Below are 57,671 nucleotides of genomic sequence, written 5' to 3' on the forward strand. Positions count from 1 at the left end.
ACGTGATTGCCGCGTGCGCCAAGCACCCGAGCAAGCCGGTGTGGCGCCAGATCGAAAACACCCCGAAGCGCATCGCCAAGATCATGGTCGACGGCAACCCGGTGGCCTGGTTCCAGGGCCGCATGGAGTTTGGCCCACGTGCCTTGGGCGGTCGTTCGATCATCGGTTGCCCGAGCGCCACCGGCGTGGCTGACCGGATCAACCACCAGATCAAGTTCCGCGAGCGCTGGAGGCCTTTCTGCCCGTCGATGCTCGACACCGTTGCGCCACAGATGATCAAGGTCGATCACCCGGCGCCGTTCATGACCTTCACCTTTGAAGTGTCGGAAGAGTGGAAAACCCGCGTGCCGGAAGTGGTCCATGAAGACGGCACCTCACGTGCCCAGGTGCTCAAGCGCGAGTACAACCCGCGCTACTACGACATGATGAAAGAGCTGGAAGTGCTGACCGGCAACGGCGTGTCGCTGAACACCTCGCTCAACCGCCGTGGCGAAGCGATGATCTGCTCGCCGACCGATGCGCTGAACATGTTCTTCGGTTCCGACCTGCAGTACCTGATCATGGAAGACATCCTCGTGGTCAAGGACGGCGTAGACCCCTATGACGCTGTGGTTTAAATGCTGAACCGCTTCCAGGGCTGGCGTGAACGTGGCTGGACGCCTGTCGAGGCCGAGGTTTACGTCCAGGCCTGGCAGCGTTTTGGCGGCAGCGTGGCGACTCATCCGCAGATCGTCGAGCGGCTGGCGCACCTGGCGCAGATTCCCGTGCGTTACCTGGGCTGGGAGCAGGATGGCGAGCTCAAAGGCGCGATTGCCACCTGGGGGCGCGACCTGGCCCTGTCCAAGGACGTGCTCAAGCGCAAAGGCAAAAAAGGCCTGTTCGATTTGGGTAACGCCGAAATCATCCTGCCGATTGCCGCCGATGCACAGTTGCCGTTGCGCCACCGCGCGCGGTACCTGTCGGCGCTGAATGAGGGGCGCGTAAGCACCCTCAAGCCCCAGGCCGAGCAGTTGGCCATGGCGCGCACTCCGGAAGAACTGTCGAAGAAGTTTCGCTACAACCAGCGCCGTGAATTGCGCTTGCTGGAAGAGGCGGGCGGCGTGGTGCGGGCGGTCAGCGAGTTTTCCAGCCATGAACTGGCGGCGATTTACTGCGACCTGTTCCAGCGGCGCTGGGGTTTCCCGGCGGCGGGCGCCGAGCGTCTGGCCGAAGTGTTGGAGCTGCTCAAGGAGTTCCTGTTCGGCTCGGTGCTGTTTCTCAATGACGCCGCGATTGCCGTGCAACTGGTGTATCAGGTGCAGGCACCGGAGTGGGTCAGTGCCGAGTACGTCAACGGCGGCGTCGACCCTGAAACCAAGGCATTCAGTCCTGGCAGCGTGCTGAGTTTCCTGAATACCCAAAGTGCCTGGGAGCAAGCGCGGGCCAGCGACAAGCCCCTGCGTTTCTCTTTCGGGCGTTCCGACCGTGAATACAAGGAGCGCTGGTGCAACCCGGTGCCGGTGTTCAGCGTATGAGCCGCAAGCAGCAATTGCTCAAGCAGCATCGACGCAACAAGCGTATTGCGCTGTTGGTTGGCCTGTTGCTGCTGGTGGCTGTCGGTGTGCTGGTGGCCTGGTGGTTGCCGCTGGTGCTGGCGGTGGTGATGTGGGCCGCCCATGAAGCCTGGTTTGCCGATCACCTGTTCTACTCGTCTAAAGACGACTATGAGTACGCGTTTCCCGAGGGGAGCGCGTGCGCGGGCCTGCGTCTCGAATCGGGGCGGCTGGTGATGGATACGCCCTTGGCTGACGATGAAACCCTGATCGTCGGGGTTGAGCTCAAAAGCTCCTGGTTCGGACGTTTTCTCGATCCGGCGGTGGACGTGTTGGGTCTGGATGCGCCGGACCGGCAAGTCTTCGAGCGTGGCGTCGCAGGTCGGCGTTACCTCAACCTGACCGGTGCGGGCGAAGCACTGGCCGGCGGCAAGCTGCGTTTGCGCGGGCGTTTCTGCCGGATCAAGGGGCAGCCGACACTGTGGCGGTTCCGCCAGCCGGATTACCGTCGCCAGCGGGTGATGGTGATCGCCCCCCATGCCGACGATGCCGAACTGGCCGCCTTCAGCCTTTACAGCCAGGCCGATGAGAGCTGGATCGTCACCCTCACGGCGGGCGAAATCGAAGCCGATCACTATCTACAGATGGGCCTGCCCAAGGCCGATGCCGCACGGCTAAAAGGCCGCTTGCGTGCCTGGGACAGCGTTACCGTGCCTCGTTGGGCGGGCGTTCCCGAGGCGCAGTGCGTGCAGTTGGGTTACTTCTGCATGCAGCTGCCGGCCATGCAGGCCGCGCCGGACCAGCCCCAGGCGTCCCGGGAAGCACAACTGGACGATACGCGGCTGTTTCGCCAGTTCAACGCCCTGGCCTTACCCGGGGATGTAGACGGCGCCCCGACCTGGAGCAACCTGATTGCAGACCTGCGGGCGTTGCTGCTCAAGGCGCGCCCGCAGGTGATCGTGTTGCCGACGCCGCTGCTGGACCCGCACCCGGATCACATCTGCGCGCACGCTGCGATCATCGAAGCCCTGCAAGGCCTGGAATGGCAGCCGGGCACATTGCTCGGCTATGCCAACCACCTGCATGATAATGATCGTTGGCCCATGGGCGATTCGGGCGCGGGCGTGGCCTTGCCGCCGCGTTTTGATGCCACGCCGCAGCTTGTGCCTTGCAGCCTGCGGTTGACGCTGGGCCAGCAGCAGGACAAGGCCATGGCCCTGGGCATGATGCACGACTTGCAGCCGAGGGCGCCGTTCAAGCGCCGCGTGCGCAGGTGGTTGCAGCAATTACTGGCGGGCCGCAGTCCATCGCCTTACGGAGAGAATGAGTTCTTCCGCAAGGCGGTACGCCGTCATGAGTTGCTCTGGGTGTTGAAGCAGGATTGAGACCTTATTGAAGGCAGGTGTGCAGCGCCTGCCGCCCCTTTTTCGCCGGGCTGCGTGCCCGCAGCCAGATTGCAGCATGGAGAGTTATGAAGCCTCGTTTCAAGGTTTTACAGTTACAGCCGGACTACAACGTCAAGACCCACGACTTCGCCGACCTCGGCGAGCAGATCGTCAAGGCCTTGCCGGCTGAACGTTTCGAGGTCACATCCGGGTTTCTCAGCGGCCGTCCGCTGCCCGGCCAGCCCCTGAGCGTGGCTGAACACTCCCATTACTTCGAGCTGCCGGAAAAATCCCTCAAGGGCATTCGTTTCGGCGCCATGTGGCAGATCTACAAGTTTTGCCGCGAGCAGAAATTCGACGTGGTCATCTGTAACCGCTTCAAGTCGGTGAACATGATGCTGTCCCTCAACCGTTGGCTGAAGATCCCCCTGTGCATCGGCATTTCCCACGGTTTTGGCGAGTACGCCCGTGGCTACCGCCGGCGCCAGACGCAGAAGTGGGTCAGCCCGGCGTGGCGGTTTGTCGGGGTCTCGGAGGCGGTCAAGGATTACCTGGTGGACCTCAACTGCGGTTTTACCCGTGAAAACACCACCTTCGTCACCAACGCCATCGACATTCCACAGGCCGAAGCCTTGCAGTTGCCTCGCGATGAAGCGCGGCAGGTGCTCGGCTTGCCGCTGGATGCACGGATGATCGGTGCCCTGGGCCGACTGGTGCCGATCAAGGGTCACACCCATTTGCTGCAGGCTTTCGCCACCCTCAAGGACAAATACCCGCAGGCCCAGGTGGGGATCATCGGTTCCGGCCGCGCCGAAGCGGACCTGCGTGCCGATATCGAGCGCCTGGGTCTGACCGGCCGCGCACACCTGCTGGGCTTTCGTGAAGATGGCATGAAGTACGTGCGCGCTTTTGACATCTGGACCATGCCATCGCTGTTCGAAGGCCTGGGTCTGGCGCTGCTGGAAGGCATGAGCGGCCATCTGCCGGTCATTGCCTCCAATGGCCCTGCGATGTTGCCGTTGGTGCAAGGGGCGGGCGGCCTGTCCCATGATCCGGGCAATGTCGAGCAGTTGGCGGCGGCGCTGGATACGTACCTGGCACTGAGCGACGAACAGTTGCGTGCCAAGGGCGAACAAGTGTTCCGCTACCTGGAAGAAAACCACACCCTGGACGAGTTCCGGCGCAAGTATTTGAACCTGATCGAAACCGGTCTGCGTGAAGTAGGTAGAGCATGAGTCTGCAGCAACCCCTGGTCACTGTGATCATTGCGTCTTACAACCACGGCCCGTACATCGAGCAGAGCATCCTCAGTGTGCTCGGCCAGACCTACCCCAACATTGAGTTGCTGGTGGTGGACGACGGCTCCAAGGATGACAGTGTGGAGCGCATCCAGCGCTTGCAGGCTGAACACGGGTTTGATTTCCAGGTCCAGCAGAACCAGGGCCTGACCAACACCCTCAACGGTGCCATCGCCCGCGCCAAAGGCAGCCTGATCGCGCCATTTGGCTCCGATGACATCATGCTGCCCGAGCGTATCGCTACGCAGGTTGCCTACATGGAAGGCAAGCCGAAGATGGGAATCTGTGCCGGCAATATCGAATTGATTGATGGTGACGGCAAACCGTATCCGGAGAAGAAACAACGCCGCGACTTGCCGTTTCGCAGCCTGGATTTCGATGATCTGTTCCTGGATCGCAAGCCCTTTCCTCCGGCGCCGACCCTTATGATCCGCCGGCAGGCGCTGGAAGAGGTCGGGGGTTTCGATCCGCTGATTCCGTTGGAAGACTTGCTCATCGAATTGAAGATCACCCACGCCGGTTACACCATCGACGTGTTGAATGTGGTCATGGCGCGCTATCGCCAGCACGCGACCAACACCTACAAGAATCATCGCTACATGATCCAGAACATCCTCAAGACCTACGGGTTGTTCAGCGATCATCCTGCCTACGATCAGGTTCGCTATAACTTCCTGAACTCGATGTTCCTCAAGACCGCCGACCGTGACCGCCCGCTGGCGCGGGAGATTCTCAAGCAGATTCCCTTGAAGTTCTGGGGTCGCAAGACCTTGCGTGGGTTGGTGCGCCTGTACCTGGCGCCGCAGCGCAGTTCGTAAGGCTTCGGCCTGGCCATTGCGTAAACCGCAATGGCCAGACGGCTCAAGCTATCACTTTGCCGGGCTTGCTACCGGCGCCGCCGGACGATTGAGCTTGAGCACCTGCTCACGGATCTTCGCCGTGGCGCTTGGCGAGGCCACCGAGGCATAGCCCTTGGCCAATTGCTCGAAATGGGTTTCGAACAGCCAATTACGGTCTTGTGGATAACGTTGCATGTGCCGCAGGTTGCGCTGGCGCAGGGCGTTGCGCAGGGGCGATGGGTAGATGCGCATGTCTGCCACGTCAATCAAGCCGAACTCGCCATCATCCATTAACAGTACGTTGCCCAGGTGCAGTGAGCGAAAGTACACGCCGCGATCATGGAGTTGGGCCATGAACCCGCCGAACCGCTCAATCAGCGATTCCCGCAGGCTACTGTCCAGGCTTTGCAGGGCTTGGCGCAGGGTCAGGCCGGGCAGTGGCTGATAACGTACGGCGCTGCTCGCATCCTGTAACTGGTAGAGATTGAGGATGATTGGCGATGGAACGCCCAAGGCTCGCAGTTGCTCGCTGTTGCTGGCGAAACGCTCCGAATAGGGGTTGAAGCTGCCTGAGGTATACCAGCGACGTGGGCGGAACAGCTTGAGGAAGCTCCCGTCTTCCAGGCGCAGGACCTTTGGGCCCAGGCCATCGGCTTCAATCACGTAAGCATTGGTGCACAACTGCTCGAAATCTTGACGCTTCAGGCGTTGAACGGGCATGCGCAGCAGGCTGCGGCGACGCTGGGCGATGCTCAGTCCGGCGATCAGTGCCAGCGGGATCCATAGCAGAAACCAGTGCTCTTTTGGCCGCGAGAGAATTCCACCGCCTTCGGTCAGGCCGGCACCGATGCCATAGGCCAGCAGGGAAGAGGCCAGGATAAACAACGGCTGTGCCCGTTCCTTGAGGCTTTTGTACAGGCCCCAGCCGAGCATGAAGATCCACGGGATGAAGCCGATGATGCCAACGTAATAGATCACACCCAGGGCAAAACTGTGGGGTTCGCGAAGTTGATTGCCGTCGGCAAGCGTCAGGTACAACTCTGAGTCGTAGCTGTGGCCGATCCAGGGGTGCTGGGCGATACGCTCAAGTGACATGCCCCAGAGTTCGAAACGGAAGGAGCTGCCACGATTGGTGATCAGTTCGGGATAGAACAGCAACAGTGCCGCAGCTCCCAGCACCATACAGCCGATCAGCAGGGCCGAGCGACGATTGCGGCTGGTGAAACTCATCCAGAGCACGGCGAGGACCAGTGCAACCATTGGTGTTCTCGAACCGGTGGCCAGCACCGCGGCGGCCATGATTGCCAGCGCTGGAACGCTGAACCAGAGCACGTGGGGACGCTTGGTGGTCATGCATACGTACAGCCAGTAAACGCAGAAGAATCCGAATACGTGAGAACTGAGTAGCGGGTTATCGAGGGCTCCGCGCCCGCCGATCATTCGCGCTCCCTGCGAGAAGAAGGGAGCAAAAGCCACCAGGCTGCAGGCACTGGAAACCAGCGCAATCAGTGCAGCGCAGAAGAAGATCGGTTTGAACAGCTCATTGCGGTAATGCAGCAGCAGCCCGCAGCCTGCAAACAACATGAAGGTATGCAGTGGTCGTCGATACAAGTCGGCGTCGATGCTGTGTTCCGGGCTCCACAGCATGCTGGTCAGTGCCCAGCCTGAAAATACCAGGAATGCGATCGCCAGGGGCTCGCGCAGCACCTGCTTGAATTCCGCCGGGCGCAGGCACAGCAACAACAGGGTCGGCGCGCTGAACAGCACGTAGTAGAACTTGTGCAGGACATTTCGATTGGTGACAAAAAACAGCGAACTCAGGAGCAACAGCAAGCCTATGGGCAGAATCCACAAACAGAGGAAGTCGAAAACGCGATTTGAGCCATATGTAAGGCGCTTGGAGTGCATACAGAAAAGCCGTTCCAGAATAAAGAAAGCCGAGCATACTAAAGTAGTGGCTATATAATGTCGCCCGTTGGATCCAACGGCCGCGCGGTTGTGCCGCGTGCAAGTACAACAGAGAAGCTGTGCTAAAGTCAGCCTCCTTTTTCAAAACCGCCGCGTGATATGACCGACTCCAGTCCGAGCGCAAGCCCTTCGAGCTTGAAAATATACTTCCGCCTGCTCAGCTACGTTAAGCCCTATGCCGGCTTGTTCGCGCTGAGTATCGTCGGCTTTCTGATTTTCGCCTCGACCCAGCCGATGCTGGGGTACATCCTCAAGTACTTTGTCGACGGCCTGTCCAACCCTGAAGCGGTGCTGTTCCCTACGGTACCTTTCCTGCGTGACCTGCAACTGCTGCAGGCCGTGCCGCTGCTGATCATCCTGATCGCCGCCTGGCAGGGCCTGGGCTCGTTCCTGGGCAACTATCTGCTGGCCAAGGTTTCCCTGGGCCTGGTCCACGACCTGCGGGTGCAGTTGTTCAACAACCTGCTGACCCTGCCGAACCGCTACTTCGACAATCACAACTCCGGGCACCTGATTTCTCGTATCACCTTCAACGTGACCATGGTCACCGGTGCGGCGACCGATGCCATCAAGGTAGTGATTCGCGAAGGCATGACGGTGATCTTCCTGTTCGCCTCGCTGCTGTTCATGAACTGGCGGCTGACCCTGGTGATGATCGCCATCCTGCCGTTGATTGCCGTGATGGTCCGCACCGCGAGCAAGAAATTCCGCAAGCAGAGCAAGAAGATCCAGGTCGCCATGGGTGATGTCACCCACGTTGCCTCGGAAACCATCCAGGGCTACCGCGTGGTGCGCAGCTTCGGCGGCGAGGTGTATGAGCAGAAGCGTTTCCTCAAGGCCAGCCTGAGCAACACCAACAAGCAACTGCGCATGACCCGCACCGGCGCGATCTACACGCCGGCGCTGCAACTGGTGATCTACAGCGCCATGGCGGTGCTGATGTTCCTGGTGCTGTACCTGCGTGGTGATGCCTCGGCGGGTGACATGGTGGCCTACATCACCCTGGCCGGCCTGCTGCCCAAGCCGATTCGCCAGCTCTCTGAAGTCAGCTCGACCATCCAGAAAGGCGTGGCCGGTGCCGAAAGCATTTTCGAGCAACTGGACGAAGACGTTGAAATCGATCGCGGCACCATCGAGCGCGACAAGGTCAGTGGCCGCCTGGAAGTGCGCAACCTGAACTTCACCTACCCGGGTACCGAGCGCCACGTGCTCAAGGACATTACCTTTACCGCAGAACCTGGGCAGATGGTTGCCCTGGTGGGGCGTTCGGGCAGCGGCAAGTCCACCCTGGCCAGCCTGATCCCGCGTTTCTACCACCACGAGAGCGGCGAGATTCTGCTCGATGGCGTAGAGATCGAAGACTATCGCCTGCTCAACCTGCGCCGACATATCGCCCAGGTGACCCAGCACGTGACCCTGTTCAGCGACACCGTGACCAACAACATCGCCTACGGTGACCTGGCCGGCGCACCGCGGGCCGATGTCGAGGCGGCGGCGGCCGATGCCTATGCCAAGGACTTCATCGACCAACTGCCCAAAGGCTTCGATACCCAGGTCGGCGAAAACGGTGTGCTGCTTTCCGGCGGCCAACGCCAGCGCCTGGCAATTGCCCGTGCCTTGCTCAAGAACGCGCCTTTGCTGATCCTCGACGAGGCCACCTCGGCGCTGGACACCGAGTCGGAGCGCCATATCCAGGCGGCCCTCGACAAAGTCATGCAAGGCCGTACGACCCTGGTGATTGCCCACCGCCTGTCGACCATCGAGAAAGCCGACCTGATCCTGGTGATGGACGATGGCCGGATTGTCGAGCGCGGTACCCACGGCGAACTGCTGGCGCAAAACGGTTATTACGCCCGCCTGCATGCCATGGGCCTGGACGAGCCGGTCCCGGCCGACATCACCTGACCTGTAGGAGCCGGCTTGCCGGCGATGGCCTCACCGCGGTTGCACTGAAAAACCGCAGTGACCGCATCGCCGGCAAGCCGGCTCCTACATTGCACAAGCCTTTGACAACCCTGTGGTAATATCGCGCCCCTGTTCATTTTGTATGTGGGTTGCTCCATGAAGTTGTCCATGCCGCGATTCGATCAAGCCCCTGTCTTGGTGGTCGGCGATGTCATGCTCGACCGTTACTGGCATGGCGGTACCTCACGGATTTCCCCTGAGGCACCGGTACCGGTAGTCAAGGTCGAGCAAATCGAAGACCGTCCAGGTGGCGCTGCCAACGTTGCCCTCAATATTGCCGCCCTCGGCGCCCCGGCCTCCCTGGTGGGTGTGACCGGCGACGACGAAGCCGCCGACAGCCTGGCCAACAGCCTGCGCGGTGCGGGTGTGCGTGCGCTGTTTCAGCGCATCCCGCATCAGCCGACCATCGTCAAGCTGCGGGTGATGAGTCGTCACCAGCAACTGCTGCGTATCGATTTTGAAGAACCCTTCGCCACCGATGCCCTGGCCCTCAGTGCCCAGGTCGATGAGTTGCTCGAAGGCATCAAGGTGCTGGTACTGTCCGACTACGGCAAAGGCGCCTTGAGAAATCACCAGATGCTGATCCAGGCCGCCAAGGCCCGTGGCATTCCGGTGCTGGCGGATCCCAAGGGCAAGGACTTCTCGATTTATCGGGGCGCCAGCCTGATCACGCCGAACCTCAGCGAATTTGAAGCCATCGTCGGCGGCTGTGTCGATGAGCACGAACTGGTGACCAAGGGCGCCAAGCTCATGGCTGACCTCGACCTCGGCGCCTTGCTGGTGACCCGTGGTGAACACGGCATGACCTTGTTGCGTCCCGATCAGCCAGCCATGCACCTGCCCGCGCGTGCCCGTGAAGTGTTTGACGTGACCGGTGCCGGCGACACGGTGATTTCCACCCTGGCCGCCTCCATTGCCGCCGGTGAAGAGCTGCCCCACGCGGTGGCCCTGGCCAATCTTGCGGCGGGCATTGTGGTTGGCAAGTTGGGTACGGCCGCCATCAGCGCACCTGAGCTGCGCCGCGCGATCCAGCGGTCCGAAGGTTCGGAGCGCGGCGTGCTGAGTCTTGAACAATTGCTGCTGGCGATTGACGATGCCCGCGCCCATAACGAGAGCATTGTCTTCACCAATGGCTGCTTCGATATTCTCCACGCCGGCCACGTGACCTACCTGGAACAGGCGCGGGCCCAGGGCGATCGTTTGATCGTGGCGGTCAACGATGATGCGTCGGTCAGTCGCTTGAAAGGGCCGGGCCGTCCGATCAACAGTGTCGACCGTCGCATGGCGGTGCTGGCGGGTCTGGGCGCGGTGGACTGGGTGATCAGCTTTGCCGAGGCGACCCCGGAAAACCTGCTGGCCCAGGTCAAGCCGGACGTGTTGGTCAAGGGTGGGGATTATTCGGTCGACCAGGTGGTGGGTGCCGATATCGTCAGTGCCTATGGCGGCAAGGTCAAAGTGTTGGGGTTGGTGGAAAACAGCTCGACCACGGCGATTGTGGAAAAGATCCGCAGCAACTGAGGCAAAAACCAACTGTGGGAGCTGGCTTGCCTGCGATAGCCTCAACTCGGTATCACTGATACACCGAGGCGGCTGCATCGCAGGCAAGCCAGCTCCCACATTGTTGGGTGGTGCTTGTGGCTCCGGTTACTGCTTTGCCTTCTTCTTCGGCACGATCCTGCGCAAGATCTGCCGCGCCTTACCGGTCAACCGCTTCAGTTTCGACTCTTTCTCGGGCGCGCTCAGCCCCTGTTGCCGCAGCCAATCCTTCCACCGGATCCGCTCGTCGCGCACGATCCAGCCTTCCTGCTGGGCAAAGCTCTCTGCCAGGTACAACCCTCGCGTACTCGCCGGATACAGCTGATCCTTTTTCAAGGTGTACAGCTCCGCACACGGCTGCCCGTCTTTCAGCGGCATCAGGTACAGGTCCGGACGCTGACGGTCCAGGCGTGCCACCAGTTGATCACCCTCCAGGCGCTCATCCACATGAAACAGACTCAGGGACTTGGCCTCCTTGGGGACTTCCAGGCGCAAGTCATAAATCAGTTGCAGCGAAGCCGTTGGCAGATGCACGTAGGCCCGGGGTCGCTCAATCAATTGCATGGTGGCGCAGCGTACCGGGCGGGCCGCTCCGGACAACGGCGAAAGACGAAACGGCAATGCTTCGCGGTAGTGCAGGGCAGATGAGTAGGGGGCCGGTAGCCAAGTGTCGTTGAAGCGCCCGCCCAGCCAGCCTTCCGGGGTTTCCAGCAGGCATTCCTCGGCGATTTCCTGGATGGCGGTGTGCAGTGGCAGGTTCAGTTCGTGGGCCGGCACATACCCGGAGATCAGCTTGAGCACCACATCGCCGCGGTCTTGCCGGCGCTGGCGCACCAGCACCCAGTAATCGCGATTTTGCCAGTGCAGGGTCAGGCGCACCGAGACGCCCAGGTTGGCCAACTCCAGCACAAAACGCTCAGTGTCTTTCACTTCCACCGGCTTGCGCCGCTGCAGGGTCTGGGCGAAGTTGAGCGGCATGCCGACGCTCTGGTAACTCAAGCCTTCGGGCGTGGCTTCGACATGCAGCGGCAGTGTTTTAAAGTTACTCGGGTTTTTTCTAATGAGCGTTCGCGCCATGTCGGCTCCTTCTTGCGTCGGGGTCGGCCGCGTCGGCGGCATCAGAGTTGGCGAATGACCTTGGCAGCGGTCGCTACGTTGTGAGCGAGGTGCAGCGGATTAATGGTCCCGACAATAGCACTGGCGACGCCAGTTTGCGCAAACAACAACGTGAAACTCGCGTGAATTGGATCCACTCCTGATTCCAGGCAGACATGGCCACTGGCTAGCGCCTTTTTCACCAGGATGCCTTTGCCGTGGGCGGCCGCATAATCAATGACGGCTTTTTCGGCCTGTTCGTTCAGATTGTAGGTGACCATGGCGCAATCGCCCTGTTCCAGAGCCTTTACGCCGCCCTCGACGGTTTTTCCGGAGAAACCGAAACCGCGAATCTTGCCCTCGCGCTTGAGGTCCGCCAGGGTCTGGTAAACCTCGCAATCATTGAGGATATGCAGGTCGTTGCCGTCAGAGTGCACCAGCACCAGGTCGATAAAATCCGTTTCCAGTCGTTTCAGGCTGCGTTCGACGGACAGCCGGGTATGGGCCGCGCTGAAATCATGGTGGGACACGCCTTCGGTAAATTCTTCGCCCACCTTGCTGACAATCACCCAGTCCTGGCGCTGGCCGCGCAACAGTGGGCCGAGGCGTTCTTCGCTGCGGCCGTAGGCGGGCGCGGTATCGATCAGGTTGATGCCCAACTGGCGGGCCTGGCGCAGCAGCATCCGCGCCGCATCGTCATCAGGAATCTGGAAGCCACTGGGGTATTTCACCCCTTGGTCGCGGCCCAGCTTGACGGTGCCCAGGCCCAGCGGCGAGACCAGCAGGCCGGTGCTGCCCAGCGGGCGGTGGAGGTCGTGCAGGGTCGGCAGGCTCATGGTAGCAGTTGCTCCCAGGCGGGTTGGGCGATAGCGGGTTTCGGCAGTTCGGGCAGTTTTTCGTGGGGGCCTGGCTTGATGCCGTCACGCTCCAGCGCATGGATCACCCGGTCGGTGAAGTCCGGCGCCAGTGCCAACTTGGTCGGCCAGCCCACCAGCAGGCGGTCCTGTTCGGCAAGGAAGGCGTTGTCCGGGCGTGTCAGCCCCGACTGCAGCGGCTCGGCGCGGTCGACGCGCAGGGTGGCCCACTGGGTCTGGCTCATGTCGATCCAGGGCAGCAGCTGTGCCAGTTCTTTTTGGGCGGTGGCGATCTGTTGCTCCGGAGTACGGGCCACCCCTTCGGCCTCGGCGATATCGCCGCCCAGGTACCACACCCAATTGCCATCGGCCGCCGGGTGCGTGGTCACGGTGATGCGCGGCTTGGTGCCGCCACCCAGGCAATGAGCGTACAGCGGCTTCAGGCCGGGGCCCTTGGCAATGATCATGTGCAGCGGCCGGCGTTGCATGGCGGGCTGGGTCTGGCCCAGGGCGCTGAGCAGGTCGGCAGTACCGCCACCGGCGCTGAGGACGATGCGTTGGGCGCGGATCTCGCGGCCATCGACCTTCAGGCCGACCAGTGTGCCGTCTTCCAGCAACGGTTCGATATGCTCACCGGCCAGCAGGCCGTCGCCAGCGAGTTGCGCCAGGCGTTCGATCAGGCTCGGGACGTCGATCACCAACTCGGCCAGGCGATAGACCTTGCCCTTGAAGCGACGGTCTTGCAGGGCCGGCGGCAGGTCGTCGCCCTTTACCTGGTCGACGCGGCCACGCACGGCCTTGCTGGCGAAGAAACTGGTGAGATTGCCGGCGAGGGTTCCCGGCGACCACAAGTAGTGGGCTTCGGACAGCAGGCGCACGCCGGAGAGATCCAGCTCACCGTTGCCCGCCAGGGCTTCGCGCCAGCGACGGGGCATGTCGGCGATGGCTTCCGAGGCGCCGGTGAGGGCGCCGTGCAGCGCGTATTTCGCACCGCCATGGATGATCCCCTGGGACTTCACGCTTTGCCCGCCACCGAGGGTGGCGCTTTCCACCAGCACCGTGGAAAAACCCTGGCGACGCAGGCGCGCATTGAGCCAGAGGCCGGCAACCCCGGCGCCGACAATCAGAACGTCGGTGGAAATAACGGATGGCATGCAGCGACCTCAGTGTTCAAGACAGGCTGCGCAGTATACAGACTCATGTCATGCACACTGTAGGCGCTGTCGAGTGAAACGAGGCTGCGAATCTCAGCTTCACTTGAGTCTGGCGTGAACGATCAGTGGCCGGCGGTTTTCGAGAACAACTGAATCACCACCACCCCCAGCACAATCAGGCCCATCCCCAGCATCGCCGGGACATCCAGTTTCTGCCCGTAGATAAACAGCGCGGCGATGCTGACCATCACGATGCCCATCCCGGCCCACACCGCATACGCGACGCCCACCGGCACGGTGCGCACCACCAGTGTGAGCATCCAGAAGGCCACGCCATAGCCGACGATCACCAGCAGCAGCGGGATCGGCGTGCTGAAACCCTTGATCGCTTTCATGGAAACGGTGGCGATCACTTCCGAGCAAATGGCAATGGCCAGGTAATAGTAGGCGGCGTTCATGGGGTATTCCTCGGAGTTGGGGTTCAACTGTAGGAGCGAGCTTGCTCGCGAAAATCGTCAACGATAACGCAGCGCATCTGGTTTAACGCGGCGCTCTCTGGTTTTTCGCGAGCAAGCTCGCTCCTGCAAAGGTCGGCATTCTAGCGACTTGCCAGATGCGGTAAAGTCATTACCTATCCGAATTTAAGATGGGTTGAACCATGAGCGTGCAATGGAGCCTTGAGCAGATGCGTCTGTTTGTCAGCGTCGCCGAGCAGCGTTCGTTTTCGGCGGTGGCGCGGGACCAGCGCCGGGCGCAGTCGGCAGTCAGCAATGGGATTGCCCTGTTGGAGGCGGACCTGGGTGTGTGCCTGTTTGATCGCAGCAGCGGCCGGCAGCCCCGCTTGACCGAGGCAGGCACCGCGTTGCTTGAAGAGGCGCGGGAAGTCTTGCGTCAGTGCGAGCGCCTGAATGGCCGTGCCTTGTCGTTGATGCGGGGGGAAGAAGCCCGCCTGCGCCTGGCCCAGGATGAGGCCATGCTCTATCAGCCGGTGCTCGATAGCCTCGAATCGCTGGCGGGAAAATTTCCCAGCCTGGAGGTGCAGTTGTCCAGCGCCGCCCAAGGCGATGTAGCGCGCAAACTGGTGGAGCGCAAGGCCGATCTGGGCCTGCTGTTCTACCACGATCAAATCCCCGAAGCCTTGGAGCGCCGGGTGCTGGGCAGTGTGGAGATGGTGACCGTGTGCGGCATCGGTCATCCCATGGCCAGGGAAAAGTTCGTGGATTGCCAGCGCCTGGCACAGTTTCGCCAGTTGCTGATGGCGACCCAGACCAGCGTGTATCCCGGGAGTGAGGCCGCCAGCCCGCAAGTGTGGCGTGCTGATAGCTTCTACGTGCTGGCCGAATGGCTGGCGCGCGGCCTGGGTTGGGCCTGGTTGCCACGGCATGTGGTGCAGTACCCGGCCTATCAGAACCAGATGGTCGAACTGAACAGCGAATGGACCCCGCCGGCTCTGGTGGTGGAACTGGTGTGGCGTCGCGATGAGCCCCTCGGCCCGGCCGCGCGTTTCCTCGCCGAACGTTTTGCCGAGTGCTTGCAGGCGATCGACTGAAAAAGCCGATAAACTCCGCCGCCATGAATAGAACTCTCTACAGCTGTCTGTTTTACCTGGCGCTGCCGTTGGTGGCTTTACGTCTGTGGCTGCGGGCCCGCAAGGCGCCGGCTTACGCCAAGCGCGTGGGTGAGCGCTTTTCCTGGGGCTTGCCGGTGATGCAACCCGGCGGAATCTGGGTGCATGCGGTATCGGTGGGCGAAAGCATCGCCGCCGCGCCGATGATTCGCGGGCTGCTGGAACGTTATCCACAGCTGCCGATCACGGTCACCTGCATGACGCCCACCGGTTCCGAGCGCATCCAGGCGCTGTTCGCCAACGAGCCGCGCATCCAGCATTGCTACCTGCCGTACGATTTGCCCTGTGCAGCCAAGCGTTTTCTTGATCGTGTGCAGCCGAAACTGGCGGTGATCATGGAAACTGAACTGTGGCCCAATCATATTCACCAGTGCGCCAAACGCGGGATTCCTGTGGCATTGGCTAACGCACGGCTGTCGGCGCGTTCGGCCAAGGGCTACGGGCGTTTCGCCAAGCTGACCGCGCCGATGCTGGCGGAAATGAGCCTGTTTGCCGTCCAGACCGAAACCGAGGCCGAGCGTTTTCGCAGCCTGGGTGCACGGCCCGAGACGGTCGAGGTCACCGGCTCGATCAAGTTCGACCTGACCATCGACCCGCAACTTTTGGAGCGCGCTGCCGCCTTGCGTGAGCAATGGCACGCCAGCGAACGCCCGGTGTGGATCGCCGCCAGTACCCACGAAGGCGAAGATGAAGTGGTACTCGCCGCCCATCGCCAATTGCTCGCCAGCTACCCCAATGCCTTGCTGATCCTGGTGCCGCGGCATCAGGAGCGCTTCAACCCGATGTTCGAGTTGTGCCAGCAACAGGGTTTCGCTACGGTGCGCCGCTCCAACGGCGAGGCAGTGACCGCGCAAACCTCGGTGTTGCTGGGGGACACCATGGGCGAGTTACTGTTTTTGTATGCGTTGGCCGATAGCGCGTTTGTCGGCGGAAGCCTGGTGGCCACCGGCGGGCATAACCCGCTGGAGCCGGCGGCCTTGGCCAAGCCGGTTATCTGTGGGCCCCACGTGTTCAACTTCCTTGAAATCAGCGCGATGATGCGCGACGCCGGCGCGTTGCAGGAAGTGGACGATGCCGAAGGTTTGGCGGTGGCGGTGCAGCGCTTGTTCGAGCTGCCGCAGGACGCGCAGAAGATGGGGCAGGCGGGGCTGGCGGTGATGCGCGCCAATCAGGGCGCGTTGAAGCGTTTGCTGGATGGGTTGGGCAGACTGCTCAACCACTGACAACACACATCAAATGTGGGAGCTGGCTTGCCTGCGATACAGACGCCTCGGTACATCAGTCAAACCGAGGTGATGCAATCGCAGGCAAGCCAGCTCCCACATGGTTTATGTGTTGTCTTCAGTAACCCGGGTTAGCCTTCAACTGCGCCGCGGCCGCCTTGGCCAGGTCCGGCGGCAGGAAGTCCTTGTCCGGGTTGTAGTCGGCCTTCAGGTACCGCGCCAGATCCTGCAGATCCCCCGGGTTCAACGTCCCGGCGGCCTGCTTCAAACGCAGGTTGTCGAGGATGTAGTCGTAGCGGCTGTTGTTGTAGTTGCGCACCGAGGTGTACAGCTGGCGCTGGGCGTCCAGCACATCGACGATATTGCGCGTACCCACCTGGTAACCGATTTCCGTGGCTTCCACTGCGCTCTGGTTGGAGATGATCGACTGGCGGCGCGCCTGTACCTGCTCCACGTCGGTGTTGACCGCGCGGTGCAGGTTGCGGGTGTTTTCCACTACCTGGCGACGCAGGCCTTCGCGTTGCTGCTCGGTCTGGCCCAGGCGGGAATAGGATTCGCGCACTTGCGAGCTGGTGAGGCCGCCGCTGTACAGCGGGATCCTCAACTGCAAGCCTATGGTGCGTTGTGACACATCACCGTGATACGGCTGGCCAAAGGCACTCGGGTTGCTGAAACCCAGGGCGTCGTTGTCACCTTTTTCGTACTGTGCCACCGCATCCAGGGTCGGCGCGTGGCCGGCCTTGCGTTGCTTGAGGGTTTCTTCGGCGGCGGTGACGGCGTAGTTGCTGGCCAGCAGGTTGAGGTTCTGGCGGCCGGCGGTTTCGACCCAGGCCTTGGCGTCGTTCGGCGTCGGTGGCAGCACCGGCAATGTGTGGACGATGCCCTGGATCGAGTTGTACTGGCGGTTCGTCAGGGTGATCAGCGCTTCGAAGGCGTCGTCCACCTGGCGCTGGGCCAGGATCCGGTTGGCCCGTGCGGTGTCGTAGCTGGCCTGGGATTGCAGCACGTCGGTCTTGTCCGACAGGCCGACGTCAAAGCGTTCGTTGGACTGGTCCAGTTGACGTTTGAACGCGGCTTCTTCGGCCTTGGTGGACGCCAGGTTGTCCTGGGCCCGCAGCACGGCGAAGTAGTTTTCGGCGCTTTGCAGGATCAGGTTCTGTTCAGTGGCCGAGAGTTGCAGCGCAGCTTGTTCGTTGACCGCTTCGGCGGCTTGCAACTGGAACCAGCGATCGGCACGGAACAGCGGCTGGCTCAGGGTCGCGCGCCAGGAATGGGCGTCGCGGTCGACCGTGGCGGCGGGCTGGTCCAGCTGGGTGCGCACGTTGTTGATGTCGGCACCGGCCGACAGGTTCGGCAGCAAACCGGCGCGGGCCTGGGGCACCACTTCTTTCTGCGCACCGTATTGGGCGCGGGCGGCAGCCAGGTCGGCGTTGTTGTCCACCGCTTCCTGGTAGACGCTGACCAGGTCGGTTTTGGTCGTCAGGGGCGCTTCAGCTGCCCAGACCAGTCCGTTGGTCGCACAAGACACGGCAAGAGCCAGTGAAAGTTTGCGCAGCATGAGGCGATCCCTAGATTAAATATTACGGCGATAATTTGGAGCCCAAGGCTAAGGCGGCCCATTCCTGGCGTCAAGACCTTGAACAGTCATCGAGTGTAGTGGCGCTATCACGGCACAACAATCCTGTAATTACGCCATTCATCACGATGAATGCACCGCCATTGGCAATTTGCCTGCTCCATGGTCTAGACTGGCCGCGTTCTTGTCGGGGTGCCTTGTTGGAAGGCTGAGATCGGTAAATACCGGATCCCGTTGAACCTGATCAGGTTAACGCCTGCGTAGGGAACAAGATTTCTCGTCCCCCGGCGAGTCCTCTTGTGCTTCGTCCGGGATGTTGTTCGACAATCGAACAGCTCTTGTGCGCCAAGCACAGCACTGGTTTCAGTGCGTCCATCCGTCACAGGTTCGCTCCGACAAAAATCCACCGCCTGGATAGTTGGAGAGCCCGTGATGACTACAAAACTAAAAAACACCGTGCATTTAAGTGAATCGGCCAAGGTCGACTCCGGTTCCGTGCAGCCGTTTACCCGCTCGCAGAAAATCTATGTGCAAGGCACCCGCCCGGACATTCGTGTGCCGATGCGTGAAGTCAGCCTCGACGTGACCCCCACCGACTTCGGCGGCGAAATCAACGCGCCCGTGGTGGTCTACGACACCTCCGGCCCGTACACCGACCCGAATGTGATCATCGACGTGCGCAAAGGCCTGGGCGATGTGCGCTCGCCATGGATCGAATCCCGTGGCGACACCGAGCGCCTGTCGGGCTTGAGCTCGCATTTCGGCCAACAACGCCTGAGCGATGCCGAGCTGACCGCGCTGCGTTTCGCCCACGTGAAAAACCCGCGCCGCGCGAAGGCCGGGGCCAACGTCACCCAAATGCACTACGCCCGTAAAGGCATCATCACCGCCGAGATGGAATACGTCGCCATCCGCGAAAACATGAAGCTGGAAGAGGCCCGTGCCGCCGGCCTGCTGGACCAGCAGCATGCCGGCCACAGCTTCGGCGCCAGCGTGCCGAAAATCATCACTCCGGAATTCGTGCGCGAAGAAATCGCCCGCGGCCGCGCGATCATCCCGGCCAACATCAACCACACTGAACTGGAACCGATGATCATCGGCCGTAACTTCCTGGTGAAGATCAACGGCAACATCGGCAACAGCGCCCTGGGTTCGTCCATCGAAGAAGAAGTGGCGAAACTCACGTGGGGCATTCGCTGGGGTTCGGACACGGTGATGGACCTGTCCACCGGCAAGCACATCCACGAAACCCGCGAGTGGATCATCCGCAACTCGCCGGTGCCGATCGGTACCGTGCCGATCTATCAGGCCCTGGAAAAAGTCGGCGGCGCCGCTGAAGACCTGACGTGGGAGCTGTTCCGCGACACCCTGATCGAACAGGCCGAGCAGGGCGTCGACTACTTCACCATCCACGCCGGCGTGCTGCTGCGCTATGTGCCGCTGACCGCCAAGCGTGTCACCGGCATCGTGTCCCGTGGCGGTTCGATCATGGCCAAGTGGTGCCTGGCGCACCACAAAGAGAACTTCACTTACACCCATTTCGACGAAATCTGCGAAATCATGAAGGCCTACGACGTCAGCTTCTCCCTGGGAGATGGCCTGCGCCCGGGTTCGATTGCCGACGCCAACGATGCTGCGCAATTCGGTGAGCTGGAAACCCTCGGCGAACTGACCAAAATCGCCTGGAAGCACGACGTGCAGACCATGATCGAAGGCCCGGGCCACGTGCCGATGCAGTTGATCAAGGAGAACATGGACAAGCAGCTGGAGTGCTGTGACGAGGCGCCGTTCTACACCCTCGGCCCGCTGACCACTGACATTGCGCCGGGCTACGACCACATTACTTCCGGTATTGGCGCGGCAATGATCGGCTGGTTCGGTTGCGCGATGCTCTGCTACGTCACGCCGAAGGAGCACTTGGGCCTGCCGAACAAGGATGACGTGAAGACCGGGATCATCACCTACAAGATCGCGGCGCATGCGGCGGACTTGGCCAAGGGGCATCCGGGAGCACAGATTCGCGACAACGCGTTGAGCAAGGCGCGCTTCGAATTCCGCTGGGAAGACCAGTTCAACCTGGGCCTGGACCCGGACACGGCGCGTTCGTACCACGATGAAACCTTGCCGAAGGATTCGGCCAAGGTCGCGCATTTCTGTTCGATGTGCGGGCCCAAATTCTGCTCGATGAAAATCACCCAGGAGGTACGTGAGTACGCGGCCAACCAGCGCATTGAAGCGGTGGATGTGGACGTGGCCAAGGGACTGGCGGAGCAGGCGGAGCGGTTCAAGCAGGAAGGCAGCCAGCTGTACAAAAAGGTCTGAATCAGAACCTGTGGCGAGGGAGCTTGCTCCCGCTGGAGTGCGCAGCGCTCCCAGAATCTGGATCGGTGTTTTAACTGACACTCATCAGTTGCAGGTTTTGGGGCGGCTTCGCCGCCCAGCGGGAGCAAGCTCCCTCGCCACAGGGGGCGTTCCTGATTCAAATAATAGTGTCCCTCTGAGATAACACCCTTGAGCATTCAACCCAGCACCTATTCCCCAGACATCGCGGTGCCCAGCGACAAACGCGTCTTCGGCGCCCGCGATCTCTTTTCCCTGTGGTTCTCCCTGGGCATCGGCCTGATGGTCCTGCAAACCGGCGCGCTGTTGGCGCCGGGCCTGGGCCTCTCCGGCTCCTTGCTGGCGATCTTCCTCGGCACCCTGGTGGGCGTGCTGTTGCTGGCCGCCGTCGGCGTGATCGGCAGCGACACCGGCCTGTCTTCCATGGCTGCCCTGAAACTCAGCCTCGGCACCCAGGGCGCCAGTGTGCCGGCGCTGTTGAACCTGCTGCAGCTGATCGGCTGGGGCTCGTTCGAAATCATCGTGATGCGCGACGCCGCCAGCCTGTTGGGCACCCGCGCGTTCAGCGAAGGCAGCCTGCTGGCCAGCCCGCTGTTCTGGACCCTGGTATTCGGTGCCCTCGCGACCTTGCTCGCCGTCAGCGGCCCGCTGACCTTTGTGCGGCAGATCCTGCGCAAGTGGGGCATCTGGCTGTTGCTGGCCGCTTGCCTGTGGCTGACCTGGAACCTGTTTGCCAAGGCCGACCTGGCCGCACTCTGGGCCCAGGCCGGTGACGGTTCGATGCCATTTGCGGTGGGTTTTGATATCGCCATCGCCATGCCGTTGTCCTGGCTGCCGCTGATTGCCGACTACTCTCGCTTCGGCAAACGCGCCCAAAGCGTGTTCGGCGGCACTGCGCTGGGCTTCTTTATCGGTAACTTCTGGCTGATGAGCCTGGGCGTGGCCTACACCCTGGCGTTTGCGCCGAGCGGTGAAGTGAACGCATTGCTGTTGGCATTGGCCGGGGCTGGCCTGGGGATTCCTCTGTTGCTGATCCTGCTGGATGAATCAGAAAACGCCTTCGCCGATATTCACTCGGCGGCCGTGTCCAGCGGGATTCTGTTGCGCTTGAAGGTCGAGCACCTGGCGTTGGCCATCGGCGTTATCTGCACGCTGATTGCCTGCTTCGCACCGTTGGCGCAGTACCAGAACTTCCTGTTGCTGATCGGCTCGGTGTTCGCGCCGCTGTTCGGCGTGGTGCTGGTGGATCACTTCATCCTGCGCCGCCGTGGCCATGGGGTTGCCGCCAAGCTGCGCTGGCCGGCACTGTTGGCCTGGCTTGGCGGGATCAGCACCTATCACCTGCTGGCGAATCTGTACCCGGACGTCGGTGCGACCCTGCCGGCGCTGGTGCTGGCAGGGCTGTTGCACTTCATCCTGGGCCGGGCCTTCAGTGGCGTGCGGGCACCAGCTCAGGCTTGATCACGCCGGTCAGGCGCGCATAGGGGATGGTCATTTCGATCAGCCCCAATGCGTACGGGGCGATGGTGGTGACGTTGTACTTGAGCACCACGCCATTGCTGGTCAGCGCCACATTCGGGGTTTTCTGGAACGGCCAGTTCTTCACGAACTCCGGGTCGCGGTCCATCTGCGAGTTGATCAGCCAGTTGTTGTGGGCGACTTTCGCGGTCTTCCAGAACGCATCCTCCTGGCCCGGCAGCAGCATGTCGGTCAGGCTCAGCTCTTTATGCAGCACGCGTGAATAGTTGATGAAGCCGCGGCCCGGCTCGCCGTGGGCGGTGCCGGTGTCCAGGTAGCTGGAGACTTCGACGATCACCAGTCCGTCATGCTGCTCACGTACCTTGGCCTGCAAGTACATGCTGTTGCGGTCAGGCGACTCACGCAGGAACTGGTCGCGGTAGGCGCTCAGCGTGGCGGGCATAGCCTGGCCTGGCGAGGTGCGGGCCATCTGCAACAGACGCTTTTCGACGATCTGGTCCAATTGCGGCTCGGACGGGAAGTGCACCGTGTCGATATTGACCAGCGGGCAATCCGGGCTGCTGCAGCCGGGCTTGATCTGCTCCGAGGCGTCGGCGGTGGTGTCCAGCGGCTTGAGATAGCTCGGTTGGAACAGGCTCTGGCAAGCACCCAGGGTCAAGGCGATACAGGCCACGGAGGCGATTTTTAAAAGCGACATGTGTGTCCTTCATAAATCGAGGAAAGGTGAAAATGTGGAGCTTCGACTCCCGACAGGGCAGTCAGTTCGCCACTAAGCTGATTAGAGTGAGTTTGACGCCCGCCGTCTATCCCGGCAACCGGAAAGGGGCTGCATCAAGGGGCGCGAGCGCGTTAGGATGGCGCGATGTCGAGGCCGCCTCGACACCGCAAGGCAATAAACGAGGGTTGATATGACGGACACAGCGAAATCGACGCCGAGCAAGATCGAAATTGTTCAGCGCGACAATGCCTACACGGGCTTCTACAAATTGGATCGGCTGCAATTGCGGCACGAGAAGTTTGATGGCGGGATGAGCCGTGAGCTCAATCGCGAAGTCTTTGTTCGGCATGACGCCGTGTGCGTGCTGCCCTACGACCCGCAGCGCGATGAAGTGGTGCTGATCGAGCAGTTTCGCGTAGGCGCCATGGGCCGTACCGACAACCCGTGGCTGATCGAAATGGTCGCCGGCCTGATCGATAAAGATGAGCAACCCGAGGAGGTTGCACACCGCGAAGCCGAAGAGGAAGCTGGCCTTACATTCTCCGCACTCTGGCCGATCACCAAGTACTTTCCTTCGCCGGGTGGCAGCACTGAATTTGTCCACTTGTACCTGGGGCGTTGCGAAAGCGCCGGGGCCGGTGGCGTCCATGGACTGGAAGAGGAAGCCGAAGATATCCGCGTCAGCGTCTGGGCCTTTGAAGACGCCCTGCAAGCGGTACGTGACGGTAAAATTTCCAACGCAGCGAGCATTATTGCCCTGCAATGGCTTGCGCTTAATCGCGCGGAAGTGAGGGGGTTATGGCAGTAAAGGCACGGGAGCGATATCGGGTTGACCTGATCGGGCTGCAAGCAGCCTGCGAGGCCAACTATGCACGGCTGATGCGGCTGCTGCCAGACATGCGCCACACCCCCGAGGCGCGGCGCATCGCCGTCACCCACGGGGACCAGATGCTCGGCGTGCTGACCCTGGAAGTGATCGTGAACTGCCCGTACACCACCACCCTGCGGGTGCGCCAGGAACACAGCCTGCCTTGGCTGCCGGTGCCGCAGCTGGAAGTGCAGGTGTACCACGACGCGCGCATGGCCGAAGTGATCAGCGCCGAACATGCACGACGCTTTCGCAGCATCTATCCTTATCCCAATGTGTTCATGCACCAGCCCGATGAGAAAGCACAGCTCAATGTGTTCCTCGGCGAATGGTTGAGCCACTGCCTGGCCCTGGGCCACGAGTTCGAAGTCGTTCGATAGATGTGAACTGTGTCCGCTTCACGGGTTTCCTCTTTGTGTCCTGCCCCAGCATAATCGCCTCAAATGTCCATTCCTGTGATCACGCCCTGGGAGAACGCCTTGCCGAGCGTATCCGCCTTGAATCCTGACGCTTCGGCGTTGCTGGTGCAGTTGTCCGACAGCCACCTGTTTGCCGAGGCGGACGGCGGGCTGCTGGGCATGAATACCCGCGACAGCCTGCAGCGGGTCATCGAAACGGTGCTGGCGCAGCAGCCGCAGATTGACCTGGTGCTGGCCACCGGGGATTTGTCCCAGGACGGCACGCTTGCGTCCTATCAGGCGTTTCGCGACATGAGCCGGCAGATCGAGGCGCCGGCGCGCTGGATTCCGGGGAACCACGATGAGCCGCAGGTGATGCAGCAAGCGGCAATCAACAGTGCCTTGCTGGAGCCGGTGGTGGACGTGGGTAACTGGCGCGTTACCTTGCTGGACTCGGCGGTGCCGGGCTCGGTGCCGGGTTACTTGCAGGACCAGCAACTGCAACTGCTGGCACAATCGTTGAGCGAAGCGCCGACTCGTCATCATCTGGTGTGTTTCCACCATCATCCGGTGTCCATCGGTTGCGCCTGGATGGAACCCATCGGCCTGCGCAACCCCGAGGCGTTGTTTGCGGTGCTGGATCGGTTCCCGCAGGTGCGCGCGGTGCTCTGGGGCCATGTGCATCAGGAAATCGACCGCGAACGCAACGGCGTGCGCCTGCTGGCGTCGCCGTCTACCTGCATCCAGTTCGCTCCGGGCAGCGAGGACTTCAAGGTGAGCGAGCAGGCGCCCGGTTACCGCTGGCTGCGCCTGCATGCCGACGGACGGTTGGAGACCGGCGTCGAAAGGGTCGAAGGCTTTGCTTTCCAGGTGGATTACGGTAGCAACGGCTACTGAAATTTCCCTGTAAACTGCGCCTCTTTGGCTGACCCACAGAGGACCCGGAATGTCCGCATCGATCTTGTATATCCACGGTTTCAACAGCGCGCCGGCCTCCAACAAGGCCAGCCAACTGATCACCGTGATGGACAGCCTCGGTCTGGCCGACCAACTGCGCGTGCCGGCCCTGCATCACCACCCCCGCGAGGCGATCCCCCAGTTGGAGGCGGCTATCCGTGACCTCGGAAGGCCACTGCTGGTAGGCAGCTCACTCGGCGGCTACTATGCAACCCATCTTGCCGAACGCCATGGCCTCAACGCCTTGCTGGTCAACCCGGCGGTCAGCCCTCATCGGATGTTCGACGGTTACCTGGGCACCCAGAAGAACCTCTACACCGATGAGACCTGGGAATTGACCCACGACCATGTCGCGGCCCTGGCCGAGCTGGAAGTGCCGGCGCCCCAGGACGGCCAGCGTTATCAGGTGTGGTTGCAGACCGGCGATGAAACACTGGATTATCGGCTCGCCCAGCAGTATTACCGGGCCTGTGCCTTGCGCATCCAGGCCGGTGGCGATCATGGTTACCAGGGCTTCGCGCAACAGTTACCGGCGCTGTTGAGTTTTGCCGGCATTGGCGCAGATCAGTACCAATCCTTCGATTTCACCGCATTGTGAAACCGCAGGTTACTTTTTAATCGAACGACTCACGACGAGACCCCATGGCCACTCCCAGCGCTAGCTCTTATAACGCCGACGCCATCGAAGTCCTCTCGGGCCTCGACCCGGTGCGCAAACGCCCCGGCATGTACACCGACACCAGTCGGCCGAACCACCTTGCCCAGGAAGTCATCGACAACAGCGTCGACGAAGCCTTGGCCGGGCACGCCAAGTCGGTACAAGTCATCCTTCACGCCGACCATTCCCTGGAAGTGTCCGACGATGGTCGCGGCATGCCGGTGGACATTCACCCGGAAGAGGGTGTGTCGGGCGTCGAGCTGATCCTTACCAAGCTGCACGCCGGTGGCAAGTTCTCCAACAAGAACTACCAGTTCTCCGGTGGCTTGCACGGTGTGGGTATTTCCGTGGTCAACGCCTTGTCGAACCACGTGCGGGTCAAGGTCAAGCGCGACGGCAACGAGTACCAGATGACCTTCGCCGATGGCTACAAAGCCACCGATCTGGAAGTGATCGGCACCGTCGGCAAGCGCAACACCGGCACCAGCGTGTACTTCGCGCCGGACCCGAAATACTTCGACTCACCCAAATTTTCCATCAGCCGCCTCAAGCACGTGCTCAAGGCAAAGGCCGTTTTGTGCCCGGGCCTGCTGGTCAGCTTTGAAGACAAAGGCACCGGCGAAAAGGTCGAGTGGCACTACGAAGACGGCCTGCGCTCCTACCTGGAAGACTCCGTCAGCGACTTCGAACGCCTGCCCAACGAGCCGTTCTGCGGCAGCCTGGCCGGTAATAAAGAAGCTGTGGATTGGGCCTTGCTGTGGCTGCCGGAAGGCGGCGACAGCGTTCAGGAAAGCTACGTCAACCTGATCCCGACCGCCCAGGGCGGCACCCACGTCAACGGGTTGCGCCAGGGCCTGCTGGACGCCATGCGCGAATTCTGCGAATACCGCAGCCTGCTGCCGCGTGGTGTGAAGCTGGCGCCGGAAGACGTCTGGGAGCGGATCGCGTTCGTCCTGTCGATGAAAATGCAGGAGCCGCAATTCTCCGGCCAGACCAAGGAACGCCTGTCGTCCCGCGAGGCCGCCGCGTTTGTTTCCGGTGTGGTCAAGGACGCGTTCAGCCTGTGGCTCAACGAACACCCTGAGTTGGGCCTGGCCCTGGCGGAGCTGGCAATCAACAACGCCGGCCGCCGCCTGAAGGCCAGCAAGAAAGTCGAGCGCAAGCGCATCACCCAGGGCCCGGCACTCCCGGGCAAGCTGGCGGACTGCGCCGGGCAAGACCCGATGCGTTCCGAACTGTTCCTGGTGGAAGGTGATTCCGCCGGCGGTTCCGCCAAGCAAGCGCGGGACAAGGAATTCCAGGCGATCCTGCCGCTGCGCGGCAAGATCCTCAACACCTGGGAAGTCGACGGCAGCGAAGTGCTGGCCAGCCAGGAAGTGCACAACATCGCCGTGGCCATCGGTGTCGACCCGGGCGCGGCGGACATGAGCCAGCTGCGCTACGGCAAGATCTGCATCCTCGCCGACGCCGACTCCGACGGCTTGCACATCGCGACCTTGCTTTGCGCGCTGTTCGTCCAGCATTTCCGTCCGTTGGTGGATGCCGGTCACGTCTACGTCGCCATGCCGCCGCTGTACCGCATCGACTTGGGCAAAGAGATTTTCTACGCCCTGGACGAAGCCGAGCGCGATGGCATTCTCGACCGCCTGGTGGCCGAGAAGAAACGCGGCAAGCCTCAGGTCACCCGATTCAAAGGCCTGGGTGAGATGAACCCGCCGCAACTGCGGGAAACCACCATGGACCCGAATACCCGGCGCCTGGTGCAATTGACCCTGGAAGATTTCGCCGCCACGTCGGAAATGATGGATATGTTGCTGGCGAAGAAACGTGCGCCGGATCGCAAGAACTGGCTGGAGTCCAAGGGCAACCTGGCCGAGGTTCTGGGCTGATGCGCAGCGGTTTCGCCCTGGCGATTCTGTTGTTGAGCGGGTTGGCGGCCACCCAGGTGGTCGCAGCGCCTGCGGCTGAGCTGAAGTTGTTGTCGGAACACCCGGTGGAAGGCATGCGCGGCGGTAACCTGTCGGGCCTGGCCTTGTGCGGTAAAGACTTGTGGACGGTGTCCGACCGCGACGACGACCAGATCTACCGGCTGGATATCAGTGCCGATACCTGGCAGGCCGAAACGGTGAAGATCAATGTGCCGCCGGTGCCGGAGTCCGGGTTGCCCTTTGGTTTGCGTTCGCGCACCAAGGCAGCTTCGTTGATTCGGGGTGGTGACCTGGATTTTGAAGGCATCAGCTGCGATGCCGCGGGTAACCGCTACATCGTCAGTGAAGCCCACGCGGCGGTGCTGCAGGTGCCGGTGGCCGGTGAGCCTGAGTGGCTGAAGATCGCCCCGGGCATGGTTCGTGAAGCGCGGGCCAGTGGCTTGTTGCTGCACTTCAATGCGTTGTTTGAAGGCCTGGCGGTGAACCCCGAGGGCAATCAGATCTGGTTGGCCGCCGAGCGTGAGCGGCGTGGGTTGATTTCCATCAAGCGCCCGCAAACCCTCTGGGATTGTGACGGCCCTTGCGTATTGTTGAGCGAGGCGGGCACCGAGATGCAGCCGGCACAGATGCCCAAGGCCAAGGCAGTTTCGCGGAATTTCTCTGACGTTGCGCTGTTCGAGGGCAAGCTGTTTACCCTCGAAAGCAGCCAGTTCCAGTTGTGCCGTCGTGACACCGTGACGGCGAAGGTCGAGCAATGCTGGTCCTACGCCGATGAAATGCTGGCGCCGCAACGCCAATACAATCAGCCCTACGGCCTGGCCGAAGCGTTGGTGGTGGATAGCGAGGGTGCCTGGATTGGCCTGGATAACAACTTCGGCGCACGCGCCGATGGCGAAAAGCGGCCGGTGGTCTATCGTTTCGCCGCCCCTGCGGGTGGCTGGAGCGCCAAGCCATGAGTGCGCAGGCGCCCGGCAAGCGCGCCGGACGAGTGTTGATGTTCGTGGCATGGGGCGCCGGCTTGTTTTTGGCAACACGGTTTTTTGGGCAGTGGGAAAAGCATCAGGAAAATCCCAATGCCGTGGTGACCTCGGAGCAGCACGAGGGTTATGTCGAAGTAAAACTGCTGGGCAACGGCCAAGGGCATTTTGTGGCTACTGGCCAGATCAACGGCCGGCCGGTGGAGTTCATGCTCGACACCGGAGCCACCGACGTGGCGGTTCCGGCCGAATTGGCCGACCGTCTCGGGCTTAAGCGCGGCATGCCGGTTGGCGTGAGCACTGCCAACGGGCGAACCCAAGGTTTTCGGACCGAACTGGGCCGCCTGCAACTGGGCGATATCGTCCTGCAGGACGTGCGTGCCCTGGTGGTGCCGGGGCTGGGCGATGACCAGGTATTGCTGGGCATGAGTGCATTGAAACAACTTGAATTTACCCAGCGCAGCGGCACCTTGCTGCTGCGCCAGACCAAACAATGATGAGGCCCGCATGAGTGACATCCTTGCAGACAGCTTAGACGGCGTTGAACGCCGGTCGCTGGCTGACTTCACCGAAAATGCCTACCTCAACTACTCCATGTACGTGATCATGGACCGTGCCTTGCCGCATATCGGCGACGGCCTGAAGCCCGTACAGCGGCGCATTATCTATGCGATGAGTGAGTTGGGCCTGGACGCTGACTCCAAGCACAAGAAGTCGGCGCGTACCGTCGGTGACGTGCTCGGCAAGTTCCACCCCCACGGCGACTCGGCGTGCTACGAAGCCATGGTGCTGATGGCCCAGCCGTTCAGCTACCGCTACACGCTGGTGGACGGCCAGGGTAACTGGGGTGCGCCGGATGATCCCAAGTCCTTCGCGGCCATGCGTTACACCGAAGCACGCCTGTCGCGGTATTCGGAAGTGCTGCTCAGCGAACTCGGCCAGGGTACGGCCAACTGGGGCCCGAACTTCGACGGCACCCTCGACGAACCGCTGGTGTTGCCGGCACGTTTGCCGAACATCCTGCTCAATGGCACCACCGGCATCGCCGTGGGCATGGCCACTGACGTACCGCCTCACAACCTGCGGGAAGTAGCCACCGCGTGCGTGCGTTTGCTGGACGAGCCGAAGGCGACCGTGGAGCAGCTCTGCGAGCACATCCAGGGTCCGGACTACCCGACCGAAGCGGAAATCATCACGCCTCGCGCCGACCTGCTGAAAATCTACCAGACCGGTAAAGGCTCGGTGCGCATGCGCGCCGTGTACCACATCGAAGACGGCGACATCATTGTCACCGCGCTGCCGCATCAGGTGTCCGGCGCCAAGGTGCTGGAGCAGATCGCCGCGCTGATGCAGGCCAAGCCGTCGAAGTTGCCGCAAGTGGCCGACCTGCGTGACGAGTCCGACCACGAAAACCCATGCCGCATCGTGATCATCCCGACCAACAGCCGGGTCGACCATGAAGTGCTGATGCAGCACTTGTTCGCCAGCACCGAGCTGGAATCCAGCTACCGGGTCAACATCAATATCATTGGCCTGGACGGCAAGCCGCAGTTGAAGAACCTGCGGGCATTGCTGGTGGAATGGCTGGAGTTCCGGGTACAGACCGTGCGTCGTCGCCTGCAATTCCGCTTGGACAAGGTCGAGCGCCGCCTGCACCTGTTGGACGGCTTGCTGATTGCCTACCTCAACCTGGATGAAGTGATCCATATCATCCGGACCGCCGAGCACCCGAAGGCCGAGCTGATCGCGCGCTTCGAGCTCAGCGAAATCCAGGCCGACTACATCCTCGACACCCGTCTGCGTCAGTTGGCGCGCCTGGAAGAAATGAAGCTGCGTGACGAACAAGACGCGCTGCTCAAGGAGCAAGCCAAGCTCCAGGCCCTGCTGGGCAGCGAGGCCAAGCTGAAGAAGCTGGTACGCACCGAGCTGATCAAGGACGCCGAAACCTATGGCGACGACCGCCGCTCGCCAATCGTCGAGCGCGCCGAAGCCAAGGCCCTGACCGAAACCGAGCTGCTGCCCAACGAGAAAATTACCGTCGTTCTGTCGGAAAAGGGTTGGGTTCGCTCAGCCAAAGGGCATGATATTGACGCCACTGGCTTGTCGTACAAGGCCGGCGATGGTTTCAAAACCTCCGCGGCCGGGCGCTCCAACCAGTTTGCGGTATTTATCGACTCCACCGGTCGCAGCTATTCGGTACCGGCGCACACCTTGCCGTCAGCACGGGGGCAGGGCGAGCCGTTGACCGGGCGCCTGACACCGCCGCCGGGAGCGAATTTTGAATGCGTGCTGCTGCCGGACGATGATTCGCTGTACGTCATCGCCTCCGATGCCGGCTACGGGTTCGTGGTCAAGGGTGAAGACCTGCAGGCCAAGAACAAGGCGGGCAAGGCGTTGCTGAGCCTGCCGAACAACGCCAAGGTGATCCTGCCGCGTACGGTGGAAGACCGTGAAGGCAATTGGCTTGCATCGGTGACCACTGAAGGTCGCCTGTTGGTGTTCAAGATCAGTGACTTGCCGCAGTTGGGCAAAGGCAAGGGCAACAAGATTATTGGTATTCCCGGGGAGCGGGTGGCCAGTCGCGAAGAGTACGTGACCGACATCGCAGTGATCCCGGAAGGCTCGACCCTGGTGCTGCAGGCCGGCAAGCGCACGTTGTCGCTGCGCCCTGACGACCTCGAGCACTACAAGGGTGAGCGGGGTCGTCGCGGCAACAAACTGCCGCGCGGCTTCCAGCGAGTGGACGCATTATTGGTGGAAACGCCCGTTTAACGCGATATAGAGCGCCCGATCTACGATTTAACCCGTAGATCGACGCTTTCGCGCTGGAGTCACGGCGCATATTCACGGATGATATGGCCTTTCCAGCGCCGGCGTGGCTGAGCGCGTACAGGTTATTTTTGAGTATTACATTGTGGTTCGCCTTGTGGCAGCCACCTGGATGGGATGATGACTGCTCCGCGCCTTCCTTTAATTTTGTTGCTCGCTGGTCTTTTGGGCCTGGCGGGTTGCAGCACACATCAACCTGTGTCGCTGTATCAGCTGGACAGTGGAAGTCCGGCTCAGCCTGCACAAAGTGCCGGCATGGCCGTATTGCTCGGCCCGGTGGTAGTGGCCGACTACCTGCAACGCGAAACCCTGCTGCAACGTCAGAACGACGGCAGCCTGCAAGGTTCCACAGATGGTCGCTGGGCCGGTAGCCTGTCGTCCGACATCAATCAGTTGATGTTGCGCCAGGTGGCTGGCCATCTGGACAGCCAGCGTGTGGTATTGGCGCCGGCACCGACGGGTTTCACCCCGGACGTGCAGGTTTTGCTGACCATCACGCGGCTGGACTCGGGTGTGTCCCAGCCGGCGATCCTGGATGCACAGTGGCGGTTGATCGACCGTCGCGGCCAGGTGCGGGATAACCGCATCGTGCATTTGCAGGAAGAACACTCCGGCACCACGGCGTCCCAGGTTCAGGCCCAGGGCGTCCTGTTGCAGAACCTGGCACAGCAGTTGTCCGTGGCCCTCAAGCCATTGGCCAATCAGCCGGCGGTTGCAGAGGCGCCACGCAAACAGGCGCCGGCGCAGGCTAAGCCGGCAGCTCCGGAGAAGCCGAAGATGCCGATGGCCGTGCCGATTCGTACCGACATGGAAGTGTTCAGGTTCTGACCTGACACACCCACGAAAAGGCCCACTGCAGGAGCGAGCTTGCTCGCGAAAAACACAAGAGCGACACGTTTTCTCAGTAAGCCTGCGTAATCGTTGACGATCTTCGCGAGCAAGCTCGCTCCTACAGAGAGCCATAAAAAAGCCCGCCAATGAGTGATCATTGGCGGGCTTTTTATTGGCTCAAGGTTAGTTCTTTGCCCGCGTCTCATGCATCCGCGCCAGTTGGCGCTCAAGCATCGACGGGTAAGGCTCCATCAACCGCTCCACACAGCACGCACCTTCAGGGCTGGCAATCGGGCGGATGCGCGCACGCTGGCGGATCAGTACGTCGTCACTGATCTTGCGCTCCACCAGCAGCAGGTTGCGGCTGTGTTGCGACAAGGCCAGGGCGTCCTGGGCGATCTCGGTCAGCAGCAGATCAATCTGGCTCATGCCATACAGGTCGTCGCCCACCGTCAGGCCCAATTGCAGCTGCAGGGTGATGCCGCTGTCAGCCACTTCGATCTGCAGCGCATGGCCGAGGGCCCGCAGCAGTTCACCGCAGCAGATGGCGTTGGTCAGGTAGTCTTCACCGCTGTCTTCGCTGTGGAACAGCATCAGCGTGCTGCCGTCATTCAGGGTGTGCAGCTCGCTCTGATACAGCGAAGCCGCCTGGTCGAGGCAATCACGATAACGTTCCAGCAACTCGGTCAGGCGTGCCCGTGGCAGGCGGCGCAGTTGATCCTGCGCGCCCAACTGCACGGCCAATACGGCGCTGTGCTGGGGCTGGGTATTTCGCACCGGAGCCGGTTGCGGCGCAACGGCGGTGGTTGGCGCTGAATTGTCGCGAAGGTCGGCGAACGGGTCTTCTTCCTCCAGTTCGTCTTCTTCTGCCTTTATCACATGACGGGCAGCCGGCTTGAGGCCTGCCACCGGTGCTGACTCGTCGAAGCTCGGGTCGCGCAGGTTGCGTACTTCAAACTCGGGTTCGTCGTCTTCGTAATCGGTATCGTCGAACTCGGGCTCGGGTTCAACCTCGGGCACCACAGGCTCCGGCGCGAAGCTGGTGTGCAATTGGCGGGCGAGGTCGCCAATTTCGTCCTGGCGGTCGGTGGCCGGGGTATGTTCGTCGATATCCCGCAGCCAGATGCGCAGTTGCATCAGGGGCGTGGAGATATGCCGACCCAGCCGCAGGCTCAAGGCCAGAGACAGTGCCAGCAGGATCGCGCTCAGGATGCCCATGCTTTGCAGGCTGATGGTCATCGGCTGCTGGAACTGTTGCATGTCCAGGCTGATGCGCAGTTGGCCGGCCTTCACGTCCTGAAACGTGATATTGCTCTGGTACAGGCCTTCGGCTTCACCCAGCAGGCCGTTTTTCGGGCGTTGCCCGGCTTCGGCCATGATCCGGTTGTCCACGCTATAAATAGCGGCGTGGGCCACCAGCGGGTTCTTGGTCAGGTTGTTGAGCAGCACGTTGAGGCTGAGGATGTCATTGGACACCAACAACTCAGTCGCCGAGGTGGCGGTCTGGGTGGTCAGGCTCTCGCCCAAGGCGTCGGCTTGCTCGTGCATGGCCTGTTTGAACTGCAAACCCATCACGCAGGCGTAGATGACCAGGGCCAGGGCGACCAGGATCACGTTATGGCTGGCGATGCGTAATGCGATCGGTACACGGCGGTGGCGCAGTGCCCGGAAGATCAGCAGGAAGAAGTTATCGGTTTTTACTGGCGTGGGCCGGTTCACTTAAGCTCGGCTCTTTAGTCCGTGAAGTTGAGGCGCAGTATAGCGACAGGCCCAAGACCGGCAAAGCGCTGGCTGTGCCCGATGGTCACTGAAAGTGGGTAGAATGCGGTTTTTTTCCAGCTCGGGGGTGCGCTTTGCGCGAAATTGTCCTGATTAACATCACCGGTGAGGACCGTCCGGGTCTCACCGCCGCCATAACCGGTGTTCTGGCCCAGGGTGGTGTGAACATTCTCGACATCGGCCAGGCGGTGATTCACGACACGCTGTCGTTCGGCATCCTGGTGGAAATCCCAAGCACCGAGCAGGCGTCGTCCGTGCTCAAGGACATCCTGTTTACGGCGTATAAGCTGGATCAGCAGGTGCGTTTCACCCCGGTGTCCGAAGAGGACTACCAGAACTGGGTCGCCGGCCAGGGCAAGAAACGCCATATCGTGACGCTGTTGACCCGCAAGGTGACGGCGGAACAATTGCAGCGTGTCAGTTCGATTACCGCCCAGTACGGTTTGAATATCGACCATATTGACCGTCTGTCGGGTCGTATGCCGCTGGACACTCCGGCGGACAAAGGCAAGGGCTGCATCGAGTTCTCCGTGCGCGGCGAACCGGCGGACCCACAGGCTTTACGTGCTGAATTCCTGAGTGTTGCCCAGGAGCTGAATGTCGATATCGCCTTCCAGGAGGATTCGCTGTTCCGTCGCAATCGCCGCCTGGCGGTGTTCGACATGGACTCGACGCTGATCGAAGCCGAAGTCATCGATGAATTGGCCAAGGCTGCCGGCGTGGGTGAGCAAGTCTCGGAAATCACCGAGCGGGCCATGGCCGGCGAGCTGGATTTCCGTGCCAGCTTCAAGGAACGCCTGGCCTTGCTCAAAGGCCTGGATGTAAGCGTGCTGGACTCCATCGGCGCCTCCCTGCGCCTGACCGAAGGCGCCGAGACCCTGTTCGCCGAACTCAAGCGCCTGGGCTACAAGACTGCGATCCTGTCGGGCGGCTTCACTTACTTCGCCAAGCAATTGCAGGCCAAGCTGGGCATCGACTATGTGTTCGCCAACGAGCTGGAAGTGGTGGACGGCAAGGTGACAGGCGTGGCGGTAGAGCCGATTGTCGACGCTCAGCGTAAAGCTGATCTGCTGCGGGAATTGGCACACAAGGAAGGGTTGCGTCTGGAGCAGACCATTGCGGTCGGCGACGGGGCGAATGACTTGCCAATGCTGGCGATTGCCGGGTTGGGTGTGGCGTTCCGCGCCAAGCCGCTGGTCAAGCAATCGGCCAAACAGGCGATTTCAACCTTGGGGCTGGATGGCGTGTTGTACCTGCTGGGCTTCCGCGACCGCGACGGTCAGCTCTAATACACACACTTTGTAGGAGCCGGCTTGCCGGCGATGGCGTCCTCAGGATCGCATCGCCGGCAAGCCAGCTCCTACAGAGGTCGTAGTCAGGCTTTCGGCAGTGCGATGCCCTGGCCCATCTGCACCGGCGTGCCCGCCAGCAGTTCTTCCGACCATTTCACCTGGTCCGGCCCAAACAGCACGATGGCTGTCGAACCCAGCTTGAAGCGCCCCATTTCCGCACCTTTTTCCAGGTGGATCGGGCCACGGGCAGCTTCGTCGTAACGGAAGGTTTTCAGCTCGCGCTTCGGCGGCGTTACCAGGCCAGCCCATACCGTCTCGATCGACGCCACGATCATCGCGCCCACCAGTACCACGGCCATCGGGCCGCGTTCGGTGTCGAAAATGCAGGCAACACGCTCGTTACGTGCAAACAGCTCCGGCACGTTTTCGGCGGTGGTCTGGTTCACCGAGAAGATGCGGCCTGGGATGTAGACCATTTCCCGCAGGGTGCCGGCCAGTGGCATGTGCACCCGGTGGTAGTCCTTTGGTGACAGGTAGATGGTGGCGAAATCGCCGCCCATGAACGGCGCAGCCACCGCCGAATCACCGCCGAGCAATTCCAGTACGCTGAAGCTGTGGCCCTTGGCCTGGAACACCCGGCCGTGCTCAATCGGGCCCAACTGGCTGACGGCACCATCGGCCGGGCTCAATACGGCGCCTGGGGTTTGGTCCAGTGGCCGGGCACCGTCTTTCAGCGCGCGGGTGAAGAAGGCGTTGAAGTGCTCGTAAGCCGTCAGGTCTTCAACCAGGGCCTGGGACATGTCCACTTGATAACGCTTGGCGAACCACGCGGTGAACGCATTCTTGAACCAGCGCACGCGGCATTCGGCAATGCAGCCGGCCAGCCGCGACAGCAGGTGGTGGGGCAGCAAGTACTGGCTGAGGATGAACAACTGCTTTTTCATTAACTGTCCTTAAACCTTAAATCTCGACGGGGGTGTCGGGGTGGTTGCCCCATTCGCCCCAGGAACCGGCATAACCTTTGACTCGCGGATAACCGAGCGCCTTGGCCACCAGGTAGGTGAAGCCAGAACGGTGGTGAGTCTGGCAGTGGGTGATGATTTCTTTGTCGCGGGTCAGCCCGAGGTCTTCGAGGATCTGCGGCATGTCGCGGCGAATGCGCAGTTGGCGTGCCTTGTCCATGCCGGCGGTCCATTCGAAGTTCACCGCGCCCGGGATGTGTCCACCCTTGGCCGCGAGGACTTTCTCCCCGGAGTATTCCAGCGGGCCGCGGGCGTCCCAGATGCCGAGGTCGGCAGCGCCGAGGCGGCTTTGCAGGTACTCGCGGGTAGCAGTGGGTTCTTCATGCAGTGTCAGGCTGGCCGGGCCGCCGGCGCTGGCCGGGACCTCAGTGGATACGGGGTGTTGTTCTTCCAGCCACGCCAGCAGGCCGCCGTCGAGGTAGTGGTATTTCTTGTGGCCGATCACATCGAGCATCCAGATGAATCGGCCGGCCCAGCCACCGCCTTCGTCGTCGTACACCACGTAGGTGGCATCCGGGGTATGGCCCAGTTCGCCGAACAGCTTTTCAAGATCGGCTTTGTTCGGTAGCAGGCCCGGCGCCGGTGCCTGTCCCAGTTGGGTGCGCTTGGGGTCGACGAAACGTGCGCCGGGGATATGCCCTTCGGCGTAACGCGCGGCGCTGGTGAGGTCCACCAGAATCAGATGTTCGGCATCGAGGCGACCGAGCAGGTCACTGGCCTCGATGACCAGCGGCAAGCCAGAGAAGTCAGGCATGTGAGGTCTCCTGGGCATAAAAGTTGGGCGCTAAAGGAGGGCGATTGTAGCGCAAGCATCAGGCGCTGCGGTTGGTAAAGCTGTGCAGGGCTTTTTCGATGCATTGGGCGGTTTTGCCGAAAGCCTGCACGGTGGTTTCCGAGAGCGGCCCGCCGCCCTGGTCGGCCACCATCAGCATCACCACCCGGCCGTTGCAACTCAGGGAGCGCAGCAGCAGGTGCTCGCCCTTGAACAGGCGGCGCAGTTCCGGCGGCAGCAATGCCGAGAACTGGGCGTGGTTGTCGGGGTTGAGGCGCACCTGGGCGGACTTGGCCAGCAGGCGTTGCAGCAGGGTGCTTTGCGCCACGTCGAGGCTCATGTGGTCGGCGTCCTTCGGCAGGCCGTCGACTTGATGCACCCGCAGGGTGCTCAGGGTTTTGTCTGCCATCAGCAGCATCACCCGCTGCATGCCACAGGCCACCAGGGCTTCCTTGGCGCAGGTGGTCAGGTGCATGGCGTTGGCAAAGCGGTTTGGCTCTACGAGCAATTCGGTACAGCGCTTGCGCCAGATCGCCAAGGCTTCGGCAGTGGGCGGCGGTGCCGGCAGCAAGCCGTGGTGAACGCGTTGTACGTCCCATGGCCAGATCAACGACAGCGCCGGGTGCCAGAGATCGCGCATCAGGGTCGTGCGGGCACTGATCGCCGCGTGTTGGTGAGACTGTTGTTGCACCTCGGCCAACGGTTGTTGCAGGTAAAGCGCAGTCAGGTATTGCCAGCGCTGGGTGTGTGGGCAGGTCCACGATTCCTGCGCCGCCAGCGCCAGCCCATTGGCGAGCAACACGGTATTGGCCGGCTGGTTCAGCCAGCGGCGCAGGTTGGGGTCGGCATCCAGCAACTGCTGTTGGCGCAAGGGCTCGTCTTCACGGGCAATGTGCAGCGCCTTGACCAGCAGGCGTTGCTCCGTGAGCAGCAACGTATAACCCTGGGACACCCAGATCGGCAGGCGCCAAGCCTCGGTCAATCCCAGGCACAGGTCCAGCAGGCGCACGCCGAACACTTCCTGCTCGACGGTGCGTGCCGATTCGCCTTTGTGGATCACCCGCAGTTCCCACTCTTCCAGCAGCTTGGGATAGGCAATCGCCATCGGCCACAGCGGCGAAAGGAACAGCAGGCTGCCCCAGTGAATGTCTTGCCACAAGCGCGCCAGGCGGCTGGCAAACAGGCCGCTGGCTTGTTGCGAAGCGTGCTGGCTGATCATCTGCAACTGGCGCAGGGCCAAGGGGATTTCACCAAGTGGCACCGAAGGCAGGCGAGCCAGCAGTTCCTCGGTGCGTTTGAGGCCGAGGCGATTGATCGCCACTTCAAGATTTTCCGCCGGCTCTGCGAGGCTGCCGTGGGCCTGGTTGTTGGCCTCGCGCATCACGCTGAGCACCAGCGCCGGACTGTTCTGCATCAGCTCTGCAATATCCCGCAACGAACTGCGGTTGTCGCCGATGGCCTTGCACACGCGGTCGTGGCTGGCCTGCGGAACAGGCAATAGCACGGCGTCCAGGCGCTTTATCCAGGCGGCCAGCGAATTGGGTTTTTGAGTTGGGACTGTCGTTTCGTTTGCCATGATTGGGGCGCGATCATCACTTGCGGTCAACACGCCCGGGACGGGCCGAACTGTTTTTTCGCCTTAACGCGCTATAGTCTGGCGCAGATTTGCCGATAAGTAGAACAAGAGTTTTCAACTCTTGCGAATATGACCCTGAACCCGACGGCGCAAGTACTCATCCCCTATGGCTAAAATTATCGGCATCATCGTCGTCATCGCGAGCGTGCTCGGCGGATACGTCCTTTCCCACGGCAAGATTGCGGCGCTGATCCAGCCCTTCGAAGTGCTGATTATCGGCGGTGCGGCGTTCGGCGCATTCCTGCAAGCCAACCCTGGCTACATGACCATGCACGTGATCAAGAAGTCGCTGGGCATGTTCAGCTCGCGCTTCTCCCACACCTTCTACCTGGAAGTGTTGGGGCTGATCTACGAGATCCTCAACAAGAGCCGCCGTGAAGGCATGATGGCCATCGAAGGCGACATTGAAGACGCCGCGGCGAGCCCGATTTTCGCCAAGTACCCGGCGGTACTCAAAGACGAGCGCATGACCGCCTACATCTGCGATTACCTGCGCATCATGTCGTCCGGCAACATGGCGCCCCATGAGCTGGAAGGCTTGTTCGACATGGAGCTGTTCAGCCTCAAGGAAGAGCTGGAGCACCCGTCCCACGCCGTGACCGGCATCGCCGACGGCATGCCCGGCTTTGGTATTGTTGCCGCGGTTCTCGGGATCGTGGTGACCATGGCCTCCCTCGGTGAAGGCGACCAGAAGGCCATCGGCATGCACGTAGGTGCGGCACTGGTGGGTACTTTCTTCGGTATTCTCGCGGCCTATGGTTTCTTCGGCCCGCTGGCCACTTCCCTGGCCCACGATGCCAAGGAAGAAGTGAATTTGTACGAAGCGATCAAGGCCTGCCTGGTAGCGTCGGCTTCCGGCATGCCGCCATCGCTGGCAGTGGAGTTCGGGCGCAAGGTTCTGTATCCGAAGCACCGTCCAAGCTTCGCTGAGCTGGAACAAGCGGTTCGCGGTCGCTAAGCCATGGAAAACAACCAGCCGATCATCATCAAGCGCGTCAAGCGCTTCGCTGCGGGACACCATGGCGGCGCCTGGAAAATCGCCTTCGCCGACTTTGCGACGGCGATGATGGCGTTCTTCCTGGTGCTGTGGCTGATGTCCACCGCCACGCCGGAACAGAAGATCGCCATTGCCGGTTACTTCAAGGACCCCATCGGTTTCTCCGAGAGCGGTACGCCTTTTGTGATCGACCTCGGTGGCTCGCCGCAACTGGCGCCCGAGCGCACCATCAACCCGGAAATCAAGACCGATTCGCCCCAGGAAAAAATTCCGATCGAGCGCGATACCGTCGAGGCCATGGCTGACCAGGTCGAGCAGGAACGCCTGGAGCTGCTACTGCAAGAACTGCAAACCAAGGTTGAGGAAAACCCGCAACTGCTGAAGTTCAAGGATCAGATTTCCTTCGAGATTACCCCGGATGGGTTGCGCATCCAGATCACCGACGCTGCCAACCGGCCGATGTTCGACTCTGGCAGTGCGCGGTTGAAGCCGTACTTTGAAGACATCCTGCTGGCCATGGCCGACACCATCAAGGCGGTGCCGAACAAGATCAGCATCAGCGGCCACACCGACGCCAAACCGTATGCGGGCCAGGGCGACTTCGGCAACTGGGAACTCTCGGCCAACCGCGCCAATGCCGCGCGTCGTGCACTGGTCGCGGGCAGCTATCCCGACCCGCAAGTGGCGCGAGTGGTGGGGTTTGCTTCCTCGCAGCTGTTTGATCCCAAGGATCCGTTCAACCCGATCAACCGGCGCATCGATATCGTCGTGCTGACCAAAAAGGCCCAGCGTGCGATTGAAGGTGACCAACCGACGCCGCCGCCGGCACCGACCCAGGGTGAAGGGGCGCCGGGCGAAGTGCCGGTGGACCCGAACGCACTGCCACCGGGGCAGGAGCCGTTGCCGGCTCATGAGCTACGGCAGAAGCTGAACCTGTTTGATGATGGCGGGGTGAAGGATCCGACTCAGCCAGCCACTGGCTCGTAAGCCGGATACAAAAAGGCCGCGATGATCGCGGCCTTTTTGTATCTGCCCCATCCTGTAGGAGCGAGCTTGCTCGCGAAGGACGTTAACGATGGCGCGTGCCATCTGAATGTACGCGGCGTCCTCAAGCTTTTCGCGAGCAAGTTCGCTCCTACACGTTAATAGCTGGTCTCGGGCAAGCTGGCGATGATCGAGCGATAGCTGTTCATCCGCTGCTGCTGCACACGGCCGTCTTCCAGGGCCTTGAGCAGGGCGCAACCCGGCTCGCGGTCGTGTTTGCAATCGCGGAAGCGGCAGGTGCCGATCAAGTCGTTGAACTCGATGAAGCCCGCTTCAACGTCGGCACGGCTGACGTGGCCCAGGCCGAATTCACGAATCCCCGGGGAGTCGATCAGTTCACCGCCGCCCGGGAAGTGGAACAACCGCGCGGTGGTGGTGGTGTGGGTGCCCTGGCCGGACAGCTCCGACAATGGACCCACGCGGGTTTCAACTTCCGGCAACAGGCTGTTGACCAGGGACGACTTGCCCACGCCCGACTGGCCGACGAACACGCTGATGCGCCCGTCCAGTTCGGTCTGCAACTGTTCCATGCCATTGCCGTGATGCGCCGAGACTTCCAGCACCGGGTAGCCGAGGGTGCGGTACACCGCCAGCAGCGCATTGAGCGCAGGGGCGTTCTGCTCGTCGATCAGGTCGAACTTGTTCAGCAGCAACAGCGGGCGAATGCCGGCGTGCTCGGCCGCTACCAGGTAGCGGTCGATCAGGTTGGCGTGGGGCTCGGGCAGTGGCGCGAAGACGATGACGATCATGTCGACGTTGGCCGCCACTGGCTTGAGCTGGCCACGGCTGTCGGGGCGGCGCAGTTCGGTGGTGCGCGGCAACTGGGCGACGATCACGCCGATGCCCTGGTTGCCGGCACGCCACACTACCTGGTCGCCGGTCACCAGCGCAGGCAGGTTGGCGCGCAAGTGGCAACGGAACACCTGGCCTGCGATATCGCCTTCGGTGGCCTCGACTTCGACCTGCACACCAAAGTGCGCGATCACCAGGCCGGTTTGCTCGGGGCCAAGGTCGCCGCCCTCAAGCGCTTCCACGGCGGAGGATTCACGTTTGGCGGCGCGGGCAGCGCGTTCACCCTGAATCTTTTCGATGCGCCAGTTTTGGCGACGGTTGAGCTGGCGTTTGGCCATTGGTGTTCCGTGTCGATAATGCAAAGGTTAGGTAAAACGGTCGCGAGTCTAGCACGCCCTGCCTGCTAAACTGCGCAGCTACGCCAAGGTGCCAAGGAACCACGACATGCAAAACCCACAGAATCTGATTTGGATCGATCTGGAAATGACCGGTCTGAACCCTGACACCGACGTCATCATCGAGATGGCCACCATTGTCACCGACAGCAATCTCAACACCTTGGCCGAAGGTCCGGTGATCGCCATCCACCACAGCGACGCGGTGCTGGCCACCATGGACGAGTGGAACACCCGCACCCACGGCAACTCGGGCCTGACCCAGCGTGTGCGTGACAGCCGCGTGAGCATGGCCGAGGCGGAAGCTGAGACCATCGCCTTCCTGGAAAAGTGGGTGCCCAAGGGCAAGTCGCCGATCTGCGGCAACAGCATCTGCCAGGACCGCCGCTTTCTTTATACCCACATGAAGGCGCTCGAAAGCTACTTCCACTACCGCAACCTGGACGTGTCGACCCTGAAGGAACTGGCCGCGCGCTGGGCGCCGGAAGTCAAAGACAGCTTCCACAAGGGCAGCACTCACCTGGCGCTGGATGATATTCGCGAGTCGATTGCCGAGCTGCAGCATTACCGCAAGCATTTCATCAAGTTCTGACTCGCGGCGTAGTGAGGAGCTGTTGTGGCGAGGGAGCTTGCTCCCGCTGGGCTGCGAAGCGGCCCTGAAAAATGGGCCTGCTGCGCCGTCCAACGGGAGCAAGCTCCCTCGCCACATCAGCAAGAGCTTTAAGCTCTCAAGCGCTCGCCCCCTTTTGGTGCCATCACCAAATGATTAGACTGCGCGCCTCTTTGCAAGGATCGCCATCATGCTGCTGATGCTCTACCTCATCGCCATCACCGCCGAAGCCATGACCGGCGCCTTGTCCGCCGGGCGGCGCGGCATGGACTGGTTCGGTGTGGTGCTGATCGCCTGTGTGACGGCGCTGGGCGGTGGTTCGGTGCGTGACGTGTTGCTCGGCCACTACCCGCTGACCTGGGTCAAACACCCGGAATACCTGGTGCTGACCTCCATTGCGGCCTTGGTGACGATCTTTATCGCGCCGCTGATGCGCCATCTGCGCTCGCTGTTCCTGGCGCTGGACGCCGTGGGCCTGGTGGCCTTCACCCTGATCGGCTGCATGACAGCCCTGGAAATGGGCCATGGTATGCTGGTGGCATCGGTCAGCGGTGTGATCACCGGAGTCTTCGGCGGCATCCTGCGGGACATCTTCTGCAACGACATTCCGCTGATCTTCCGCCGCGAGCTGTACGCCAGCGTGTCGTTCCTCGCCGCCTGGTTCTACATGCTGTGCCTCTACCTTGAGCTGCCCAGCGAGCAATCCATCCTGTTGACGTTGTTCAGCGGCTTTCTATTGCGCCTGTTGGCGATCCGCTTTCACTGGGAAATGCCCAAGTTCGTCTACAACGACGACGTGCACTGACGCTCGGCGTGCTGGTTCAGCGCCCACTCCACATGCTCGCGCACCAGTTCCGACGGGTATTCCCGTCGCGCCTTCAATGCTTCCAGCACCGGAATGCTTGACGGCGCGTTGCCCAGGCCCACCGCCAGGTTGCGCAGCCAGCGCTCATAGCCGGCGCGGCGCAGGGGCGAACCTTCGGTGTTGCTGAGGAATTTGTCCTCGTCCCACATGAACAGCTCGGCCAGTTCTGCGTTATCCAGGTTGTGCCGTGGCTTGAAATCGCCTTCGCCGGTAGGCCGTGCGAAACGATTCCACGGGCAAACGATCTGACAGTCATCGCAGCCGAATACCCGATTGCCGATCAGGGGGCGCAGCTCCTCCGGGATCGCGCTTTTCAGCTCGATGGTCAGGTAGGAAATGCAGCGTCGGGCGTCCAGTACGTAAGGCCCGACGAAGGCGTTGGTAGGGCAGATGTCCAGGCAGGCGGTGCAACGGCCACAGTGTTCGGTGGTGTGAGGTGGATCGACCGGCAACGGCAGGTCGACAAACAGCTCGCTCAGGAAGAAGTAGCTGCCTGCCTTGCGATTGAGCACCAGGGTGTTCTTGCCGATCCAGCCGAGCCCGGCCTGTTCGGCGATGGCTTTTTCCAGCACCGGGGCGCTGTCGACAAAGGCGCGAAAGCCGAAAGGGCCGATCTGTGCCTGGATGCGGTCGGCCAGTTGCTGCACGCGCTTGCGGATCAGCTTGTGGTAGTCGCGGCCCAGGGCGTAGCGGGAGATGTAGGCTTTTTCGGGCTTGGCCAGCAGTTGGGCCATTTGGGTGTCGCCGGGCAGGTAGTCCATGCGCAGGGACACCACGCGCAAGGTGCCAGGCACCAGTTCTTCAGGGTGTGAGCGCTTGCTGCCGTGGGCGCCCATGTAGTCCATTTCGCCGTGGTAGCCGGCCTCGAGCCAGCTTTGCAGGTGCTGCTCATGCTCGGCGAGGTCCAGGCCGCTGATGCCCACTTGTTGAAAACCCAGCTCACGGCCCCAGTCTTTGATCGATTGGGCGAGGGCGGGCAGGTCGTAGGTAATAGCAGGCATGAACAAGAGAAACCGCAGGTTAGATGCGTATAATTCTGCCAGACATCGGAGCTTGAAGACGCATGCCGCAGACAAAACACGAAATACCCGACGTTCAGCACCTGTTGCCCGGCCAATTGCCGCAACTCGCTGCGCGTTCCCCGGACGCCCATAAAGGCCAGTTCGGCCATGTATTGCTGATCGGCGGCGACCGGGGTTTCGGCGGCGCCGCCCTGCTCAGCACCGAAAGCGCCTTGCGCAGCGGTGCCGGGCTGGTTTCCCTGGCGACCCGCAGCGAGCACGTCGGCGCGGCGCTGGCGCGGTTGCCGGAAGTGATGACGGTGGGCGTGCACTCGGCCAATCAGTTGATGGGCCTGTTGGAAAAGATTTCCGTGATCGTCATTGGCCCGGGCCTGGGCGAGGCTTCTTGGGGTAAAAGCCTGCTGTCGGTGGCGGCCAACGCCAAACAGCCGCAAGTCTGGGACGCCGATGCCTTGAACTTGCTGTCGACGGGCAGCGTCAGCCTGCCGGCCAATTGCGTGATCACGCCGCATCCTGGCGAAGCGGCTCGTTTGATGGGGATTTCGACAGCCGAGGTTCAGGCCGATCGCCTTAACGTGGCGCGCGCATTGAGTCAGAAATTCAACGCGGTAACGATCCTGAAGGGCGCGGGCAGTTTGATCGCCAGCCCCGACGGTCGCGTTGCCCGCTGTGATCAGGGCCATCCGGCCATGGCAACCGCTGGCCTGGGCGACGTATTGGCCGGTCTTGTGGGTGCTTTACTGGCCCAAGGCATGCCGACATTCGACGCCGCCTGCCTGGCCGTCTGGTTGCATGCCACGGCCGGTGATCGCCAAGGCACCTATGGTCGCGGGCTGGCCGCCAGTGACTTGATCCCCGCCATTCGTCAGTTGCTGGAGGAGCAATCGCCGTGTCTGAAGTAATCCTTTTCCTGGCCGATGAAGATGCCATGGTCGCGTTCGGCAGCCGTATTGCCCAGGTCACAAAAGGCTCGGGCCTGGTCTTCCTGGAAGGCGATCTCGGCGCCGGGAAAACCACCTTGTCCCGGGGCATCATTCGCGGGTTGGGCCATACGGGTGCGGTAAAGAGTCCTACGTTTACCCTGGTGGAGCCCTACGAGATTGGCACAGTGCGCGCCTTCCATTTCGATTTATATCGGCTGGTGGATCCGGAAGAGTTGGAATACATGGGCATCCGCGATTACTTCGATGAAGACGCGTTGTGCCTGATCGAGTGGCCAGATAAAGGCACAGGCTTTTTGCCAAAGCCGGACCTGACCATTACCATTACCCCGCATAAGCATGGACGTCAGCTGAAGTTGTTGTCCCAGAGCGCGCGCGGCGAGTCGTGGTGCGCCGCCTTGGCATTGGAATTCAAATAATTGATGGGGTTAGGTATGCGCTTTCGCGCGTTGGTTACTGTCGTAGGGGTGTTGCTTGCGGCAATGACTTTCAATGCACTGGCGGCCTCACAGGTGAAAAGCGTTCGCCTGTGGCGGGCGCCGGATAACACGCGACTGGTATTCGACCTGTCTGGCCCGGTCCAGCACAGCGTCTTCACCCTCACGGCGCCTGATCGCCTGGTGATTGATATCAACGGTGCAACCCTGGCCGCGCCGTTGAAAGTCGCCATGGCCAATACCCCGATTACCGCGATGCGCTCGGCCCAGCGTACGCCGACCGATCTGCGGGTGGTCATCGACCTGAAAAAGGCCGTGACCCCGAAAAGCTTCGTCCTGGCCCCCAACGCACAATATGGCAACCGGCTGGTGGTCGACCTGTTCGACAACGCCGCCGATGCTGCGCCGCCGCCTGCGCCAACCCCAAGCGTCGCGACGGTGCCTGCGGTGCCGGTCTCCCAATCGCAACCCCAGGTCAAGTTGCCGCCACCGCCGCCTGCTCCGGCGGGCAAGCGCGACATCATCGTGGTGATCGATGCCGGCCACGGCGGCGAAGACCCAGGCGCCTCCGGTTCTCGCGGCCAGCACGAAAAAGACGTGGTACTGGCCATCGCCCGCGAGCTGCAACGCCAGATCAATGGCATGAAGGGTTATCGCGCCGAGCTGACCCGTACCGGCGACTACTTCATCCCGCTGCGTGGCCGTACCGAAATCGCCCGCAAGAAGGGCGCCGACCTGTTCGTCTCGATCCACGCCGACGCTGCGCCTTCGGCTGCTGCGTTTGGTGCCTCGGTGTTTGCCCTGTCGGATCGCGGCGCCACGTCCGAGACGGCCCGTTGGCTGGCGGACAGTGAAAACCGTTCCGACTTGATCGGCGGGGCCGGCAACGTGTCCCTCGATGACAAGGACAAGATGCTCGCCGGTGTATTGCTCGACCTGTCGATGACGGCCTCGCTGACCTCCAGCCTGAACGTCGGGCAGAAAGTCCTGAGCAACATTGGCCGCGTCACCTCGCTGCACAAGCAACGTGTGGAGCAGGCCGGGTTCATGGTGCTCAAGTCGCCGGACATTCCATCGATCCTGGTGGAAACCGGGTTCATCTCCAACTCCAACGAAGCCTCGAAACTGGCCTCGGCCAGCCACCAGCAGGCGCTGGCGCGCTCCATCAGCGCCGGTGTTCGCCAGTTCTTCCAGCAGAACCCGCCGCCAGGCACTTATATCGCCTGGCTGCGTGACTCCGGGAAAATCGCCCAGGGCCCGCGCGACCATCGCGTGCAGCCGGGCGACACCCTGGCGATGCTGGCGGTGCGTTTCCAGGTGTCTGCGGCGACCTTGCGCAGCGCCAACAACCTGAAGACCGATGAACTGAAGGTCGGCCAGGTGTTGACCATCCCGGGCACTGAACTGGCGGCGCAATAATGAGCGAATCTGTCTTGAGCAACACCTCGCGCATTGAGCTGCTCAGCCCGCGCCTGGCTAACCAGATCGCGGCGGGTGAGGTGGTCGAGCGGCCGGCTTCGGTGATCAAGGAATTGCTGGAAAACAGCATCGACTCCGGCGCCAAGCGTATTGATGTCGACGTCGAGCAGGGCGGCGTCAAGCTGCTGCGGGTGCGCGACGACGGCAGCGGTATCTCTTCCGACGACCTGCCGCTGGCCCTGGCCCGTCACGCCACCAGCAAGATTCGCGACCTGGAAGACCTTGAGCGGGTGATGAGCCTCGGGTTTCGTGGTGAGGCCCTGGCTTCCATCAGTTCCGTGGCCCGTCTGACCCTGACTTCCCGCACGCGCGACGCCGACCAGGCCTGGCAGGTGGAAACCGAAGGCCGCGACATGGCGCCCCGGGTCCAGCCGGCTGCGCATCCGGTAGGCACCTCGGTGGAAGTGCGCGACCTGTTCTTCAACACTCCGGCCCGGCGTAAATTCCTCAAGGCCGAGAAAACCGAATTCGATCACCTGCAGGAAGTCATCAAGCGCCTGGCGTTGGCGCGGTTCGATGTGGCTTTCCATTTGCGCCACAACGGCAAGACCATCCTCAGCCTGCACGAGGCCCATGATGATGCGGCCCGCGCACGGCGTGTCTCGGCCATCTGCGGCGGCGGGTTCCTGGAGCAGGCGCTGCCGATCGAGATCGAGCGCAATGGCTTGCGCCTGTGGGGCTGGGTGGGGTTGCCGACCTTTTCCCGCAGCCAGGCTGACTTGCAGTACTTCTTTGTAAATGGCCGGGCGGTGCGCGACAAACTGGTGGCCCACGCGGTGCGCCAGGCGTATCGCGACGTGTTGTTCAACGGGCGGCATCCGACGTTTGTGCTGTTTTTCGAGGTCGACCCGTCGGTGGTGGACGTTAACGTGCACCCGACCAAGCACGAAGTGCGCTTCCGTGACGGGCGCATGGTTCACGATTTCCTCTACGGCACCTTGCACCGCGCCTTGGGCGATGTGCGTCCGGATGATCAGCTGGGTGCTCCGATTGTCACGGCCATTGTCCGTCCTACGGGGCCGGAAGCCGGTGAATTCGGGCCCCAGGGCGAAATGAGCCTGGCGGCCAACCTGCTGCAATCGCCGCAAGCCCAGCCGAGCTATACCGCGCCCGGCTCGGGGGCTGGCGCCGGTTATCAATACCAGTACACGCCGCGCCCGCAGTCGGCGGTGCCGGTGGCCGAGGCCCAGGCGGCCTACCGCGAGTTTTTTGCGCCGCTGCCGGGTGCCGAGTCGGGTGCTGCGGCCTTGCCGGAAGGCCAGGGCGACGTGCCGCCGTTGGGTTACGCATTGGCCCAGCTAAAAGGTATCTACATCCTTGCGGAAAACGCCCATGGCCTGGTGCTGGTGGACATGCACGCCGCTCACGAGCGGATCATGTACGAGCGCCTGAAGATCGCCATGGCCAGCGAAGGCCTCAGCGGCCAGCCGCTGCTGGTGCCGGAATCCCTGGCGGTGAGCCAGCGCGAGGCGGATTGTGCCGAAGAGCACGTCAGCGTGTTCCAGAAACTCGGCTTTGAACTGCAGCGCCTGGGCCCGGAAACCCTGGCTATCCGGCAGATTCCCGCTTTGCTCAAACAGGCCGAGGCCAACCGGCTGGTGGCCGACGTGCTGGCGGACCTGATGGAATATGGCACCAGCGACCGGATCCAGGCGCACATCAACGAACTGCTCGGCACCATGGCCTGCCATGGCGCTATCCGCGCCAACCGCCGCCTGGCCTTGCCGGAAATGAACGGCCTGCTGCGGGACATGGAAAACACCGAGCGCAGCGGCCAGTGCAACCATGGCCGGCCGACCTGGACCCAAATGGGCCTGGACGACCTGGACAAACTGTTCTTGCGCGGCCGTTGATGAGTGCCTTGCCCCCCGCCATCTTCCTGATGGGCCCGACGGCCGCCGGCAAGACCGACCTGGCTATCGAGCTGACCAAGGTCTTGCCGTGCGAGCTGATCAGTGTCGACTCTGCACTGGTTTACCGGGACATGGACATCGGCACCGCCAAACCTTCAAAAGAGCTGTTGGCCCAGTATCCGCACCGGTTGATCGACATTATCGATCCCAGCGAGAGCTATTCGGCGGCGGATTTTCGCACCGATGCCCTGGCGGCCATGGCCGATATCACTGCGCGGGGCAAGATTCCGCTGCTGGTGGGCGGCACGATGCTCTACTACAAGGCTTTGCAGGAAGGCCTGGCCGACATGCCGCCGGCCGACCCGCAAGTGCGCGCCGAACTTGAAGAAGAGGCTGCACGCCTTGGCTGGCAAGCCTTGCACGACCAGTTGCGCGCCGTGGATCCAGTTTCCGCGGCGCGGATTCATCCCAATGACCCCCAGCGCCTGACACGGGCCCTGGAAGTCTGGCGGGTCAGTGGCCAGACCATGACTGAACACAGGCTGAAACAAACTGCGCAAAGTACTGAAGCAGGCGCTTCGGGACAGTCACAATTGCCCTATACTGTGGCGAATCTGGCCATCGCTCCGACGGATCGCCAGGTGCTGCATGAACGAATTGCACAAAGATTCACAATTATGTTGGAACAGGGGTTTGTGGACGAGGTCGTAGCACTGCGTTCAAGAGGTGACCTGCATCCCGGGCTGCCTTCGATACGTGCTGTAGGCTACCGCCAAGTCTGGGATCATCTGGATGGCAAGCTGACGTCAGCCGAAATGCAGGAGCGCGGCATCATTGCCACGCGCCAATTGGCGAAGCGCCAGTTCACATGGCTGCGCAGCTGGACTGATTTGCACTGGCTGGACAGTCTGGATTGCGACAATCTGTCACGCGCCTTGAAATACTTGGGAACGGTCTCCATATTGAGCTGAGTCCTTGCAATTGCCGTCTATCCTTGGGGGTGTGACGGCCATGAGCTATCTATTTTCCGATTTTTTATTATTGATCCTTAAAGGAGTGCGGCACATGTCAAAAGGGCATTCGCTACAAGACCCTTACTTGAATACTTTACGTAAAGAGAAAGTTGGGGTTTCCATCTATCTGGTCAACGGTATCAAGCTGCAAGGTACGATCGAGTCGTTCGACCAGTTCGTGATCCTGCTGAAAAACACCGTAAGCCAAATGGTTTACAAGCACGCTATCTCGACTGTAGTGCCGGTTCGTCCAATTCGTCTGCCTAGCGCAACCGAAGAACAGGGTGACGCCGAGCCTGCACCGGGTAACGCCTGATAGGAGTCTCCTTTGTTCTTTGAGCGCCACGGTGGTGGTGAGCGAGTGATCCTCGTTCACTTGGATGGACAGGACCCTGAGGCGCGCGAAGATCCGCAGGAGTTTCAGGAGTTGGCAAATTCGGCCGGCGCCGAGACCGTCGCGTTTTTTAACGTGCCGCGTCATCGGCCAACCGCCAAATTCCTGATTGGCAGCGGTAAGGTCCAGGAGCTGCACGACCTGGTTCATGCCGAGAAGGCCGATCTGGTGATTTTCAATCACATCCTCACGCCCAGTCAGGAACGTAACCTCGAACGTGTATTCGAGTGTCGCGTGATCGACCGCACGGGTCTGATTCTCGATATTTTCGCCCAGCGCGCCCGTACCCATGAAGGCAAGCTCCAGGTAGAACTGGCCCAGCTTGACCACATGAGCACCCGGCTGGTTCGTGGCTGGACTCACCTTGAACGTCAGGGTGGTGGTATCGGCATGCGCGGCCCGGGTGAAACCCAGCTGGAAACCGACCGGCGTTTGCTGCGGGTGCGCCTGCGACAGATCAAGGGCCGCCTGGAAAAGGTGCGCAGCCAGCGCGAACAGTCGCGCCGTGGCCGCATGCGGGCGGATATCCCTACCGTTTCCCTGGTGGGCTATACCAACGCCGGCAAATCCACGCTGTTCAATAACGTGACGAAATCGGACGTGTACGCGGCCGACCAACTGTTTGCGACTCTCGACCCGACCTTGCGCCGTCTGGAACTGGACGACCTGGGGCCGATTGTCCTGGCCGATACCGTGGGTTTCATTCGTCACTTGCCCCACAAGCTGGTCGAGGCATTTCGGTCTACGCTCGAAGAGTCGAGCAATTCCGACCTGCTGTTGCACGTGATCGATGCGGCCGAACCGGATCGCATGTTGCAGATTGAGCAGGTGATGGTGGTGCTGGGCGAGATTGGTGCCCAGGACTTGCCGATCCTCGAGGTCTATAACAAACTCGATTTGCTTGAAGGCGTTGAGCCACAAATCCAGCGCGACGAGAACGGCAAGCCCCAGCGGGTCTGGCTGTCGGCGCGTGATGGCAGTGGCCTGGAATTGCTCGAACAAGCCATTGCCGAGTTGTTGGGCAGCGATTTGTTTGTCGGCACCTTGCGCTTGCCTCAGCGTTTTGCTCGACTGCGTGCACAGTTTTTCGAGCTGGGCGCGGTACAGAAAGAAGAACACGACGAAGAAGGCGTCAGCTTGCTGGCCGTTCGATTGCCGCGCTCGGAGCTGAATCGGCTGGTCAGCCGTGAAGGCGTTGTGCCGACGGAGTTCATCGAACAACACACTTTGCAATAAAAGCCTGAGAAAGCGGTTGTGCCGCTGTGACAGGCATTCTGTAGCATTGGTCGGCGCGCCGTGGGTGCGTCTTTGCTTTATCAGATGGAGAGCGCTATGGCTTGGAATGAGCCGGGTGGCAACTCGAATAATCAGGATCCTTGGGGTGGTAAACGCCGCAATAATGGCGACCGCAAGGGGCCACCAGATCTCGACGAGGCCTTCCGAAAGCTGCAGGAAAGCCTGAATGGGTTGTTCGGTGGTGGAAAAAAACGTGGTGGTGGTGACGAAGGCGGTCGTTCGGGCAAGGGCGGTGGTTACGGCCTGCTCGGCATCGGCCTTGTCGTGCTGGCGGCCGTCTGGCTGTACAGCGCCGTCTATGTCGTGGACGAGCAGGAGCAAGCCGTGGTGCTGCGCTTCGGCAAGTACTACGAGACCGTCGGCCCGGGCCTGAACATCTACTTCCCGCCGATCGACAAGAAGTACATGGAGAACGTCACGCGCGAGCGTGCCTACACCAAGCAGGGCCAGATGCTGACCGAAGACGAGAACATCGTCGAAGTGCCGCTGACCGTGCAGTACAAGATCAGCAACCTGCAGGACTTCGTGCTGAACGTCGATCAGCCGGAAATCAGCCTGCAACATGCGACCGAAAGCGCCCTGCGCCACGTGGTGGGTTCCACCGCCATGGACCAGGTGCTGACCGAAGGTCGTGAATTGATGGCCAGTGAAATCAAGGAGCGCCTGCAACGGTTCCTCGACACGTATCGCACCGGTATCACCGTGACCCAGGTCAACGTACAGAGCGCAGCCGCACCGCGTGAAGTACAGGAAGCCTTCGATGACGTGATCCGCGCCCGTGAAGACGAGCAGCGTTCGCGCAACCAGGCTGAAACCTACGCCAACGGCGTCGTGCCGGAAGCTCGTGGTCAGGCCCAGCGCATCCTTGAAGATGCCAACGGTTACCGCGACGAAGTGGTCTCCCGCGCCAAGGGTGAGGCAGACCGCTTCACCAAGCTGGTGGCCGAGTACCGCAAGGCACCGGAAGTCACCCGTGAGCGTCTGTACCTGGACACCATGCAGGAAGTCTTCAGCAACACCAGCAAGGTTCTCGTGACCGGCAGCAAGGGCGGGCAGAACAATCTGCTGTACCTGCCGCTGGACAAGATGATCGAAGGTGGTCGTAGCAGCACCAACGCACCGGCTACCGGTTCCAATGCCGCTGCCAATGAAGCGAGCGCCCGTGCGGCCGCTGACTTGCTGCAACAGCAAACACGTACCAGGGAGAGTCGTTGATGAGCAATAAATCGCTGACCGCCCTGATTGTGGGCGTCGTCGTGGTCATCGCTGCCTGGAACTGCTTCTATATCGTGTCTCAGACCGAGCGCGCGGTGTTGCTGCAATTCGGTCGCGTGGTCCAGGCGGATGTCCAGCCGGGCCTGCATGTGAAAGTCCCCTACGTCAACCAGGTGCGCAAGTTCGACGGCCGCCTGATGACCCTGGATGCACCGACACAACGCTTCCTGACCCTGGAAAAGAAAGCTGTAATGGTTGACGCCTACGCCAAGTGGCGCGTCAAGGACGCCGAGCGCTTCTACACCGCGACCTCCGGCCTCAAGCAGATTGCTGACGAGCGTTTGTCGCGCCGTCTGGAATCGGGCCTGCGTGACCAGTTTGGTAAGCGCACCCTGCACGAGGTGGTATCCGGGGAGCGTGACGCGCTGATGGCTGACATCACGCGTTCGTTGAACGCGATGGCGGAGAAAGAGCTGGGCATCGAAGTGATCGATGTTCGGGTCAAGGCCATCGACCTTCCGAAGGAAGTGAACCGCAGCGTGTTCGAGCGTATGAGCACCGAGCGTGAGCGCGAGGCTCGTGAGCACCGCGCCAAGGGTAACGAACTGGCAGAAGGGATCCGTGCGGATGCCGACCGTCAGCGTCGCGTACTGTTGGCTGAAGCCTATCGCGAGTCTGAAGAGGCCCGTGGTGATGGTGATGCTCAAGCCGCGTCGATCTACGCCAAGGCGTATGGCCAGGACCAGGAGTTCTACGCGTTCTACCGTAGCCTGCGTGCCTACCGTGAAAGCTTCGCGAACAAAACCGACGTCATGGTGCTGGACCCAAGTAGCGATTTCTTCCGCTACCTGGAAAAGTCCAAGTAACCCGCATGTAGTCTGAGAATCACTCCGTCGGGCGGCTAAAATGCCGGGCGGGGTGATCCTTTCAGAAAACGGGTGTATGATGCGGCAGCCGGGAAATTCCCGGCTTTTTTGCGTCTGCATGTTTGATTGTGGTTGTGCGCTGCAGGCGCCACAGGTTTTTCGAGGAAAGTGCCCGACGAGGCCGATTGTTGGTCGTTCGTCACGTCGCTCTTGCGCGTGGTTTATGCAGGGGCCGGGTATTTTCTGCTTCACTCAAGGCTCGCCCGAGGGCTGGCCGCCCGGATCATAGGGGAATGGCGTAATGGCAACGGTAGACCGCTGGCTGCTGCCAGATGGCATCGAAGAAGTACTGCCACCAGAAGCTGCGCGCATTGAAATCGCGCGCCGCCAGGTGTTGGATCTGTTCCAGAGCTGGGGTTACGAGTTTGTCGTGACCCCCCATATCGAGTACCTGGAATCCCTGCTGACCGGCGCGGGCCAGGACCTGGATCTGCGCACTTTCAAGGTCATCGACCCGCAATCGGGCCGGCAAATGGGCTTTCGTGCCGACATCACGCCGCAAGTCGCGCGCATTGATGCGCACACCCTGCGTCGCGAAGGGCCAAGCCGCCTGTGCTACGCCGGCAGCGTGCTGCATGCTCAGCCGCGTGCCTTGTCGTCTTCCCGTAGCCCGATCCAGTTGGGCGCCGAGTTGTACGGCGATGCCAGCCCGAGCAGCGACGTTGAAGTCATCAGCCTGATGCTGGCAATGCTGCAACTGGCCGATGTGCCGGATGTGCACATGGACCTCGGGCATGTTGGCATCTACCGCGGCCTGGCTCGTGCGGCCGGCTTGTCGGGTGAAGTGGAACAACAGTTGTTCGATGCCCTGCAACGCAAGGCCATCGATGAAGTGATCGCCCTGACGGCGGGCGTGCCTGCCGACCTGGCCGGCATGCTGCGTGCGCTGGTAGACCTCTGCGGCGGCCGTGAAGTACTGACCGCCGCCCGTGATCTTCTGGCAAATGCGCCGGCTGACGTATTGGCAGCCCTGGACGACGTGCTGGCGATTGCCGAGCAGTTGTCGGCGCGGTTCCCGCAGTTGCCGTTGTATTTCGATTTGGGTGAGTTGCGCGGCTACCACTACCACACCGGTGTGGTGTTCGCGGTGTTTGTCCCGGGTGTTGGCCAAGCCATCGCCCAGGGCGGTCGTTATGACGACATCGGCGCTGACTTCGGTCGCGCCCGTCCGGCGACCGGTTTTTCTACCGATTTGAAAACCCTGGTGACCCTGGGGCGTGCTGAGGTCGAGCTGCCGTCTGGCGGTATCTGGATGCCCGACAGTACGGACGCAGCACTCTGGCAGCAGGTTTGCCAGTTGCGCAGTGAGGGTCAACGTGTGGTCCAGGCCTTGCCTGGGCAGCCATTGGCCGCCGCCCGTGATGCGGACTGCGACCGGCAATTGATTCAGCAGAACGGGCTTTGGCAAGTTTCGCCACTGGCTTCTTGAGTTTTCCTGCCGGCCGCTGCCGGCACCAAGTTTGCGCGAATGAGGACAAGTGTTATGGGTAAGAATGTCGTAGTCCTGGGCACCCAATGGGGTGATGAGGGCAAAGGCAAGATCGTTGATCTGCTGACCGAACATGCTGCCGCCGTAGTGCGCTACCAAGGTGGCCACAACGCTGGCCACACCCTGGTCATCGATGGCGAAAAAACCGTCTTGCACCTGATCCCGTCGGGTGTACTGCGCGAAGGCGTGCAGTGCCTGATCGGAAACGGCGTGGTGGTTGCACCTGACGCCCTGCTGCGCGAGATCACCAAGCTGGAAGAGAAAGGCGTGCCAGTGCGTGAGCGCCTGCGTATCAGCCCGTCCTGCCCGCTGATCCTGTCCTTCCACGTTGCGCTGGACCAGGCCCGTGAAAAGGCCCGTGGCGAGCTGAAGATCGGTACTACCGGTCGCGGCATTGGCCCGGCTTATGAAGACAAGGTTGCACGTCGTGGCCTGCGTGTGGGCGACCTGCTCAACATGCCGCGCTTTGAAGACAAGCTGCGTGAACTGGTGGATTACCACAACTTCATGCTGGTGGGTTACTACAAAGAGCCTGCCATCGAGTTTGAAAAGACCCTGGCCGAGTGCAAGGAATACGCTGAGCTGCTCAAGCCGCTGATGCTCGACGTCACGGCCGAGCTGCACGACCTGCGTCGCGCTGGCAAAGACATCATGTTCGAAGGCGCCCAGGGTTCGTTGCTGGACATCGACCACGGTACCTACCCGTACGTGACCAGCTCCAACACCACCGCTGGCGGCGTTGCCACCGGTTCGGGTGTTGGCCCGATGTTCCTGGACTACATCCTGGGCATCACCAAGGCGTACACCACGCGTGTAGGTTCGGGCCCGTTCCCGACTGAGCTGTTCGACGATGTCGGTGCCCACCTGGCCAAGCAAGGTCACGAGTTCGGCGCCACTACCGGCCGTGCCCGTCGTTGCGGCTGGTTCGACGCCGTTATCCTGCGTCGCGCTATCGATGTGAACAGCATCTCGGGCATCTGCCTGACCAAGCTGGACGTACTCGACGGCCTGGAAACCATCAACATCTGCGTCGGCTACAAAGATGCGCAAGGCAAGGATGTTGCTCCGACTGACGCTGACAGCTACGTAGGCCTGCAGCCTGTGTACGAAGAAGTGCCGGGCTGGACCGAGTCGACCGTGGGTGCCAAGACCCTGGAAGAACTGCCGGCCAACGCTCGTGCTTACATCAAGCGCGTTGAAGAGCTGATCGGCGCACCGATCGACATTATTTCGACGGGCCCGGACCGCAACGAGACCATCGTTCTGCGTCACCCGTTCGCTTAATAAGCTGTTGATGTAAAAAGCAAAGGGCTCCTTCGGGAGCCCTTTGTCGTTCCCGCCTGCTAAGCGGCACGACCCTTGCTATGGTTCTTTCTTTCGCGGTGCTATCAAATTAATGGCACCCGTGGTGGAGGGATTCCCAGTGTCTGCCGTTCTCTCATTGTTACAAAGCCGGCTGTTGCGGCCGGTGTTCGTTACCCTAGGTATCGCTCTTTTGGTGCAAGTACTGGTGGCCGTCGCCCTGACGCGAAGCACCGTCACTGCATTGGAAGCGGATTTGGGCAATCGCCTGGGCGTCGACAGCCAGAAACTGTCCGGCGAGCTGGCGCAAGCCGGAAAGGAAGTGACATCCAGCCTGGACAGTTTGTCGTCCAGTACGCGCCAGCGGCTCACCAGTGGTTTGTCTTCACGTTTGCAGGAAGAGCAAAAGCAACTGCGTGCGACCCTGGAAAAAGACCTGCAGGACTCTGCCAGTGACATGGCGCAACTGCTCGCCTCGGTGGCGCCACGCGCCATGTGGGACAGTGATGTACCGACGCTGTCGGAGTTTGCCCGCAGAGCCCAGCGTAATCCCAACGTGTTGTTCGTGGTGTATGACGACGCGGCTGGCGAGCATCTGACCCGTTACCTCAACCGTGAAAACCCGATCAACCAGGCGCTGCTGGAGAAGGGCAAGGGCGATCGAGCCCTGGATAAAGTGTTGGACGCGGCGAAAAATGATCCCTCGGTGTTCTACGTCGAAGCGTCCATCAGCCCCAACGGCGTAGAGATCGGCAAGGTCCGCATGGGGGTTTCGACCGCCGCGGTAGAAGCTGACCTGGCCGCGCTGGATAAGCGGTTTGCTGCACTGATCGCCAGCGGTGACCAGTTGGTGGGCGACAGTCTTAAAGGTGCTGCTGCTGACAGCGCTGCGGCCATGGGTGCGCGTTTGCAGTCGGCGCAAGCCACCGCGACCCAAATGACCGCCAATACCACCAGTGCGGTGCAAGAGGCCGCGGGCACGCTGCGCTGGCGCATCGGTATGGGCCTGGCGGTGGTAGGCTTTGGCGTGCTGTTGCTGATTGCCGTGGTGCTCGGGCGTCGGGT

The 57,671-nt window shown here is 61.5% G+C and carries 50 protein-coding genes and 1 riboswitch (2 of these 51 only partly in view); of the genes, 37 read left to right on the forward strand and 13 right to left on the reverse strand.

Translation table 11 applies throughout. The annotated features are described in order from the left end of the window. The 5 genes from HX875_RS01990 to HX875_RS02010 form a co-directional block, all read left to right on the forward strand. Positions 1 to 617 carry the end of a carbamoyltransferase family protein gene (locus tag HX875_RS01990; protein WP_076015509.1) on the forward strand. 1,141 nt of this gene lie to the left of the window's left edge, so only the last 617 of its 1,758 coding nucleotides appear in the window; the start codon falls outside the window, past its left edge; the stop codon is at positions 615 to 617. Next, positions 618 to 1,514, forward strand: a complete 897-nt coding sequence (locus HX875_RS01995; RefSeq protein WP_177041214.1) for a GNAT family N-acetyltransferase — start codon at positions 618 to 620, stop codon at positions 1,512 to 1,514. Next, entirely contained in the window at positions 1,511 to 2,917 is a 1,407-nt protein-coding gene (locus HX875_RS02000; RefSeq protein ID WP_177041217.1) for a PIG-L deacetylase family protein, read from the forward strand. The genes HX875_RS01995 and HX875_RS02000 overlap by 4 nt, the downstream gene beginning before the upstream one ends. An 86-nt stretch (positions 2,918 to 3,003) precedes the next feature. Next, positions 3,004 to 4,152, forward strand: coding sequence for a glycosyltransferase family 4 protein (locus HX875_RS02005; protein ID WP_177041219.1), 1,149 nt, complete (start codon positions 3,004 to 3,006; stop codon positions 4,150 to 4,152). Beyond that, a complete protein-coding gene (locus tag HX875_RS02010; protein ID WP_177041221.1) occupies positions 4,149 to 5,033 on the forward strand; it encodes a glycosyltransferase in 885 nt (294 codons plus the stop codon). The genes HX875_RS02005 and HX875_RS02010 overlap by 4 nt, the downstream gene beginning before the upstream one ends. Before the next feature lie 51 nt (positions 5,034 to 5,084). Here HX875_RS02010 and HX875_RS02015 read toward each other — a convergent pair whose 3' ends face one another. Then, on the reverse strand, positions 5,085 to 6,962 hold the full coding sequence (locus tag HX875_RS02015; protein ID WP_177041223.1) for a bifunctional O-antigen ligase/aminoglycoside phosphotransferase family protein: 1,878 nt from the start codon (positions 6,960 to 6,962) through the stop codon (positions 5,085 to 5,087). A 159-nt stretch (positions 6,963 to 7,121) separates the two neighbouring features. Here HX875_RS02015 and msbA point away from each other — a divergent pair, with 159 nt between their 5' ends. Next, positions 7,122 to 8,927, forward strand: coding sequence for a lipid A export permease/ATP-binding protein MsbA (msbA, locus tag HX875_RS02020; RefSeq protein WP_177041225.1), 1,806 nt, complete (start codon positions 7,122 to 7,124; stop codon positions 8,925 to 8,927). 156 nt (positions 8,928 to 9,083) lie between these two features. Beyond that, on the forward strand, positions 9,084 to 10,505 hold the full coding sequence (gene hldE / locus HX875_RS02025) for a bifunctional D-glycero-beta-D-manno-heptose-7-phosphate kinase/D-glycero-beta-D-manno-heptose 1-phosphate adenylyltransferase HldE (protein WP_177041227.1): 1,422 nt from the start codon (positions 9,084 to 9,086) through the stop codon (positions 10,503 to 10,505). A gap of 126 nt (positions 10,506 to 10,631) precedes the next feature. Here the strand turns inward: hldE and HX875_RS02030 are convergent, their stop codons facing one another. The 4 genes from HX875_RS02030 to HX875_RS02045 form a co-directional block, all read right to left on the reverse strand. Continuing rightward, positions 10,632 to 11,600: a metal ABC transporter ATPase gene (locus HX875_RS02030; protein ID WP_177041229.1), complete on the reverse strand. Its 969-nt coding sequence runs from the start codon at positions 11,598 to 11,600 to the stop codon at positions 10,632 to 10,634. Positions 11,601 to 11,641: 41 nt separating this feature from the next. Then, complete coding sequence (locus HX875_RS02035; RefSeq protein ID WP_177041232.1) at positions 11,642 to 12,454, reverse strand: aldo/keto reductase; 813 nt, start codon at positions 12,452 to 12,454, stop codon at positions 11,642 to 11,644. Beyond that, a complete protein-coding gene (locus HX875_RS02040; protein WP_177041234.1) occupies positions 12,451 to 13,626 on the reverse strand; it encodes an NAD(P)/FAD-dependent oxidoreductase in 1,176 nt (391 codons plus the stop codon). Before HX875_RS02040 ends, HX875_RS02035 begins: the two co-directional genes overlap by 4 nt. 122 nt (positions 13,627 to 13,748) lie before the next feature. Continuing rightward, the gene (locus HX875_RS02045) at positions 13,749 to 14,084 is read right to left on the reverse strand and encodes a DMT family transporter (protein WP_177041236.1); all 336 of its coding nucleotides are present in this window, start codon (positions 14,082 to 14,084) and stop codon (positions 13,749 to 13,751) included. Positions 14,085 to 14,284: 200 nt separating this feature from the next. Here HX875_RS02045 and HX875_RS02050 point away from each other — a divergent pair, with 200 nt between their 5' ends. Next, complete coding sequence (locus HX875_RS02050; protein ID WP_177041238.1) at positions 14,285 to 15,175, forward strand: LysR family transcriptional regulator; 891 nt, start codon at positions 14,285 to 14,287, stop codon at positions 15,173 to 15,175. Between the two features lie 23 nt (positions 15,176 to 15,198). Beyond that, positions 15,199 to 16,476 (forward strand): lipid IV(A) 3-deoxy-D-manno-octulosonic acid transferase, encoded by a 1,278-nt coding sequence (gene waaA / locus HX875_RS02055; RefSeq protein ID WP_177041240.1) that lies wholly within the window; start codon positions 15,199 to 15,201, stop codon positions 16,474 to 16,476. A 118-nt stretch (positions 16,477 to 16,594) separates the two neighbouring features. Here the strand turns inward: waaA and HX875_RS02060 are convergent, their stop codons facing one another. Beyond that, positions 16,595 to 18,034 carry a TolC family outer membrane protein gene (locus HX875_RS02060; protein ID WP_177041242.1) on the reverse strand — a complete coding sequence of 480 codons (1,440 nt, stop codon included), beginning with the start codon at positions 18,032 to 18,034 and terminating at the stop codon, positions 16,595 to 16,597. Positions 18,035 to 18,230: 196 nt separating this feature from the next. After that, a riboswitch (TPP riboswitch) is annotated at positions 18,231 to 18,336 on the forward strand. 148 nt (positions 18,337 to 18,484) lie between these two features. Here HX875_RS02060 and thiC point away from each other — a divergent pair. Together thiC and cytX are read left to right on the forward strand one after the other, a co-directional pair. Then, complete coding sequence (gene thiC, locus HX875_RS02065) at positions 18,485 to 20,374, forward strand: phosphomethylpyrimidine synthase ThiC (protein WP_177041244.1); 1,890 nt, start codon at positions 18,485 to 18,487, stop codon at positions 20,372 to 20,374. Positions 20,375 to 20,563: 189 nt separating this feature from the next. Then, positions 20,564 to 21,853, forward strand: a complete 1,290-nt coding sequence (gene cytX / locus HX875_RS02070) for a putative hydroxymethylpyrimidine transporter CytX (RefSeq protein WP_177041246.1) — start codon at positions 20,564 to 20,566, stop codon at positions 21,851 to 21,853. Here cytX and HX875_RS02075 read toward each other — a convergent pair. Then, positions 21,822 to 22,568 (reverse strand): RsiV family protein, encoded by a 747-nt coding sequence (locus tag HX875_RS02075; protein WP_177041247.1) that lies wholly within the window; start codon positions 22,566 to 22,568, stop codon positions 21,822 to 21,824. The genes cytX and HX875_RS02075 overlap by 32 nt on opposite strands. 211 nt (positions 22,569 to 22,779) lie before the next feature. On the opposite strand from HX875_RS02075, the gene HX875_RS02080 reads away from it, so the two are divergent. From HX875_RS02080 to HX875_RS02120, 9 genes are all read left to right on the forward strand, one after another. Beyond that, complete coding sequence (locus HX875_RS02080; protein ID WP_177041249.1) at positions 22,780 to 23,397, forward strand: NUDIX domain-containing protein; 618 nt, start codon at positions 22,780 to 22,782, stop codon at positions 23,395 to 23,397. Continuing rightward, positions 23,388 to 23,837 carry a DUF1249 domain-containing protein gene (locus HX875_RS02085; protein ID WP_003209507.1) on the forward strand — a complete coding sequence of 150 codons (450 nt, stop codon included), beginning with the start codon at positions 23,388 to 23,390 and terminating at the stop codon, positions 23,835 to 23,837. Before HX875_RS02080 ends, HX875_RS02085 begins: the two co-directional genes overlap by 10 nt. A 99-nt stretch (positions 23,838 to 23,936) precedes the next feature. After that, complete coding sequence (cpdA, locus tag HX875_RS02090) at positions 23,937 to 24,752, forward strand: 3',5'-cyclic-AMP phosphodiesterase (RefSeq protein WP_177041526.1); 816 nt, start codon at positions 23,937 to 23,939, stop codon at positions 24,750 to 24,752. 49 nt (positions 24,753 to 24,801) lie between these two features. Beyond that, a complete protein-coding gene (locus HX875_RS02095; RefSeq protein WP_177041252.1) occupies positions 24,802 to 25,410 on the forward strand; it encodes a YqiA/YcfP family alpha/beta fold hydrolase in 609 nt (202 codons plus the stop codon). Between the two features lie 44 nt (positions 25,411 to 25,454). Next, on the forward strand, positions 25,455 to 27,359 hold the full coding sequence (parE, locus tag HX875_RS02100) for a DNA topoisomerase IV subunit B (protein WP_177041254.1): 1,905 nt from the start codon (positions 25,455 to 25,457) through the stop codon (positions 27,357 to 27,359). Continuing rightward, on the forward strand, positions 27,359 to 28,354 hold the full coding sequence (locus HX875_RS02105; RefSeq protein ID WP_177041256.1) for an esterase-like activity of phytase family protein: 996 nt from the start codon (positions 27,359 to 27,361) through the stop codon (positions 28,352 to 28,354). Before parE ends, HX875_RS02105 begins: the two co-directional genes overlap by 1 nt. Further along, positions 28,351 to 28,872: a retropepsin-like aspartic protease family protein gene (locus HX875_RS02110; RefSeq protein ID WP_177041258.1), complete on the forward strand. Its 522-nt coding sequence runs from the start codon at positions 28,351 to 28,353 to the stop codon at positions 28,870 to 28,872. The genes HX875_RS02105 and HX875_RS02110 overlap by 4 nt, the downstream gene beginning before the upstream one ends. A 10-nt stretch (positions 28,873 to 28,882) precedes the next feature. Next, positions 28,883 to 31,147 (forward strand): DNA topoisomerase IV subunit A, encoded by a 2,265-nt coding sequence (gene parC / locus HX875_RS02115; protein WP_169386512.1) that lies wholly within the window; start codon positions 28,883 to 28,885, stop codon positions 31,145 to 31,147. A gap of 177 nt (positions 31,148 to 31,324) precedes the next feature. Further along, positions 31,325 to 32,032 (forward strand): PqiC family protein, encoded by a 708-nt coding sequence (locus tag HX875_RS02120; protein WP_177041260.1) that lies wholly within the window; start codon positions 31,325 to 31,327, stop codon positions 32,030 to 32,032. Between the two features lie 186 nt (positions 32,033 to 32,218). Here the strand turns inward: HX875_RS02120 and HX875_RS02125 are convergent, their stop codons facing one another. Continuing rightward, positions 32,219 to 33,754, reverse strand: coding sequence for an AhpA/YtjB family protein (locus tag HX875_RS02125; RefSeq protein WP_177041263.1), 1,536 nt, complete (start codon positions 33,752 to 33,754; stop codon positions 32,219 to 32,221). Between the two features lie 134 nt (positions 33,755 to 33,888). Here HX875_RS02125 and serB point away from each other — a divergent pair, with 134 nt between their 5' ends. Next, entirely contained in the window at positions 33,889 to 35,103 is a 1,215-nt protein-coding gene (serB, locus tag HX875_RS02130) for a phosphoserine phosphatase SerB (protein ID WP_177041265.1), read from the forward strand. 86 nt (positions 35,104 to 35,189) lie between these two features. Here the strand turns inward: serB and asd are convergent, their stop codons facing one another. The 3 genes from asd to HX875_RS02145 are packed head-to-tail and all read right to left on the reverse strand — an operon-like array spanning position 35,190 to position 38,476. Continuing rightward, complete coding sequence (gene asd, locus HX875_RS02135) at positions 35,190 to 36,050, reverse strand: archaetidylserine decarboxylase (RefSeq protein ID WP_177041267.1); 861 nt, start codon at positions 36,048 to 36,050, stop codon at positions 35,190 to 35,192. Positions 36,051 to 36,066: 16 nt separating this feature from the next. Next, entirely contained in the window at positions 36,067 to 36,882 is an 816-nt protein-coding gene (locus HX875_RS02140) for a rhodanese-like domain-containing protein (protein ID WP_177041269.1), read from the reverse strand. 58 nt (positions 36,883 to 36,940) lie between these two features. Next, positions 36,941 to 38,476: an HDOD domain-containing protein gene (locus tag HX875_RS02145; RefSeq protein WP_177041271.1), complete on the reverse strand. Its 1,536-nt coding sequence runs from the start codon at positions 38,474 to 38,476 to the stop codon at positions 36,941 to 36,943. A gap of 166 nt (positions 38,477 to 38,642) precedes the next feature. On the opposite strand from HX875_RS02145, the gene motA reads away from it, so the two are divergent. Both motA and motB read left to right on the forward strand, forming a co-directional pair. Next, a complete protein-coding gene (gene motA / locus HX875_RS02150) occupies positions 38,643 to 39,494 on the forward strand; it encodes a flagellar motor stator protein MotA (RefSeq protein WP_003217532.1) in 852 nt (283 codons plus the stop codon). 3 nt (positions 39,495 to 39,497) lie between these two features. After that, complete coding sequence (gene motB, locus HX875_RS02155) at positions 39,498 to 40,520, forward strand: flagellar motor protein MotB (protein ID WP_177041273.1); 1,023 nt, start codon at positions 39,498 to 39,500, stop codon at positions 40,518 to 40,520. A gap of 155 nt (positions 40,521 to 40,675) precedes the next feature. On the opposite strand, the gene rsgA is transcribed toward motB, so the two are convergent. Beyond that, complete coding sequence (rsgA, locus tag HX875_RS02160; protein WP_177041275.1) at positions 40,676 to 41,707, reverse strand: small ribosomal subunit biogenesis GTPase RsgA; 1,032 nt, start codon at positions 41,705 to 41,707, stop codon at positions 40,676 to 40,678. A gap of 106 nt (positions 41,708 to 41,813) precedes the next feature. Between rsgA and orn the strand changes: the two genes are divergently transcribed. Next, positions 41,814 to 42,356 carry an oligoribonuclease gene (orn, locus tag HX875_RS02165; RefSeq protein ID WP_003217529.1) on the forward strand — a complete coding sequence of 181 codons (543 nt, stop codon included), beginning with the start codon at positions 41,814 to 41,816 and terminating at the stop codon, positions 42,354 to 42,356. 205 nt (positions 42,357 to 42,561) lie between these two features. Further along, positions 42,562 to 43,179 carry a trimeric intracellular cation channel family protein gene (locus HX875_RS02170; RefSeq protein ID WP_176159752.1) on the forward strand — a complete coding sequence of 206 codons (618 nt, stop codon included), beginning with the start codon at positions 42,562 to 42,564 and terminating at the stop codon, positions 43,177 to 43,179. Here the strand turns inward: HX875_RS02170 and queG are convergent. After that, positions 43,158 to 44,240, reverse strand: a complete 1,083-nt coding sequence (gene queG / locus HX875_RS02175) for a tRNA epoxyqueuosine(34) reductase QueG (RefSeq protein WP_177041276.1) — start codon at positions 44,238 to 44,240, stop codon at positions 43,158 to 43,160. The genes HX875_RS02170 and queG overlap by 22 nt on opposite strands. Positions 44,241 to 44,302: 62 nt before the next feature. On the opposite strand from queG, the gene HX875_RS02180 reads away from it, so the two are divergent. From HX875_RS02180 to HX875_RS02235, 12 genes are all read left to right on the forward strand, one after another. Beyond that, positions 44,303 to 45,163, forward strand: a complete 861-nt coding sequence (locus HX875_RS02180; RefSeq protein ID WP_177041278.1) for an NAD(P)H-hydrate dehydratase — start codon at positions 44,303 to 44,305, stop codon at positions 45,161 to 45,163. Next, positions 45,151 to 45,621 (forward strand): tRNA (adenosine(37)-N6)-threonylcarbamoyltransferase complex ATPase subunit type 1 TsaE, encoded by a 471-nt coding sequence (gene tsaE / locus HX875_RS02185; protein WP_177041279.1) that lies wholly within the window; start codon positions 45,151 to 45,153, stop codon positions 45,619 to 45,621. The genes HX875_RS02180 and tsaE overlap by 13 nt, the downstream gene beginning before the upstream one ends. Before the next feature lie 3 nt (positions 45,622 to 45,624). After that, on the forward strand, positions 45,625 to 47,058 hold the full coding sequence (locus tag HX875_RS02190; RefSeq protein ID WP_218170869.1) for an N-acetylmuramoyl-L-alanine amidase: 1,434 nt from the start codon (positions 45,625 to 45,627) through the stop codon (positions 47,056 to 47,058). Between the two features lie 14 nt (positions 47,059 to 47,072). After that, a complete protein-coding gene (gene mutL / locus HX875_RS02195) occupies positions 47,073 to 48,971 on the forward strand; it encodes a DNA mismatch repair endonuclease MutL (RefSeq protein WP_177041528.1) in 1,899 nt (632 codons plus the stop codon). Continuing rightward, positions 48,971 to 49,942: a tRNA (adenosine(37)-N6)-dimethylallyltransferase MiaA gene (miaA, locus tag HX875_RS02200; protein WP_177041530.1), complete on the forward strand. Its 972-nt coding sequence runs from the start codon at positions 48,971 to 48,973 to the stop codon at positions 49,940 to 49,942. The genes mutL and miaA overlap by 1 nt, the downstream gene beginning before the upstream one ends. A gap of 94 nt (positions 49,943 to 50,036) precedes the next feature. Further along, positions 50,037 to 50,300 (forward strand): RNA chaperone Hfq, encoded by a 264-nt coding sequence (hfq, locus tag HX875_RS02205; RefSeq protein ID WP_003217515.1) that lies wholly within the window; start codon positions 50,037 to 50,039, stop codon positions 50,298 to 50,300. Between the two features lie 12 nt (positions 50,301 to 50,312). Then, entirely contained in the window at positions 50,313 to 51,614 is a 1,302-nt protein-coding gene (hflX, locus tag HX875_RS02210) for a ribosome rescue GTPase HflX (RefSeq protein ID WP_177041283.1), read from the forward strand. 96 nt (positions 51,615 to 51,710) lie between these two features. Continuing rightward, positions 51,711 to 52,889, forward strand: coding sequence for an FtsH protease activity modulator HflK (gene hflK, locus HX875_RS02215; protein ID WP_177041285.1), 1,179 nt, complete (start codon positions 51,711 to 51,713; stop codon positions 52,887 to 52,889). Continuing rightward, positions 52,889 to 53,755, forward strand: coding sequence for a protease modulator HflC (gene hflC / locus HX875_RS02220; RefSeq protein WP_003217510.1), 867 nt, complete (start codon positions 52,889 to 52,891; stop codon positions 53,753 to 53,755). The genes hflK and hflC overlap by 1 nt, the downstream gene beginning before the upstream one ends. A gap of 301 nt (positions 53,756 to 54,056) precedes the next feature. Next, the gene (locus HX875_RS02225; protein WP_177041287.1) at positions 54,057 to 55,244 is read left to right on the forward strand and encodes an ATP phosphoribosyltransferase regulatory subunit; all 1,188 of its coding nucleotides are present in this window, start codon (positions 54,057 to 54,059) and stop codon (positions 55,242 to 55,244) included. 54 nt (positions 55,245 to 55,298) lie between these two features. Further along, entirely contained in the window at positions 55,299 to 56,588 is a 1,290-nt protein-coding gene (locus HX875_RS02230) for an adenylosuccinate synthase (protein ID WP_177041289.1), read from the forward strand. 139 nt (positions 56,589 to 56,727) lie between these two features. Next, positions 56,728 to 57,671, forward strand: partial view of a methyl-accepting chemotaxis protein gene (locus tag HX875_RS02235; protein ID WP_177041291.1) — the beginning only. The gene runs 991 nt beyond the window's last position; the window shows 944 of its 1,935 coding nt (coding positions 1-944); its start codon is at positions 56,728 to 56,730; its stop codon lies beyond the right edge, outside the window.

Origin of the sequence: Pseudomonas yamanorum, from assembly GCF_013386765.1 — a bacterium.
GTDB classification, from domain to species: domain Bacteria; phylum Pseudomonadota; class Gammaproteobacteria; order Pseudomonadales; family Pseudomonadaceae; genus Aquipseudomonas; species Aquipseudomonas yamanorum_A.

Coding starts and splice junctions, on each gene's coding strand:
- HX875_RS01995 (WP_177041214.1), top strand. CDS start 618: ATGCTGAACCGCTTCCAGGGCTGGCGTGAACGTGGCTGGACGCCTGTC.
- HX875_RS02000 (WP_177041217.1), top strand. CDS start 1,511: ATGAGCCGCAAGCAGCAATTGCTCAAGCAGCATCGACGCAACAAGCGT.
- HX875_RS02005 (WP_177041219.1), top strand. CDS start 3,004: ATGAAGCCTCGTTTCAAGGTTTTACAGTTACAGCCGGACTACAACGTC.
- HX875_RS02010 (WP_177041221.1), top strand. CDS start 4,149: ATGAGTCTGCAGCAACCCCTGGTCACTGTGATCATTGCGTCTTACAAC.
- HX875_RS02015 (WP_177041223.1), bottom strand. CDS start 6,962: ATGCACTCCAAGCGCCTTACATATGGCTCAAATCGCGTTTTCGACTTC.
- msbA (WP_177041225.1), top strand. CDS start 7,122: ATGACCGACTCCAGTCCGAGCGCAAGCCCTTCGAGCTTGAAAATATAC.
- hldE (WP_177041227.1), top strand. CDS start 9,084: ATGAAGTTGTCCATGCCGCGATTCGATCAAGCCCCTGTCTTGGTGGTC.
- HX875_RS02030 (WP_177041229.1), bottom strand. CDS start 11,600: ATGGCGCGAACGCTCATTAGAAAAAACCCGAGTAACTTTAAAACACTG.
- HX875_RS02035 (WP_177041232.1), bottom strand. CDS start 12,454: ATGAGCCTGCCGACCCTGCACGACCTCCACCGCCCGCTGGGCAGCACC.
- HX875_RS02040 (WP_177041234.1), bottom strand. CDS start 13,626: ATGCCATCCGTTATTTCCACCGACGTTCTGATTGTCGGCGCCGGGGTT.
- HX875_RS02045 (WP_177041236.1), bottom strand. CDS start 14,084: ATGAACGCCGCCTACTATTACCTGGCCATTGCCATTTGCTCGGAAGTG.
- HX875_RS02050 (WP_177041238.1), top strand. CDS start 14,285: ATGAGCGTGCAATGGAGCCTTGAGCAGATGCGTCTGTTTGTCAGCGTC.
- waaA (WP_177041240.1), top strand. CDS start 15,199: ATGAATAGAACTCTCTACAGCTGTCTGTTTTACCTGGCGCTGCCGTTG.
- HX875_RS02060 (WP_177041242.1), bottom strand. CDS start 18,034: ATGCTGCGCAAACTTTCACTGGCTCTTGCCGTGTCTTGTGCGACCAAC.
- thiC (WP_177041244.1), top strand. CDS start 18,485: ATGACTACAAAACTAAAAAACACCGTGCATTTAAGTGAATCGGCCAAG.
- HX875_RS02075 (WP_177041247.1), bottom strand. CDS start 22,568: ATGTCGCTTTTAAAAATCGCCTCCGTGGCCTGTATCGCCTTGACCCTG.
- HX875_RS02080 (WP_177041249.1), top strand. CDS start 22,780: ATGACGGACACAGCGAAATCGACGCCGAGCAAGATCGAAATTGTTCAG.
- HX875_RS02085 (WP_003209507.1), top strand. CDS start 23,388: ATGGCAGTAAAGGCACGGGAGCGATATCGGGTTGACCTGATCGGGCTG.
- HX875_RS02095 (WP_177041252.1), top strand. CDS start 24,802: ATGTCCGCATCGATCTTGTATATCCACGGTTTCAACAGCGCGCCGGCC.
- parE (WP_177041254.1), top strand. CDS start 25,455: ATGGCCACTCCCAGCGCTAGCTCTTATAACGCCGACGCCATCGAAGTC.
- HX875_RS02105 (WP_177041256.1), top strand. CDS start 27,359: ATGCGCAGCGGTTTCGCCCTGGCGATTCTGTTGTTGAGCGGGTTGGCG.
- HX875_RS02110 (WP_177041258.1), top strand. CDS start 28,351: ATGAGTGCGCAGGCGCCCGGCAAGCGCGCCGGACGAGTGTTGATGTTC.
- parC (WP_169386512.1), top strand. CDS start 28,883: ATGAGTGACATCCTTGCAGACAGCTTAGACGGCGTTGAACGCCGGTCG.
- HX875_RS02120 (WP_177041260.1), top strand. CDS start 31,325: ATGACTGCTCCGCGCCTTCCTTTAATTTTGTTGCTCGCTGGTCTTTTG.
- asd (WP_177041267.1), bottom strand. CDS start 36,050: ATGAAAAAGCAGTTGTTCATCCTCAGCCAGTACTTGCTGCCCCACCAC.
- HX875_RS02140 (WP_177041269.1), bottom strand. CDS start 36,882: ATGCCTGACTTCTCTGGCTTGCCGCTGGTCATCGAGGCCAGTGACCTG.
- HX875_RS02145 (WP_177041271.1), bottom strand. CDS start 38,476: ATGGCAAACGAAACGACAGTCCCAACTCAAAAACCCAATTCGCTGGCC.
- motA (WP_003217532.1), top strand. CDS start 38,643: ATGGCTAAAATTATCGGCATCATCGTCGTCATCGCGAGCGTGCTCGGC.
- motB (WP_177041273.1), top strand. CDS start 39,498: ATGGAAAACAACCAGCCGATCATCATCAAGCGCGTCAAGCGCTTCGCT.
- rsgA (WP_177041275.1), bottom strand. CDS start 41,707: ATGGCCAAACGCCAGCTCAACCGTCGCCAAAACTGGCGCATCGAAAAG.
- orn (WP_003217529.1), top strand. CDS start 41,814: ATGCAAAACCCACAGAATCTGATTTGGATCGATCTGGAAATGACCGGT.
- queG (WP_177041276.1), bottom strand. CDS start 44,240: ATGCCTGCTATTACCTACGACCTGCCCGCCCTCGCCCAATCGATCAAA.
- HX875_RS02180 (WP_177041278.1), top strand. CDS start 44,303: ATGCCGCAGACAAAACACGAAATACCCGACGTTCAGCACCTGTTGCCC.
- HX875_RS02190 (WP_218170869.1), top strand. CDS start 45,625: ATGGGGTTAGGTATGCGCTTTCGCGCGTTGGTTACTGTCGTAGGGGTG.
- miaA (WP_177041530.1), top strand. CDS start 48,971: ATGAGTGCCTTGCCCCCCGCCATCTTCCTGATGGGCCCGACGGCCGCC.
- hfq (WP_003217515.1), top strand. CDS start 50,037: ATGTCAAAAGGGCATTCGCTACAAGACCCTTACTTGAATACTTTACGT.
- hflK (WP_177041285.1), top strand. CDS start 51,711: ATGGCTTGGAATGAGCCGGGTGGCAACTCGAATAATCAGGATCCTTGG.
- hflC (WP_003217510.1), top strand. CDS start 52,889: ATGAGCAATAAATCGCTGACCGCCCTGATTGTGGGCGTCGTCGTGGTC.
- HX875_RS02225 (WP_177041287.1), top strand. CDS start 54,057: ATGGCAACGGTAGACCGCTGGCTGCTGCCAGATGGCATCGAAGAAGTA.
- HX875_RS02230 (WP_177041289.1), top strand. CDS start 55,299: ATGGGTAAGAATGTCGTAGTCCTGGGCACCCAATGGGGTGATGAGGGC.